At 61.6% G+C, this 57,671-nt stretch carries 52 protein-coding genes; 30 read left to right on the forward strand and 22 right to left on the reverse strand.

Going from position 1 to position 57,671, the window contains the following annotated elements; all coding sequences use genetic code 11:
• From PMI03_RS08970 to PMI03_RS08980, 3 genes are all read right to left on the reverse strand, one after another.
• On the reverse strand, positions 1-390 hold a 390-nt coding region (locus PMI03_RS08970), incomplete at its 3' end, for a cation:proton antiporter (protein WP_007692149.1).
• A gap of 159 nt (positions 391-549) precedes the next feature.
• A complete protein-coding gene (locus PMI03_RS08975) occupies positions 550-3,708 on the reverse strand; it encodes an efflux RND transporter permease subunit (RefSeq protein ID WP_007692151.1) in 3,159 nt (1,052 codons plus the stop codon).
• Entirely contained in the window at positions 3,708-4,778 is a 1,071-nt protein-coding gene (locus PMI03_RS08980; RefSeq protein WP_309574343.1) for an efflux RND transporter periplasmic adaptor subunit, read from the reverse strand. Before PMI03_RS08980 ends, PMI03_RS08975 begins: the two co-directional genes overlap by 1 nt.
• Between PMI03_RS08980 and PMI03_RS31585 the strand changes: the two genes are divergently transcribed.
• Together PMI03_RS31585 and PMI03_RS08985 are read left to right on the forward strand one after the other, a co-directional pair.
• On the forward strand, positions 4,779-5,015 hold the full coding sequence (locus PMI03_RS31585; RefSeq protein WP_174052721.1) for a hypothetical protein: 237 nt from the start codon (positions 4,779-4,781) through the stop codon (positions 5,013-5,015).
• Between the two features lie 61 nt (positions 5,016-5,076).
• Positions 5,077-5,697, forward strand: coding sequence for a TetR family transcriptional regulator (locus PMI03_RS08985; protein WP_007692155.1), 621 nt, complete (start codon positions 5,077-5,079; stop codon positions 5,695-5,697).
• 38 nt (positions 5,698-5,735) lie between these two features.
• Here PMI03_RS08985 and PMI03_RS08990 read toward each other — a convergent pair whose 3' ends face one another.
• Both PMI03_RS08990 and mntR read right to left on the reverse strand, forming a co-directional pair.
• Positions 5,736-6,122, reverse strand: coding sequence for an ester cyclase (locus PMI03_RS08990; RefSeq protein WP_007692157.1), 387 nt, complete (start codon positions 6,120-6,122; stop codon positions 5,736-5,738).
• 114 nt (positions 6,123-6,236) lie between these two features.
• Positions 6,237-6,692 (reverse strand): manganese-binding transcriptional regulator MntR, encoded by a 456-nt coding sequence (gene mntR, locus PMI03_RS08995; RefSeq protein WP_007692160.1) that lies wholly within the window; start codon positions 6,690-6,692, stop codon positions 6,237-6,239.
• Positions 6,693-7,078: 386 nt separating this feature from the next.
• Here mntR and PMI03_RS09000 point away from each other — a divergent pair, with 386 nt between their 5' ends.
• The 4 genes from PMI03_RS09000 (at position 7,079) to PMI03_RS09015 (ending at position 11,228) form a co-directional block, all read left to right on the forward strand.
• Positions 7,079-8,434, forward strand: coding sequence for an Nramp family divalent metal transporter (locus PMI03_RS09000; RefSeq protein ID WP_007692162.1), 1,356 nt, complete (start codon positions 7,079-7,081; stop codon positions 8,432-8,434).
• A gap of 132 nt (positions 8,435-8,566) precedes the next feature.
• A complete protein-coding gene (locus PMI03_RS09005) occupies positions 8,567-10,393 on the forward strand; it encodes a M23 family metallopeptidase (protein WP_007692163.1) in 1,827 nt (608 codons plus the stop codon).
• Between the two features lie 68 nt (positions 10,394-10,461).
• Complete coding sequence (locus tag PMI03_RS09010) at positions 10,462-10,764, forward strand: type II toxin-antitoxin system Phd/YefM family antitoxin (RefSeq protein WP_007692166.1); 303 nt, start codon at positions 10,462-10,464, stop codon at positions 10,762-10,764.
• The gene (locus tag PMI03_RS09015; protein WP_007692168.1) at positions 10,761-11,228 is read left to right on the forward strand and encodes a type II toxin-antitoxin system VapC family toxin; all 468 of its coding nucleotides are present in this window, start codon (positions 10,761-10,763) and stop codon (positions 11,226-11,228) included. The genes PMI03_RS09010 and PMI03_RS09015 overlap by 4 nt, the downstream gene beginning before the upstream one ends.
• Positions 11,229-11,328: 100 nt before the next feature.
• Here PMI03_RS09015 and PMI03_RS09020 read toward each other — a convergent pair whose 3' ends face one another.
• Genes PMI03_RS09020 through PMI03_RS09030 form a run of 3 tightly spaced genes read right to left on the reverse strand, consistent with a single transcriptional unit; the run spans position 11,329 to position 15,061 of the window.
• Positions 11,329-13,617 carry a xanthine dehydrogenase family protein molybdopterin-binding subunit gene (locus PMI03_RS09020; RefSeq protein ID WP_007692170.1) on the reverse strand — a complete coding sequence of 763 codons (2,289 nt, stop codon included), beginning with the start codon at positions 13,615-13,617 and terminating at the stop codon, positions 11,329-11,331.
• Positions 13,614-14,597: a xanthine dehydrogenase family protein subunit M gene (locus tag PMI03_RS09025; RefSeq protein ID WP_007692172.1), complete on the reverse strand. Its 984-nt coding sequence runs from the start codon at positions 14,595-14,597 to the stop codon at positions 13,614-13,616. The genes PMI03_RS09020 and PMI03_RS09025 overlap by 4 nt, the downstream gene beginning before the upstream one ends.
• The gene (locus PMI03_RS09030; protein WP_007692174.1) at positions 14,594-15,061 is read right to left on the reverse strand and encodes a (2Fe-2S)-binding protein; all 468 of its coding nucleotides are present in this window, start codon (positions 15,059-15,061) and stop codon (positions 14,594-14,596) included. Before PMI03_RS09030 ends, PMI03_RS09025 begins: the two co-directional genes overlap by 4 nt.
• A 307-nt stretch (positions 15,062-15,368) precedes the next feature.
• Here PMI03_RS09030 and PMI03_RS09035 point away from each other — a divergent pair, with 307 nt between their 5' ends.
• Positions 15,369-15,995, forward strand: a complete 627-nt coding sequence (locus PMI03_RS09035; RefSeq protein ID WP_052034267.1) for a TetR/AcrR family transcriptional regulator — start codon at positions 15,369-15,371, stop codon at positions 15,993-15,995.
• Between the two features lie 66 nt (positions 15,996-16,061).
• Positions 16,062-16,439, forward strand: coding sequence for a DUF427 domain-containing protein (locus tag PMI03_RS09040; protein ID WP_007692178.1), 378 nt, complete (start codon positions 16,062-16,064; stop codon positions 16,437-16,439).
• On the opposite strand, the gene PMI03_RS09045 is transcribed toward PMI03_RS09040, so the two are convergent.
• The 4 genes from PMI03_RS09045 to PMI03_RS09060 all read right to left on the reverse strand — a co-directional run bounded on the left by PMI03_RS09045 (position 16,436) and on the right by PMI03_RS09060 (position 20,689).
• On the reverse strand, positions 16,436-17,506 hold the full coding sequence (locus PMI03_RS09045; RefSeq protein WP_007692180.1) for an ABC transporter ATP-binding protein: 1,071 nt from the start codon (positions 17,504-17,506) through the stop codon (positions 16,436-16,438). The two genes, PMI03_RS09040 and PMI03_RS09045, sit on opposite strands and share 4 nt — an antisense overlap.
• 20 nt (positions 17,507-17,526) lie before the next feature.
• Entirely contained in the window at positions 17,527-18,375 is an 849-nt protein-coding gene (locus PMI03_RS09050; RefSeq protein WP_007692188.1) for a carbohydrate ABC transporter permease, read from the reverse strand.
• Complete coding sequence (locus PMI03_RS09055; RefSeq protein WP_007692191.1) at positions 18,368-19,306, reverse strand: carbohydrate ABC transporter permease; 939 nt, start codon at positions 19,304-19,306, stop codon at positions 18,368-18,370. The genes PMI03_RS09050 and PMI03_RS09055 overlap by 8 nt, the downstream gene beginning before the upstream one ends.
• Positions 19,307-19,378: 72 nt before the next feature.
• Positions 19,379-20,689, reverse strand: a complete 1,311-nt coding sequence (locus tag PMI03_RS09060) for an ABC transporter substrate-binding protein (protein WP_007692192.1) — start codon at positions 20,687-20,689, stop codon at positions 19,379-19,381.
• Between the two features lie 218 nt (positions 20,690-20,907).
• On the opposite strand from PMI03_RS09060, the gene PMI03_RS09065 reads away from it, so the two are divergent.
• The 12 genes from PMI03_RS09065 (at position 20,908) to PMI03_RS09120 (ending at position 33,602) form a co-directional block, all read left to right on the forward strand.
• Complete coding sequence (locus PMI03_RS09065; RefSeq protein WP_039973706.1) at positions 20,908-22,110, forward strand: ROK family transcriptional regulator; 1,203 nt, start codon at positions 20,908-20,910, stop codon at positions 22,108-22,110.
• A gap of 40 nt (positions 22,111-22,150) precedes the next feature.
• A complete protein-coding gene (locus PMI03_RS09070) occupies positions 22,151-23,251 on the forward strand; it encodes a Gfo/Idh/MocA family protein (protein ID WP_007692194.1) in 1,101 nt (366 codons plus the stop codon).
• Positions 23,252-23,275: 24 nt separating this feature from the next.
• On the forward strand, positions 23,276-23,917 hold the full coding sequence (locus PMI03_RS09075) for a ThuA domain-containing protein (protein ID WP_007692195.1): 642 nt from the start codon (positions 23,276-23,278) through the stop codon (positions 23,915-23,917).
• 179 nt (positions 23,918-24,096) lie between these two features.
• The gene (locus PMI03_RS09080) at positions 24,097-24,495 is read left to right on the forward strand and encodes a VOC family protein (RefSeq protein ID WP_007692197.1); all 399 of its coding nucleotides are present in this window, start codon (positions 24,097-24,099) and stop codon (positions 24,493-24,495) included.
• A 121-nt stretch (positions 24,496-24,616) separates the two neighbouring features.
• The gene (locus PMI03_RS09085) at positions 24,617-25,645 is read left to right on the forward strand and encodes a zinc transporter ZntB (protein WP_007692200.1); all 1,029 of its coding nucleotides are present in this window, start codon (positions 24,617-24,619) and stop codon (positions 25,643-25,645) included.
• A 657-nt stretch (positions 25,646-26,302) separates the two neighbouring features.
• Positions 26,303-27,385: an ABC transporter ATP-binding protein gene (locus PMI03_RS09090; protein WP_007692202.1), complete on the forward strand. Its 1,083-nt coding sequence runs from the start codon at positions 26,303-26,305 to the stop codon at positions 27,383-27,385.
• A gap of 15 nt (positions 27,386-27,400) precedes the next feature.
• Complete coding sequence (locus PMI03_RS09095) at positions 27,401-28,471, forward strand: ABC transporter ATP-binding protein (RefSeq protein ID WP_007692205.1); 1,071 nt, start codon at positions 27,401-27,403, stop codon at positions 28,469-28,471.
• 2 nt (positions 28,472-28,473) lie between these two features.
• A complete protein-coding gene (locus PMI03_RS09100; RefSeq protein ID WP_007692207.1) occupies positions 28,474-29,346 on the forward strand; it encodes a carbohydrate ABC transporter permease in 873 nt (290 codons plus the stop codon).
• The gene (locus PMI03_RS09105) at positions 29,343-30,266 is read left to right on the forward strand and encodes a carbohydrate ABC transporter permease (protein WP_007692209.1); all 924 of its coding nucleotides are present in this window, start codon (positions 29,343-29,345) and stop codon (positions 30,264-30,266) included. Before PMI03_RS09100 ends, PMI03_RS09105 begins: the two co-directional genes overlap by 4 nt.
• A gap of 12 nt (positions 30,267-30,278) precedes the next feature.
• Positions 30,279-30,566, forward strand: a complete 288-nt coding sequence (locus PMI03_RS09110; RefSeq protein WP_007692211.1) for a DUF2160 domain-containing protein — start codon at positions 30,279-30,281, stop codon at positions 30,564-30,566.
• A 213-nt stretch (positions 30,567-30,779) separates the two neighbouring features.
• Positions 30,780-32,510 carry an ABC transporter substrate-binding protein gene (locus PMI03_RS09115; RefSeq protein WP_007692213.1) on the forward strand — a complete coding sequence of 577 codons (1,731 nt, stop codon included), beginning with the start codon at positions 30,780-30,782 and terminating at the stop codon, positions 32,508-32,510.
• Between the two features lie 231 nt (positions 32,511-32,741).
• On the forward strand, positions 32,742-33,602 hold the full coding sequence (locus PMI03_RS09120; protein ID WP_007692215.1) for a 5'-nucleotidase, lipoprotein e(P4) family: 861 nt from the start codon (positions 32,742-32,744) through the stop codon (positions 33,600-33,602).
• A gap of 253 nt (positions 33,603-33,855) precedes the next feature.
• Here the strand turns inward: PMI03_RS09120 and PMI03_RS09125 are convergent, their stop codons facing one another.
• The gene (locus PMI03_RS09125) at positions 33,856-35,151 is read right to left on the reverse strand and encodes an ABC transporter substrate-binding protein (protein WP_007692217.1); all 1,296 of its coding nucleotides are present in this window, start codon (positions 35,149-35,151) and stop codon (positions 33,856-33,858) included.
• A 150-nt stretch (positions 35,152-35,301) separates the two neighbouring features.
• On the opposite strand from PMI03_RS09125, the gene PMI03_RS09130 reads away from it, so the two are divergent.
• The 4 genes from PMI03_RS09130 to PMI03_RS31590 all read left to right on the forward strand — a co-directional run bounded on the left by PMI03_RS09130 (position 35,302) and on the right by PMI03_RS31590 (position 39,943).
• On the forward strand, positions 35,302-36,324 hold the full coding sequence (locus PMI03_RS09130) for a LacI family DNA-binding transcriptional regulator (RefSeq protein ID WP_007692219.1): 1,023 nt from the start codon (positions 35,302-35,304) through the stop codon (positions 36,322-36,324).
• Positions 36,325-36,365: 41 nt separating this feature from the next.
• On the forward strand, positions 36,366-38,222 hold the full coding sequence (locus tag PMI03_RS09135; protein WP_007692220.1) for a DUF2264 domain-containing protein: 1,857 nt from the start codon (positions 36,366-36,368) through the stop codon (positions 38,220-38,222).
• Positions 38,219-39,241, forward strand: coding sequence for a hydroxyacid dehydrogenase (locus tag PMI03_RS09140; protein ID WP_007692223.1), 1,023 nt, complete (start codon positions 38,219-38,221; stop codon positions 39,239-39,241). Before PMI03_RS09135 ends, PMI03_RS09140 begins: the two co-directional genes overlap by 4 nt.
• Positions 39,242-39,355: 114 nt before the next feature.
• Positions 39,356-39,943 carry a transglycosylase SLT domain-containing protein gene (locus tag PMI03_RS31590; RefSeq protein ID WP_007692224.1) on the forward strand — a complete coding sequence of 196 codons (588 nt, stop codon included), beginning with the start codon at positions 39,356-39,358 and terminating at the stop codon, positions 39,941-39,943.
• Between the two features lie 16 nt (positions 39,944-39,959).
• On the opposite strand, the gene PMI03_RS09150 is transcribed toward PMI03_RS31590, so the two are convergent.
• From PMI03_RS09150 to PMI03_RS09165, 4 genes are all read right to left on the reverse strand, one after another.
• Positions 39,960-41,225, reverse strand: a complete 1,266-nt coding sequence (locus PMI03_RS09150; protein ID WP_007692226.1) for a Gfo/Idh/MocA family protein — start codon at positions 41,223-41,225, stop codon at positions 39,960-39,962.
• 49 nt (positions 41,226-41,274) lie between these two features.
• Positions 41,275-42,690: a hypothetical protein gene (locus tag PMI03_RS09155; protein WP_007692228.1), complete on the reverse strand. Its 1,416-nt coding sequence runs from the start codon at positions 42,688-42,690 to the stop codon at positions 41,275-41,277.
• Positions 42,691-42,723: 33 nt separating this feature from the next.
• On the reverse strand, positions 42,724-43,869 hold the full coding sequence (locus PMI03_RS09160; RefSeq protein WP_007692229.1) for a Gfo/Idh/MocA family protein: 1,146 nt from the start codon (positions 43,867-43,869) through the stop codon (positions 42,724-42,726).
• Between the two features lie 136 nt (positions 43,870-44,005).
• Complete coding sequence (locus tag PMI03_RS09165; protein WP_007692230.1) at positions 44,006-44,701, reverse strand: TetR/AcrR family transcriptional regulator; 696 nt, start codon at positions 44,699-44,701, stop codon at positions 44,006-44,008.
• Between the two features lie 182 nt (positions 44,702-44,883).
• Between PMI03_RS09165 and PMI03_RS09170 the strand changes: the two genes are divergently transcribed.
• From PMI03_RS09170 to PMI03_RS09195, 6 genes are all read left to right on the forward strand, one after another.
• Complete coding sequence (locus PMI03_RS09170) at positions 44,884-46,167, forward strand: ABC transporter substrate-binding protein (protein ID WP_007692231.1); 1,284 nt, start codon at positions 44,884-44,886, stop codon at positions 46,165-46,167.
• Between the two features lie 37 nt (positions 46,168-46,204).
• Positions 46,205-47,140 (forward strand): carbohydrate ABC transporter permease, encoded by a 936-nt coding sequence (locus PMI03_RS09175; protein WP_085946446.1) that lies wholly within the window; start codon positions 46,205-46,207, stop codon positions 47,138-47,140.
• Positions 47,133-48,017, forward strand: a complete 885-nt coding sequence (locus tag PMI03_RS09180; protein WP_007692235.1) for a carbohydrate ABC transporter permease — start codon at positions 47,133-47,135, stop codon at positions 48,015-48,017. The genes PMI03_RS09175 and PMI03_RS09180 overlap by 8 nt, the downstream gene beginning before the upstream one ends.
• Positions 48,018-48,090: 73 nt before the next feature.
• Positions 48,091-49,116, forward strand: coding sequence for a Gfo/Idh/MocA family protein (locus PMI03_RS09185; protein WP_007692236.1), 1,026 nt, complete (start codon positions 48,091-48,093; stop codon positions 49,114-49,116).
• A 7-nt stretch (positions 49,117-49,123) separates the two neighbouring features.
• Complete coding sequence (locus PMI03_RS09190) at positions 49,124-50,194, forward strand: Gfo/Idh/MocA family protein (RefSeq protein ID WP_007692238.1); 1,071 nt, start codon at positions 49,124-49,126, stop codon at positions 50,192-50,194.
• Positions 50,195-50,235: 41 nt separating this feature from the next.
• Positions 50,236-51,315: an ABC transporter ATP-binding protein gene (locus tag PMI03_RS09195; RefSeq protein ID WP_039973721.1), complete on the forward strand. Its 1,080-nt coding sequence runs from the start codon at positions 50,236-50,238 to the stop codon at positions 51,313-51,315.
• Between the two features lie 207 nt (positions 51,316-51,522).
• Here PMI03_RS09195 and PMI03_RS09200 read toward each other — a convergent pair whose 3' ends face one another.
• Genes PMI03_RS09200 through PMI03_RS09220 form a run of 5 tightly spaced genes read right to left on the reverse strand, consistent with a single transcriptional unit; the run spans position 51,523 to position 57,322 of the window.
• Positions 51,523-53,994 (reverse strand): glycoside hydrolase family 2 protein, encoded by a 2,472-nt coding sequence (locus PMI03_RS09200; RefSeq protein WP_007692242.1) that lies wholly within the window; start codon positions 53,992-53,994, stop codon positions 51,523-51,525.
• Between the two features lie 7 nt (positions 53,995-54,001).
• Positions 54,002-54,961: a DUF1839 family protein gene (locus PMI03_RS09205; protein WP_039973722.1), complete on the reverse strand. Its 960-nt coding sequence runs from the start codon at positions 54,959-54,961 to the stop codon at positions 54,002-54,004.
• A 2-nt stretch (positions 54,962-54,963) separates the two neighbouring features.
• Entirely contained in the window at positions 54,964-55,872 is a 909-nt protein-coding gene (locus PMI03_RS09210; RefSeq protein WP_007692244.1) for an amino acid--[acyl-carrier-protein] ligase, read from the reverse strand.
• A gap of 5 nt (positions 55,873-55,877) precedes the next feature.
• Positions 55,878-57,071, reverse strand: a complete 1,194-nt coding sequence (locus PMI03_RS09215) for an acyl-CoA dehydrogenase family protein (protein ID WP_007692245.1) — start codon at positions 57,069-57,071, stop codon at positions 55,878-55,880.
• On the reverse strand, positions 57,071-57,322 hold the full coding sequence (locus PMI03_RS09220; RefSeq protein ID WP_007692247.1) for an acyl carrier protein: 252 nt from the start codon (positions 57,320-57,322) through the stop codon (positions 57,071-57,073). Before PMI03_RS09220 ends, PMI03_RS09215 begins: the two co-directional genes overlap by 1 nt.
• Between the last annotated feature and the right edge of the window lie 349 nt (positions 57,323-57,671).

Genomic DNA, 57,671 nt, shown 5'->3' on the forward strand with positions numbered 1-57,671 from the left:
GGCGGTGGCCGCCGCCGCATCCGGCGGCGCGACGATGGCGCCGAGCGCGATGGCGGCAGCAAGTGGCAGGCCGGCATAGGCAACACCGACCCAGGCGACCGCAGCGGCCGTCAGAACGACCGCGATGCCGGCAAGCGAGATCAACGGTATCCAGTTCTGCTTCAGTGTCCGGGGCGGCAGGTCATAGGCGGCATCGAACAGGGCAGGCGCGATGAACAACGCCAGCGCCAATGCCGGATCGATGGAGATGCCGGGCGCCCAGGGCAGCATGGCGACCAGCACACCGGCGATCGCCAGCATGGTCGGATAGGGAATACCGAGCTTTCGCGACGGTTGCAGCGCGATCAGCGCCACCAGCATCAGCGTCAGCATGCTCTCGAAAAAAGCCATGAAACAGGATCCCGCGTTTCCATCATCATGGCGGGAAAATTCCGTTGGGCAAGAGGTCTGGCGGGTGAGGCCTTATCGATCTAGCCCTTGGCCAGCATAGCAAAATGGCGCCCGAAGGCGCCATTTTCATAGTCGATATCCAATCAGGAAATATGCTTCCTACTCCGCCGCCTGCGCGTGCGGCCGGTGGCCGATCTCATCATCCTTGTCGTCCTCGTCCGGCTTCGGCTGTTTCCAGGCGATCAGGCGATAGAACATCGGGATGAAGAAGGTGGCGAGGAAGGTCGCCGCCAGCATGCCGCCGATGACGCCTGTGCCGATGGCGTGGCGGCTGGCGGAGCCGGCGCCGGTGCTGATCGCCAACGGCACGACGCCGAGGATGAAGGCAAGTGAGGTCATAACGATCGGGCGGAAGCGCAGCCGCGCAGCCTCGAGCGCCGCTTCCGCCGCACTCATACCGTCCTTGCGTTTCATCACCGCGAACTCGACGATCAGGATCGCGTTCTTCGCCGCCAGACCGATGAGCGTCACCATGCCGATCTGGAAATAGACATCGTTGGTGAGCCCGCGCAGATAGGTGGCGAGCAGCGCGCCGAACAGCGCGAAGGGGATCGCGGTGAGGACGGCGAGCGGCAGGCTCCACTTCTCATATTGCGCGGCCAGAATCAGGAACACCATGATGATGCCGAAGATCATCGCCTGCGTGCCCGCACCGCCGGTTTCCAGCTCCTGATAGGCCGAGCCCGTCCAGGCGATCTGGAAGCCTTCCGGCAGGGTCTCGGCCGCCACCTGCTGCATCGCCTTGATCGCGTCGCCCGAGGTATAGCCGGGCGCCGGATTGCCGGTGACCTTGGCGGCGTTGAAGGCGTTGTAGCGCTCGAGCTGATCCGGCCCGATGGTGCGCGTCACCTTGATCAGCGTATCGAGCGGGATCATCTTGCCGCTGTCGGAGCGGACGAAGACCTGACGCAGATCGTCGGGCGATTCGCGGAACGGCGCTTCCGATTGCAGGTTGACCTGATAGTTGCGGCCATAAAGCGTGAAATCGTTGACATAGAGGCTGCCGAAGGTCGCCTGCATGGCATCGAAGACCGAGTTGATCGGCACGCCGAGGGCTTTCGCCTTTTCGCGGTCGAGATCGGCGCGGAACTGCGGCACATTGGTGTCGAGCGTGGTACGTACGCCCGCCAGTTCCGGCCGCTTGGAGGCAGCCGCCACGAGCTTCTGTGCTTCCTCCGAAAGTCCCGCGACGCCCTTGCCGGAACGGTCCTGCACATAGACCTCGAAACCGCCCGTCGTCGAAAGGCCCTGGATCGGCGGCGGGTTGAAGGCAAGCACCATGGCGTCCTTGATGCCCATATTGGCGCCGATCAGGGGGCCAGCCATGTTGCGGGCGTCGAGTTCGGGCGTCTTGCGCTCGCTCCAGTCCTTCAGTGTCACGAAGGCGACGCCGGCGCTGCTCTTCAGGCCACCGGAGAGCAGGTCGAAGCCCGCAACAGCGAAGACGTTTTCCACGCCAGGGAGCTTCTCGGTATTGACCAGCGCCTGATCCATGACAGCCTGCGTGCGCGTCAGCGAGGCCGCCGGCGGCAGGATGGCGATCTGGAACAGCGAGCCCTGGTCTTCATCCGGCACCAGCGATCCCGGCAGCGTATAGAAGAGATAACCGGTCGCCCCGAGCAGGCCGGCGACCAGCACGCAGCCGAGCACCATGCGCTTCAGGAAGAAGGCGACGCCGGCCGTATAGCCCTGCGTCAACCGATCGAAGGCGCGATTGAAGATACGGAAGGGCAGCACCGGCTCGTGATGGCCGGGCTTCAAGATCAGAGCGCAGAGCGCCGGTGTCAGCGTCAGCGCCACGATGCCCGAGATGGTGACCGAGATCGCGATAGTGACGGCGAACTGCTTGTACATCTGGCCGGCGAGCCCGCCCATGAAGGAGACCGGGATGAACACGGCGCAGAGCACCAGCACGATGGCGATGACCGGACCGGTCACCTCGCCCATTGCCTTGATCGCCGCCTGCTTCGGCGACAGTTTCTCCGTCGTCATCAGGCGCTCAACGTTTTCGAGCACCACGATGGCGTCGTCCACCACGATGCCGATCGCCAGCACCAGGCCGAACAGCGTCAGAAGGTTGATCGAGAAGCCGAGCACATACATGCCGGCGAAAGTGCCGATGATCGAGATCGGCACGGCAATGACCGGGATCAGCGTCGCGCGCCAATTCTGCAGGAAGACGAAGACGACGATGATGACGAGCAGGATCGCTTCGATGAAGGTGCGGCCCACCTCCTCGATCGACACCTGGATGAACTTGGTCGTGTCGTAAGGGATCTGATATGCAACGCCCTGCGGGAAGGATTTTTGCAGTTCGTCCAGGCGCCCCTTGAGCGCCGACATCGTGTTCAGCGCGTTGGCACCGGGTTGCAGATAGACGGCGATCGGGATGGCCGGCGTGCCGTTGAGGCTGCTCTGGACCGAATAGCTCTTGGTGCCGAGCTCGATGCGCGCGACGTCCTTCAGCCTCAGCGTCGCGGCGTTGGCGTCCGAGCGCAGGATGATATCGCCGAAGGCGTCGATGTCGGCCAGGCGCCCCTGCGTCGTCACCGTATAGGTAAAGGGCTGGGCGGTGTTGCTCGGCTGGTCGCCGAACCGGCCGGCGGCAAACTGCGAATTCTGCTCCTGGATGGCGGCCGAGACATCGCTCGGCGTCAGATTATACTGCGCCAGCTTGTCCGGCCGCAGCCAGATACGCATGGAATAGTCGATATCGCCAAGCAGATTGACGTCGCCGACGCCGGGAATGCGCTTGAGATCGTCGATGACATTGAGCAGCGCGTAGTTGCCGACGAAGGCCCGATCGTAGCGGCTGTCGGTCGAATACATCGCCACGAAGCCGAGGATCGAGGTCGAGCGCTTGGTGACGACGACACCGAGACGGGTCACGTCCTGCGGCAAGGTGGTGACGGCGCGCTGCACGCGGTTGTTGACGTTGATCGCCGCCTGGTCCGGATCGGTGCCAAGCGCGAAGGTGACCGTGATCTGCATCGCGCCGCTATTGGAGTTCGACGACTGCATGTAGAGCATGTTTTCGACGCCGTTGATCTGCTGCTCCAAGGGAGCAGCAACGGTCTGGGCGACGGTTTCGGCGCTGGCACCGGGATAGGTGGCGGTGACGACCACCTGCGGCGGTGTCAACTCGGGATACTGCGCAATCGGCAGGAGGCGGATGCAGACGGCGCCCGCAAGCAGGATGACGATCGAGATCACCGCCGCGAAAACGGGGCGATCGATGAAGAATCTGTTTCCCAACATCAGTTCTGCACTACCTTGTTCGCGTCACTGGGCGCAGCGGCTGCCGCCGCCTGCACGGGCGCGCCGGGGCGCACCTTGATGATGCCTTCGACGATCAGCCTGTCGCCGGCATGAAGGCCCGACAGGACGAGCCAGTTGCCGCCGATCTTCTGGCCGAGGGTCACCGGATTGACATGCGCCTTGCCGTCCTTGTCGATCGTATAGACGAACTGCCCCTGCGGGCTCTGCATCAGCGCCACTTCCGGAACGGTGATGGCATTGTCGAGCGAGACGCCGGTAACGGTGGCGCGCACGAACTGGCCGGGCAGCAGCCGACGGGTGGGATTGTCCACCACGGCGCGGGCCTGCAGCGTGCCGGTCGAGGCGTCGATCGTGGACGAGGTAAAGTCGACGACGCCGTCATGGTCATAGGACGTGCCGTCGCCGAAGGAGATCTTCACGCCAAGGTTCGGCGCTTCGCCCTTAGCCTTCTTGAGGTCGATCAGCCGGCGCACTTCGGCGGCCTGCGTATCCGAGAAGGAGAAATTGACATAGACCGGGTCGAGCTGGGTGATGCTGGTGAGCAGGCCGGTGTCACCCGTCGTGCCGATCAGGCTGCCTTCGGAGACCTGCTCCAGCGTGGTAATGCCGCCGACCGGCGCCGTGACCTTGGTATAGTCCAGATTGAGCTGCGCGGTCTGCACCTGCGCCCGGGCCGAGGCGACCGCGGCGTCCGCCAACTGGCGTGTGGAAATCGCGTCGTCCCGCGCCTTCTGCGTGACGGCGTTCTGGTCGAAGAGGTTGATGTTGCGCTTTTCCTCACGCTGCGCCTGGGTCAGCTGCGCGTCGGCCTGCTGCAACTGCGCCTGAGCCTGCGCAAGCGTCGCCTCATAGGAGGCGGGATCGATCAGGAACAGCACGTCGCCGGCCTTGACCTCGGCACCTTCGACAAAATTCCTTTTCAACAGAATACCGCCGACACGCGCGCGGACATCGACTTGCCTATAGGCGGAGATGCGCGCAGCATATTCATAGGTGAGCTGCACGGTCTCGGGCTTGACGTCGACCACGGTCACCTGCGGCGGCGGCATTTGGCCCGCCTGCTGGGCAAGGGAGGAGTGTGCGCCGAGAAAGAGGACACCGGCTGCGAGAAAGCTGCTGCGCAAAAAGGAGCGGGGATGCGCCGTCATAAAAAATCACCACGAGTTTTGACATTTTTATTGCGTCGCAGCATACAAACATACATGAATGATTGTAAATATCAAATCGACGTGACCAATGGCATGAGGTTCGGGACGGCGCTCAAGTTCCCGGACAATATCATGTGAAATCAACCGCATGAGGCGAGATGAAATAAATTCTCGCCACATGCAAAAGTGGAAAGATCGAATGCGCAGGACCAAGGAAGATGCAGCCAAGACCAGGGAGGAGGTTTTGGCGGCCGCCGCCGAGGTTTTCTTTGAAAACGGCGTCAGCGGCTCCAGCCTCGACAAGATCGCCAGGCGCGCTGGCGTGACGCGCGGCGCGATCTACTGGCATTTCAAGGACAAGGCCGAGGTGCTGACGGCGCTGCACAGCGAAATCCGCCTGCCGCAGGAAGAACTCGTCGACCACGCAATCGAACATGGCCATGACGATCCGCTGAGCCTGATCGAACAGGCTTCTATCGAGGTTGTGCATATCCTGGCGAACGACGAACACCAGCAACGTATCTTCGCCATCATGATTCTCGGCTGCGAATTCACCGAGGACCCCTCTGACGCCGCCCAACGCATCATCACCGCCAATGCCGAAATGTACGAGAAGCTGCAGAAGCTGATCGACATGGCCGACCGGCAGGGCAAACTCGCGCCCGGCTGGACCGTCGACACTGCCGCCCGCGCCTTCCAATGCTGCATGAACGGCCTCTTTGCCGAATGGCTCCGCTCGGGAAAGTCGTTTCCGGTAATCGATGTCGGCGAAAGGCTGGTGTGGAGCGTGATCAGGTCGATGCGGCGAAACGCCAACTGAGCCCGGCAAGGATCATCTGGCTCGCGACAACTCCCGCGCTAGAGCTGGGCTTCGATCGCGGCCTTATCGACAATCGACCATACTCGCCAGATCTTCTCGCTACGAAACTCGTAGAATACGTTCTCGGTAAAGGACACTCTCTTCCCATTGACGGGCAAACCCAGGAACGTTCCCTTCGGCCTGCAGTCGAATTCCAGCCGGCTCGCTATATGAGGCGGGTCAGAAATCAGCAGCTGAATGGCAAAACGGAGATCCGGAATCTCGGAAAAGTCTCTCTCCAGCATCTGGCGATAGCCTGAGATCCCGACATTCTGGCCGTTGTGGGAGACGTCATCATCAACGAACTGCCCCAGCCTCGCCCAGTCCTGCGCATTCAGGCAGGCAATATAGCCTCGGTAGATATCGGAGAGGTCGGTTTTGACCATGGCAATTGCTCCCGCGCTTCTACAATAAAGTAGCACGGGGTGCGGGATCGGCGAACCGATGTTCGCCCGCTGCCTCCAAGCACGACGCCGCCGAATAGGGGCAGTCGCCCGCGATCAGCCGCCGTGCAGCATGGCGCGGCGGAAGGCTTCCAGCGTCTCGGCGCTGACATGGTGCTCGATGCCCTCGGCGTCGATCCGCGCCGTTTCGGCGCTGACGCCAAGCCAGCGCAGGAAGGCTTCAACCGTCTGATGGCGGGCGCGGATGTCCTGGGCGATCCTGTTGCCCGCATCCGTCAGGAAAACGCCGCGATAGGGCCGCCGCGACACGAGCCCGTCCTCGCAGAGCCGCGCCAGCATCTTGGCGACGGTCGGCTGCGATACGCCGAGCCTTGCCGCGATATCCACCTGCCGCGCCTCGTTGCCGTCATCGATAAGATCAGCGATCAGCTCGACATAATCCTCCACGAGAGCGCCACGCGTGGCCTCTCTCGTGTGCCGGAAACCCTCGGAATGCGTCTCCGCATCCAGCAACGGTTCGTCTCGTTGGATCGGCGGTCTTCTCGTCGGCAATAGGTCAGCTCCTCGCGAGTCCCGGTAAACTCGCTTTCATCTTTATAGCACCGGCTTCAATCTTGAAAGTGGTGGCATAAACGGATGCCGCCTTCGCGGCTCAAGGCATTTCCCGCTACGCCCGAATTTCGTGCGCCCAGTTACCCGCTCGTCGCGTTCGCTGCAACTGTCGAGCCGATTTTGCCGAATGCGGCGGTGGAGAACTCCTTCTCCCTCATGCTGAGGACCAACGGTACCGCAGCGCGGATAAAGACAGCATCATCGCGAACCACAAGGCAGCACCGCCATATAATGCCGAATCTATGAAATATAGCCTATTGCATAATGTTGATATCCAGCATATTTCTTTAGACAGATCATAGCTCAATCCCCCGGAGCACTCCCGTATGACGCAGATTCAAGACACTGCCGCGCCGCGCGCATGGAAATTCGCCAGCCCGGACGAAGACGCACGTCCAAGTCTTCCCGAGGTCAACGCCACCGTTCATGTCCCGCACACAGGCACCTGGATCCGGCGGCTTCTCGCCTTCATGGGGCCGGGTTACATGGTCTCCGTCGGCTATATGGATCCGGGCAACTGGGCGACCGATCTCGCCGGCGGCGCGCAATTCGGCTACACCCTGCTTTCGGTCATCATGCTGTCGAACCTGATGGCGATCCTGCTGCAGGCGCTCTCCGCCCGGCTCGGCATCGCTACCGGCCGCGATCTGGCGCAGGCCTGTCGCGATCATTATCCGAGGCCGGTCAATCTGGCCCTGTGGTTTGCCTGCGAACTCGCCATCATCGCCTGCGACCTCGCCGAGGTCATCGGCACGGCGATCGCGCTGCAACTGCTCTTCGGCATTCCGCTGATCGGCGGCGCGCTGATCACCGCGCTCGACGCCTTCCTGCTGCTGCTTCTGATGAACAAGGGCTTCCGCTTTCTCGAAGCCTTCGTCATCGCGCTGCTGATCGTCATCTCCGTCTGTTTCGCCGTGCAGATCGCCGCGGCAGCGCCGCCGGTCGCCGCTATCCTGCACGGCTTCATCCCCTCGCCTGAGATCGTCACCAATCACGAGATGCTCTACATCGCCATGGGCATCATCGGCGCCACCGTCATGCCGCATAATCTCTATCTGCACTCCTCGATCGTGCAGACCCGCGCCTATAAGCGCGATGACGAAGGCCGCCGCGACGCCATCAAATGGGCGACGGCCGACAGTACAATCGCCCTGATGCTGGCGCTCTTCGTCAATGCCGCGATTCTGGTCGTCGCCGCCGCCGCCTTCCACGACAGCGGACATGCCGATGTCGCCGAAATCGGCCAGGCCTACGAACTGCTGTCGCCGCTCCTCGGCCTTGGCATTGCCTCGACCCTCTTTGCCGTGGCGCTGCTTGCCTCCGGCCTCAATTCCACCGTGACGGCGACGCTTGCCGGCCAGATCGTCATGGAAGGTTTCCTGCGCCTGCGTATTCCGCACTGGGCAAGGCGGCTTTTGACCCGCGGTCTCGCAATTATTCCAGTTATTTTTGTTACCGCATTTTATGGTGAAAAAGGCACTGCCGACCTGCTGGTGCTAAGCCAGGTTGTGCTCTCCATGCAGCTGCCCTTTGCAGTCATCCCATTGGTCCAATTCGTCACGGATCCCAAGAAAATGGGCAAATTCGTCGTGCCCAGGAGCGTTGCCATCCTCTCCTGGCTGGTCGCCGCAATTATCCTGGCACTGAACTTCAAGCTGCTTTACGACACCATCTTCGGTTGACGAATCGCCCGCGAAGCGCGAATCTGACCCTGTGGACGATCACGGCAATTAACAGACTCGTAATATTTGCCTAGATTTCGCCATGATTTGCCCTAGTTTGGGCCCACCGCAGTCTGCAGGGTTCCTCACTTCATGGCCGAAAGTCCATTGCGCGTCCAATTTCCTGCAGAGGCTGCGATTCAGGCGCAGCCTCATCATGAATTTCACGTTCCCTTTCTGCCGCGCTCTGCCCATCTTCGCCATCTGATCGCCATCGGCATTGCCGGCACGGCGTCCTTCGGCCTTCTCGCCACCGTCCTCTACCCGCTGCTGGCCCGCCACACGATCGAGCAGGCCGTGCCGATGCGAACGGCCCAGCTCGTCCAGTCGCAGCCAGCAACGCCCAAGAGCAACCGCCTTGCCACGAAACAGCGTTTCGACGGCGCCCGCTTCGCGCAGGTGGCGGAAAAGCTTTCGAGCGGCGAAACCCGCATCTTCACCTATCATCGCACCACGCTGGTCTTCAAAGCCGAGGATACCGAGCCCTCTGCCGGCGATGCCCGGGCGATCAACGCAGCCTATGGCGGCGATATGCGCGCCGAGACCGCCTTGTTCTCGCCGCCGGCGCTCACCGAGATCCGCCACGGCATCTATCCGCAGAACAACCATTACGATTCAGTCCGGCGCTCACGCTTCCCGATCAGGGGCGTGCCGTTGAATGTCAGCGTCTCGAGAGCGACTGCCGGCGAATCCGGTCGCGAGTTCAAGAGGCTGGTTTCCATGCCCAAGGACCGCCAGGACCTGCAGGATATCCTCGCCTCCGCCGGTCTCGACGCGGATGCCGGCGACGAGTTGCAGCGTGCCCTGGAGACCGATGCGGTTTCGCCCGGTGACAGAGTGGAACTGCTTCTGGAGAAAAAGACCGCCGACGCACGGCCGAAACTGATCATGGCCCGCCTCAGCGGCGGCAAGACGCCGGAGCGCATCGTCGCCCGCGACGACGCCGATGGTTTCGTGCCGATGAACGACGACCGGCTGTTTTCCACGCTCTATAGCGAGAGCCAGGCCGACGCGCCGTCCTCTTCGGAAGTCGCAGCCGTCGATCTCAAGGGTGTCGACGATGATAATGAATCGACAATCGACGCCAAGCTGGAAAAGGCCGGCCTTTCCGAGGCAAGCGCTGCCCAGCTGATGAAGCTCGCCAAAGCCAACGGCATTTCACTGACCGGCGGCGACAACGCACCCGACAGCGTCGACCTTTTGTCCCGCAAGGCGGACAACGGCAAAAGCGAGCTGATGTTCATCGAATTCCATACCGATGGCGATACGCACCGCTACTATCTGCACAAGGGAAGCGGCGAAGGCCCCTCGGAATTCTATGACGAGGGCGGCCATTCCGTTGCCAAGGTGCTGAACCACCGTCCCGTACCCAACGGCAAGCTCGGCGACGGTTTTGCCTGGCGCATTCATCCTATTCTGGGCGTCAAGAAGTTCCACAACGGCGTCGATTTCCGCGCGCCGATGGGCAGCCCGATCATGGCGGGAGGCGACGGCGTCGTCGAAAAGATTTCCTGGGAAACGGGCTACGGCAAATATGTCCGCATCCGCCACGACGGCGGTTACGAGACCACCTATGCCCATATTTCCGCAACGCCATCCGACCTGCATGTCGGTGAACGCGTCACCCAGGGCCAGGTCATCGCCTATGTCGGCTCGACCGGTTATTCCACCGGCCCGCATCTCTACTACGAACTGCGCGTCAACGGCCGCTACGAAAACCCGCTGACCGCCCAACTCCCGGCCGGCACCAATCTCACCGGCAAGTCGCTCGACAATCTGCGCTCGCAGGTCAGCCACGTCGACAACATCATGAGCTATCTCGACGTCCCTGCCGAACGCGAGCCGCCACCACCCCCACCCTTCTTCGGCTTCGGGCGCGGCCCCGGACCAGGTCCCGGCGGCAACTTCGGCAGTCCTTGACGACGATCATTTGCTGGCACATTGTCGGCAAATAGGCTATCTACTGACTATCTGACCAGGTAGAAGCCATGAGTAAGCAAAGCAGACAGTTGCCAAAGAGCGACAAGACCGCCGTTCATCAGGGTGGTCGATGGAGCCTTGAGACCGCCAAGGCGCGGTTTAGCGAGGTCGTCCGCCATGCCCGCGACGATGGTCCGCAGCGGGTAAGTGTGCGCGGGCGTGAAGCTGTCGTCATCATGAGCGTCGAGGACTACGACCGCCTGATGCCAGCGAAGCCCAAGTTGCCTCTTGTTGACTTCATGGAAAGCCTCAGCCTTTCCGAGTTGGATGTGGAGCGCGAGAGCGACACCGGCAGGGACATCGAGCTTTGATCGGCTGGCTGCTCGATACGAACGTCGTTTCGTCTCTGCTCAACCGAAATGGCGCCCCTTCCGTCAAAGATTGGGCTCGCTCCCAGCCGGAAGAGAGCCTGTTCATCAGCATCCTGACGATCGCTGAATACGATAAAGGCATCTACAATCTGCCGGATGACCATCCGGATCGCTCCCGTCATCTGGCATCCCGCGATGCCTTGCTGGAGCGTTTCGCCGACCGAATTCTGCCGGTTAGCGATCCTATTATTCGGCGCTGGGGCATGATTTCCGGGACGATCAAGCGCCGGACGAAGCATTTTCCGTCTGTGATCGACACGATGCTGGCCGCCACCGCCATGGAATACGACCTGTTTTTCACCACGCGCAACATTGCCGACGTGAACCACACAGGCGCGGCACTTTTCAATCCGTGGAACGACGATCCGTCGAACTTCCCCATAGGCAAGGGGAAGCGACTGTAAAAGAGTCGCAGGCTATCGCACCATCATGCGCGGGGTCTCCCGAAGGGATGATCAGGCGCAGAATACTGTGTGCGCCCGACCACCCCCTGGCCCCTCCAACCTACAGAAGCTTCTCCAGTGTGATCGGCAGTTCGCGGATGCGCTTGCCGGTGGCATGGAAGACCGCATTGGCAATGGCCGGAGCGACACCGACGATCGCCAGTTCGCCGACCGCCTTGCCGCCGAGCACGGAGGCATGGGGGTCGGGAATGCCGACATTGATCACCTCGATATCGGGGATATCGGCGTTGGTCGGCACGAGATAGTCGCCGAGATTGTTGTTGATGACGCGCGCGTAACGTCCATCGACAATGCCCTCCTCGAGCAGCGCCTGGCCGATACCCATGATGATGCCGCCTTTCCACTGGCTTTCGGCAAGCTTCGGATTGTAAAGCCGGCCTGAATCAAGCGCCGAGACGACGCGCGAGACGCGTACAGTGCCGAAATCCTCGTCGACCCACACTTCAATGAAATGCGCGCACCAGCTATGCAGCGAATACTCGCCCTCCGTCGGCGACCGCATGGTCGCGATGGTCGAGAAGTTGCGGTAGATATCCGCCTTGCTTTGCTTGTCGTCCGGCAAGGTGTTGCGCAGCACCTCGATCTTGTCGCGACCGATCTGCCGCAACAGATCGGCAATGGCGATACCGTCGCCGCCATCGCGCGGCGGCAGGATGCGGCCTTCGGAGACGGTCAGCGTATTGGCCTGAAGATCGCGAAGCGGCGAATTGGGATCGTTGATCGCAAGGCCCACGAGCTCATCGCGGGCGGCGATCGCCGCCTTGTAGACGGCACCGGTCATCAGGTTGGCGAGCTGCGAGCCGCCGGCGACCGGCGCGCGCGGCAGGGCGGAATCGCCGAGCTTGACGCGGATCTGCTCGATCGGAATGCCGAGCGTTTCCGCCGCCGTCTGCGCCAGGATCGTATAGGTCCCCTGCCCCATGTCGATGCCGCTGCTTGCCACCTCCGCCGATCCGTCGGCCAGGATCCGCACCAGCGCCTCGCCCGGCGTGCGGCGCACCGGATAGGTGCCGGCACCGACGCCCCAGCCGATCAACTGCTTGCCGTGGCGCATCGAGCGCGGTGCATGCGAGCGCTTCGCCCAGCCGAACGCCTTCGCGCCAGCATCGAAAGCCTCGCGCAATTGCCGCGTCGACCAGGGCTTGTCCGCCTCCTGATCCCGCTCGGCATAGTTCAGCAGCCGAATTTCCAGCGGGTCCATGCCGAGTTCATAGGCAAGCTCGTCCATGGCGCTTTCGATGCCGAAGGCGCTCGGGTTTTCGCCGGGAGCGCGCAGGGCACCGGGCTTGACTGTATTCACCCTTACGATGTTCTGCTGCGACGAGAGATTGGGCGTCGCATACATGATCGCAGTGACCACACCCAGCGGCTCGACGGCCACATCACCCATCGACGTCTCGTTGGCGCCGGTCTGGACGATGGAGGTGAGCTTGCCGTCCTTTGTGGCGCCGAGTGCGATCGTCTGACGCGTGCCGGGACGTCCACCGAAAGACGTGAAAGTCTGCGGCCGGGTGATGACCAGCTTGACCGGACGGCCAAGCAGCTTCGCCGCCATGACGCCGACCGCGCCGTGCGGCAAGGCGAGTGCCTTGGAGCCGAAGCCGCCGCCGATATAGGGCGAGATCATCCGCACATTCTCGAAGGGCACGCCGAACCATTCGGCATAGGTGCGTGCCATGCCGTCGATCCATTGGCTGGCCTCCCAAAGGGTCAGCCTGTCGCCGTCCCACTTGGCGATCAGCCCATGCGGCTCGATCGGCACGTTGTATTCGCGCGGCGTCTTGTATTCCGCTTCGATCCTGACGGGCGCGGCGGCAAGGGCGGCTGCGGCATCGCCCCATTCCTTGGTCATCGGGTCGAGCGGAAAACCCTCGCCACCCTTCGGATCCTCAAGGCTATAGACGGCCGGCGCTTCCTCATAGCTCACCTTCACCAACGCCGCCGCCGCCGTTGCCTGCTCGAAGGTTTCGGCAACGACGATGGCGACATGCTGGCCGCTATAGGTGATGTCACTGGTCAGCGCCCGGTACGGGCCTTCCGGACCTGGCGTATCGAGCCAGGTGGTCGGCGAGTTCAGATCCGGCATGGTGTCCGGCGTCAGCACCAGCAGGACGCCCGGCGCGGCTTCCGCCGCCGAGATATCAATGCTGGTGATGCGGCCGGCGGCTATCGTGCTTTGCACCATTACCCCATGGGCGAGCCCCTCGAGATCACGCTCGACGGCATAATCGGCCTCGCCCTTGATCTTTGCGGTGCCGTCAAGGCGCGACAGGCGTCCGCCGAGAGCACCGTCAGCTGCGCCGTGCTTTCTGGTTTCCATGATGGTCATACTATCTCTCCCATCGTCAGGATGGCGCGCTCGACGACACGCGGCGCAAGCTCGATCTTGTAGTGATTGGCGCCATGATCGACGGCGCCTTCGACAGCAAACAGGCTGGCGCGCTTGACCGCACCCGCCTCCAGCACCTTGCCCCTCAAAGCCGCTTCAACGGCGTGGGCGCGCCACGGCTTGGTCGCGACACCGCCAAGCGCCACCCTGATATCGCGAATGGTTCTGCCATCCGCCTCCAGCTCGAGGCCAACAGCAGCGCTCGCCGCCGCAAACTCATAGGACTGGCGGTCGCGAACCTTGAGATAGGTCGAGCGACGCGCGGCGGCGGATGCCGGAATCGTTACTGCGGTGATCATTTCGCCAGGCGAGATCGCATGCTCCCGCTCGGGGGTCGTGCCCGGCACAAGGAAAAACTCATCGATCGCTGCCTGACGGCTGCCCAGATGCACGACGGCGTCGAAAGCCACCAAGGCGACAGCAAGATCACCGGGATTGGTGGCGATGCAGGCGTCGCTGGTGCCGAGAACCGCATGATTGCGGGTGATCCCGCCGACGGCGGAACAGCCGGATCCCGGCGCGCGCTTGTTGCAAGCGGCAAAGGTCGCGGGATCGCGGAAATAGGGACAGCGCGTGCGCTGCATCAGATTGCCGCCGATCGTCGCCATGTTGCGGATCTGCGCCGAGGCCGCCAGCGACAGTGCCTCTGATACGGCGGGGAACTGCGCCTTGATATTGGCATCGTCGGCGACGCGGCTCATCTTTGCCAGCGCACCGATGGTAACGCCTTGATCGGTAAGAGCGATGGCATCAAGGCCGGAGAGATGGGTGATATCCACCACCGTCCCGGGCTCGGCAATACCGCATTTGGCAAGGTCGAGCAGCGTGGTACCGCCGGCGAGCAATGCGACGGCGGAAGAGGCGCTGGCCTGCCGGGCTTCATCGACGGAGCCGGCGCGGAGATAGGAAAACTCTTTCATCGGGCGGCCTCCGCGGCTTCGCGCACGGCGGCGACGATATGCGGATAGGCACCGCACCGACAGAGATTGCCGGCCATATACTCGCGGATTTCATTGTCGGTGCCGGCATGGCCCTCGCGGATGCAGGCAACCGCCGACATGATCTGCCCCGGCGTGCAATAGCCGCACTGGAAGGCATCATGTTCGAGGAAGGCGGCCTGGACGGGATGCAAGTCGCCGTTTTCAGCGGCCAGACCCTCGATCGTGGTCACCTTGCGGCCTTCGGCCTGGGCGGCCAGCGTCAGGCAGGAAAGCACGCGCTCGCCGTCGACATGGACGGTACAGGCACCGCACTGGCCCTGGTCGCAGCCTTTCTTGGTGCCGGTCAGACAGAGATGCTCACGAAGGGCATCGAGAAGCGTCACGCGCGGATCGAGCGAAAGCTCGTGCTCGCGCCCATTGATATCGAGATGGACGGTGGTCATCAGGTCACTCCCTGTTCGGGTCTTCATCTTGCAATTGGCAGTCGTTGGCATTGACCGGTCATGGCATCCGCTCTTGACGTCAGCCGGGCCGGCTCCAGATCATCAGACTACGCGCGTTGGCCGGCGCATGCGGCTTGCGGTGGGGCGCCCGGGGGGCCGCGCTTTCACCGTCCCAGATCCTGTCATCGGACAGCAATGGCGTCTTGGCCCTTTATGCGATAACAATCCTCTGCTACTCCAGATTAAACGGAGGCGCCTCCGTTTATTATCCTAGAGACTTGTCCGATGTCGTCAAGTCGCAATCCGCATGGAGCGAGAATTGGCGTCCAAGCCATCGACAGAGCCGAAGGACCAGACACCGCCAGCCGGTAAAAGCCTGCGCGCGGATGCACGACGCAATCGTGACAAGCTCATCGAAACCGCGGCGCAAGCCTTCGCCGATCACGGCACCGCCGCCTCGCTCGAAGATATCGCCCGACGCGCCAGCGTCGGCGTCGGCACGCTCTATCGCCATTTTCCCACCCGCGAACATCTGGTCGAGGCGGTCTACCGCCATGAGGTCGAGGCGCTCTGCGACGCGGCCGAGGAGCTTTCACGCGAGCTTACACCCGATCGGACTTTGGAAGAATGGATGCACCGTTTCGTTGGCTACATCGCCACCAAGCGCGGCATGGGCGACAGCCTGCGCATCCTGCTCAACAGCAATTCCGAACTCTTCGCCGACAGCTATGGCAAGGTCCCGATCGTACTCGCCAGCCTGATCGCGCGGGCGGTGGCCGACGGCTCGATCCGCGCCGACGTCGACAGCACGGATGTGCTGCATGCACTGTCGGGCACCTATTCCATGCCCAACTCCCCCGAATGGCACGACCGCTCCCGCCGCCTCGTCGGCCTGCTGATGGATGGTCTGCGCTGGGGGGCGCCGGGGGCCTGATAATCCACGGAAGTGTTCCTATATCTTTTTGAATGCCGATGGTCAGGCACATGCGAGGAGCCCATCATGTCCGAAAAACCGGTCAAAATCCCCGGCCCCGATCACCCCATCACGATCGAGGACACGCATGCCCATGTCACCGTTTCGGTCGCTGGCAAGGTCATCGCCGATACACGGGAAGCGCTGTCGCTGAAGGAAGCCTCCTATCCGGCAGTCCTTTACATCCCGCGCAAGGATGTCGACATGTCGGCCCTCGAGAGGACCGACCACGCGACCTACTGCCCCTATAAGGGCGACTGCGCCTATTACAGCATTCCGGCCAGCGGCGAGCGTTCGGTGAATGCGATCTGGACCTACGAAAATCCCTATCCTTCCGTCGGCCGGATCAGGGATTACATGGCTTTCTACCCCGATCGCGTCGATGCGATCAGGGTGGAGGCTTAAAGCGTCAGCCCGCTGGTCGCGTCGAAGACATAGACCTGATCGGGATTGACGGTGACCTTCAATTGCTCGCCGTAGCGAACCGGGGCCTCGCCGTCGACGACGGCGGTCACCTGCTCGCCGGCAAGATCGAACAGCACATGCGTCTGCGCGCCGGTCGGCTCGACCAGCAACGTCTGGCCAGTCAGCGGTGAACCATTGCCGGTCAGGCTGAGATGCTCCGGCCGCAGGCCGATCTTCACGCTCTGGCCGGGCTGCACCTTGCGTTCGCTGGCGATGCGTAGCGGCGTGCCGTCCGTCAGCCGCACGGAAGCCGAACCGTTGACGCCCTCCACCACGCCATCGAGGAAATTCATCGCCGGCGAGCCGATGAAACCGGCAACGAAAAGATTGGCCGGCTGGCGATAAAGCTCGATCGGCGTGCCCTGCTGCTCGATCCGGCCCTGGTTCAGAACGACGATGCGGTCGGCAAGCGTCATGGCCTCGATCTGATCGTGGGTAACGTAGATCGAGGTCGTCTGCACCTTCTGATGCAGCGCCTTGATCTCGGAGCGCATCTGCACGCGCAGCTTTGCATCAAGGTTCGACAAGGGCTCGTCGAACAGGAAGACGGCGGGGTTGCGCACGATGGCGCGGCCCATGGCGACGCGCTGGCGCTGACCGCCGGAGAGCTGCGCCGGCTTGCGGTCGAGCAGCTTGGTAAGGTCGAGCATGCGCGCGGCTTCGTTCACCCGCTGCTCGATCACCGGCTTCGTCTCGCCCGAGAGCTTCAGATTGAAGCCCATGTTCTCGGCGACGGTCATGTGCGGATAAAGCGCATAGGACTGGAAGACCATAGCGATGTTGCGCTCGCGCGGCGTCATGGCGTTGACCACCTGCCCGCCGATCGAGACGTCACCGTCGGTGATTTCCTCCAGCCCAGCGATCATGCGCAACAGGGTCGATTTCCCGCAGCCGGAGGGACCGACGAGCGCGATGAACTCGCCGTCGTCGATCGCCAGCGAGATATCGTGGATGACCGCCAGCGCGCCATAGGCCTTGTGGATATTGTGCAGTTCGACGGATGCCATGCTTTTTGCTCCGATGGGGCTCAGGACTTCACGGCACCGGCGGTGAGACCCGCGATGATGTGTTTCTGCGCCAGGAAGAAGACGATGATGGTGGGCAGGATGGTGAGCGTGATGAAGGCCAGCACCAGTTCCCATTCCGTGCCGAATTCGCCGCTATAGACCATCATGCCGAGCGGCCAGGGATAGATCGAATCCGAGTTCAGCATGATCAGCGGCAGGATGTAGCTATTCCAGCTGCCGACGAAGGAGATGATGCTGACGGTGGCGATGATCGGCCGGGAGAGCGGCAGCGAGATATGCCAGAAGAAGCGGATATAACCGCAACCATCGACAAAGGCCGCCTGGAACAATTCTTCCGGGAGGTTCCGAAAATAGTTTCGGAACAGAAGAATGCTCATGCCCAGGCCGAAGGCCACCTGCGGCAACACCACGCCCCAATAGGTATTGAGCAAGCCGAGATCACGGATGCGGATGAACAGCGGCAGGATCGCCGTTGCCGCCGGAAACATCAGCCCGATCAGGAAATAGTTGAGCAGGAAGTTCGAGCCGAAGAATTTGATATGCGCGAAGGCGAAGGCCGCCATCGCCGAGACCGATACCGTGAGAAACACGGTCAGCACCGCGATGATCAGCGAGTTCATCATCTGCCGCCAGTAGCGGTCGCCGAACAGGATGCCGGTATAGTTCTCGAAATGCCACTCGGCTGGCAGGCCGAAGGGATTGACCCGGAGATCCCCCAGCGACTTGAAGCCGCCGAGCATGGTCGTGAGCAGCGGGATCAACACGATGGCGGCGATGATGGTCAACGACGCATAGAGATAGATCTTCGTGCCGATCTTCAGTCGAACGGATGAGGCGATATCAGTCATTGCGCATAAATATCCGTTTGTAGCCGAAGGCGAGGGTGACGCAGATGACGAACAGCACAACGCCGACGGCGCTGCCGAGGCCGACCTGCATGCGGGTGACGCCGAAATTGTAGAGGAAGGTCACCATCGTCTGCGTCGAGTTGAACGGTCCGCCGCCGGTAAGCGGCATGATCATATCGAAGAGCTGCAGCGAGCCGACAACCGCGAAGAACACCGACAGGCGTAAGGTCGAGCCGAGCAGCGGCAGCGTGACATAGCGGAATTTCTGCCAGCCGGTGGCGCCGTCGATTTCAGCCGCTTCCAGCACACTCTTGTCTAGGGATTGCAGCCCGGCGATAAACAGCATCATGTGGAAGCCGAAATATTTCCATACGATCACGCCAAGCACCGCGTACATCGCCAGATCCTTGTCGGCGAGCACGTAGGGCGTGGCGGTTCCGAGGAAGTGCGCGATCGCGGCAAACAGGCCGTAGTCGCCATCATAAACGAAGCGCCAGATCAGGCCTGCTGCCACTTCCGCCAGCACGTAGGGCAAAAAGAAGATCAGCCGAAAGAGCACGACACCGTGAATACGGTGCGCCAGCATGGTCGCGAGCCAAATCGCAAGCGGCACCTGCACGGCGATCGACACCACGATAATCAGCGCGTTGTTCTTGAGCGAGGTCAGGAACGCGGCATTCTTGAACAGCACCTGGAAATTACGCAGGCCCACAAACTCCGTCGGCAATCCGTAGCCATTCCATCGGTAAAGGCTGTACCAGGCGGCCTCTCCCATCGGCAGAATGACGAAGATGGAGAACAGCAGAAGCGCCGGCGGCAGAAACAGCAGGATGACGGGCATGCGACCGCGCGCGGCCGGCGATTTTCGTCGCGCCGCAGGTCTCGCTCTAGAGATGGGCCGGATAGCGGTCGTTGCGCTGACATCGGTCATGGACAGTCTCGACATTTGCAATTCGAAAGAGGAATGGCGCCGGCGAAGATGGTTTGCCGGCGCCCGCCGAAGTTAGAGCTGATCCTGCTCGAAAGCGTCCTGGACCTGCTGCGCGCCGTCCTTCGGCGTGATCTGGCCCGAGACGATGCCGACCGCGACGTCGTTGACGACACGGCCGACGGAAGGGCCGAGATCCTGATCGAAGAAGTTCTGGTGCCAGGTCGAATGCGCCAGCTGTTCGGCGGCGTCGCCCATCAGCGGCCCCTTGACGCCGTCTTCGGAGCCGACCGTCGCCGGAATGAGCATGCCGGCCTGCGCCATCGTGCGTTCATTCTCCGCATTGGTGAGATAGGCAAGAAAATCGAGCGCTTCCGGCGGGGCCTTCTTGGTCACGGCCCAGCCGTTCAGGCCGCCGAGCGTATCGGTCGCGAGACCGGCACCGCCGGTGACCGCCGGGAAGGCGAAGCGGCCGACATTGTCGTCGGCCAGGCCCTTGCCGTCACCGGAATTGGTGCGCTGGTTGGCGACGGTATTTTCGAAACCGAGGATCATCGCGGCCTTGCCATCGCCGAAGATGCCGAGCGCCTGCGGCCAGGTGGCGCCAAGATAGCCCGGCTGGAACGGCTCGAGCTTGCCGAGCTCTGCGAGCTGCTCGCCCGCCTTGATGATCGCCGGATCGTTGAAGCCGTTGCCCTGGCCGGTCTTGGCCGCGGTGAAGACCGGCTGGCCGCCGTCGCGCATCACCAGATAGCTCCAGTAGAAGTGGATCGGCCACTTCTCGCCGCCACCGCCGGCAATCGGTGCAATACCGGCCGCCTTGATCTTCTTGACCGCGGCCAGATAGTCGTCCCAGGTCTTGATGGCAGTGGCGTCGACGCCGGCCTTGGCGAAGAGCGCCTTGTTGTAGAAGAAGGAAACCGTGCCGAGCTTGTAGGGTACGGCGCTGATCTTGTCGTCGAAGGTGAGACCCTTGACCGCCGCCGGATTATAGGCCTTCAGCCAGGCGCCGTCCTTGGCGTTCATCGCCGCGGTCAGGTCCATCAGCGTGCCGGTCTGCTCCTGCTGCTTCAGCACGCCGCCGCCCCAGCTGAAGAAGAAATCCGGTGCGTCGCTCGATTGCAGCAGCGTCGGCAGCTTTGCCTTGAACGCCTCGTTCGCCAGGAACTGCATCTGGATCTTCACGCCCGGATGCTGGGCTTCATACTGATCGGCGATCTTGCGCCAGACGGCCACATAGTTTGGATCGGTTTCGAGATGTAGCCACTTGACGACCGTGTCAGCCGCGGCGCTGGTCGCGCCGGAAAGCATCGCAAGTCCCGTGGCAGCAGCAATGGCGGCAATACGCACGCCGCGAAGGGCCTTCGCCCCACGTTCATAAAACATGATTGTCTCCTCCCAAGGGAACAACAGCCTCTATATTTTTTCCCTTATGCGGATTAATTCAACGGAGCTTTGCTGAAATGTCAACCACCATTCCTAAATTTTCGGCAAAATCGGCCCGAGCGGCTTGACATCAGACTGTAAGCATAGGCTATTTAATTCGCATCCCGTCAAAAATACCAGGCCGCAACCGAGCGGAAACGTCATTCGGTACCATTCTCATGAAAACAGCAGATCCCGAGCTTATGCGGGCGATAAACCGCTTCAATGTGCTGGATACGATCCGGCGAGCGGGTTCCATCGCACGTATCGAAATCAGCGAAAGCACCCAGCTTTCCACCACCACGGTTTCGGCCATCACCGCTTCGCTCCTCGATGACGGCCTGATCCTGGCCCGCACCGAAGGCGATCTGCGTGAGGCCGCCGCCCGTGGCCGGCCGCGCGTCATGCTGGAGCTCAATCCGGACGCCGCCCGTGTCGTCGGCGCAAAGATCGCCGCCAACCGCATGGTCTTCGTCGTCGCCGATTTCCGCGGCGAGGTCTTGTCGACGCTGACGCTTGCCCTTCGCGTCGACCGCCAGCCGATCAGCGTCATTGCCGACCTGATCGAAGATGGCGTGCGCCGCTGCGTCGTCGATGCCGACCTGGCGCTGGACGAGATCGATTCCGTTTGCCTCGGCCTGCCCGGCGTCATCGAGCACCGCACCGGCCATGTTCGCTCGAGCCCGATCTTCCGCGAGAGCGGCGTCGATTTCGCCAGAGAAATGTCCGAACGATTGGGCGTCCCCACCATCGTCGAGAGCGATGCCCATGCCATCACGCTGGCACACCACTGGTTCGGCCAGGCACGGGACCTCGACGACATGGTGCTGGTGTCGCTGGAGCAGACGCTCGGCCTTGGCGTCTTGCATGCCGGCCAGCTCTTTCGCGGCGCTGGCGGCCTGAGCCACAATCTTGGTGATCTTGTTCTTGGCATAGGACCGCAAGGCACAGTGAGGCTTGCAAGCCTTGCCGGCGAAAGCGCCATTCTCGGCGATCAGCCGAACGGCCGTTTTGCCGAAGCCATTCGCCTCGGACGCGGCATGGCACATGCGAAAACCCTGATCGCCGCCGAGGACAACGCGTTGATCAATGCAGCCATCCGCGCCGGCGAGGCCTGCGGCATGGCACTCGCCAACATCGTCACGCTCTTCGCGCCGCCACGCGTCATTCTTGTGGGATCGAGCCTGGCGCTCGGCCAGCCTTTCCTCGACAGCCTCCGGGAAGCCTATTCCCTGGCGATCCCGCCCTCGATCAAGGGGGTGACGGAACTCGTCTTCGACCAGTCGACGGACGAAACCTGGGCGCAGGGTGCGGCGGTCGTCGCACTGCGCGAGCTCTATGAATCGCCTTGGGGAACGACGGGGCCGGCATCGGCCCTCTGACCCGCAAGGACGGACAAGCATTTCATTTGGAGGAAGTTTTATGGAAAAGGTCGGCATTGGCATTATTGGCTGCGGGAACATTTCCGGCGCCTATCTCAAAGCGATGAAATCGTTTCCCATTCTCGACATCAAAGGCGTCGCAGACCTCAATCGCGAACTGGCCGAAGCCAAAGCCGCCGAATTCGGTCTGAAGGCCGTCGATATCGCAGCCCTCTTCGCCGATCCCTCGATCGAGATCATCGTCAACCTGACCATTCCGAAGGCGCATGTCGCCGTCGGCTTGCAGGCGCTCGACGCCGGTAAGCACACCTATTCGGAAAAGCCGCTCGGCATCAATTTCGCCGAGGGCAAGACGCTCGCGGATGCCGCCGCCGCCAAGGGCCTGCGCATCGGCGCGGCCCCCGACACCTTCCTCGGCGGCGGACACCAGACGGCGCGCTCCATCATCGACGAAGGCGCGATCGGCATTCCGGTCGGCGGCACCGCCACCTTCATGTGCCCCGGCCATGAACGCTGGCATCCGAATCCGGCTTTCTATTATGAAGTCGGCGGCGGGCCGATGCTCGACATGGGTCCCTATTACATCACCGACCTCGTCAACCTGCTCGGCCCGGTCTCCCAGGTCGCGGGCTTTACCGTGACGCCGCGCAAGGAGCGCATCATCACCAGCGAACCACGCAACGGCGAGCACATCCCCGTGCATGTGCCGACCCACGTCGCCGGCGTCATGGCCTTTGCCAGCGGTGCCGTCGTGCAGATCGGCATGAGCTTCGACGTTGCCGGCCACAAGCATGTGCCGCTCGAGGTCTACGGCACCGAAGGCACGCTGATCGTGCCCGATCCGAACCATTTCGGCGGCGAGGTCGAGTATCTGAGGAAGGGTGGCCAGTTCGAGGGGCGCGAGGTCACGGCGCCCTATGCCGACGGCAATTATCGCTCGCTCGGCGTCGCGGATCTCGCCCACGCCATCCGCTCCAACCGGCCGCATCGCGCCAATGGCAGCCTGGCGCTGCATGTGCTCGAGGTCATGGAAGCCTTCCAGACGGCCTCGGACAGCGGTCGCACGATCACCATCACCACACAAACGGAACGTCCGGCCCCTCTGTCAGAGTCCCTCGTGGACGGAAAAATCGGTCGTTAACCGCGCAATTTCAGGAGGAATATCATGCGTGAAGCACTTATCGTCTGGGGCGGCTGGAGCGGCCACGAACCGCAGGAATGCGCCCATATCATCCGCGACATGCTGGAGGAGGACGGCTTCAAGGTCTACCTCGAAAACAGCACCGAAGCCTTCGCCGATCCGTCGATCCACGATCTCAGCCTGATCGTCCCGATCGTCACCATGTCGAAGATCGAGAAGGAAGAGGTGAAGAATCTCGCCGAGGCCATCGAAAGCGGCGTCGGCATTGCCGGCTATCATGGCGGTGCTGGTGACAGTTTCCGCGAAAGTGTTGAATACCAATTCATCATCGGCGGCCAGTGGGTCGCCCATCCCGGCAACATCATCGACTACACCGTCAACATCACCCGGCATGACGACCCGATCATGGAGGGGATCACCGACTTCCCCTACACGTCGGAGCAATATTACATGCATGTCGACCCGTCGAATGAAGTGCTGGCGACCACCACCTTCACCGGCGATCACGCTTACTGGATCGACGGCGTCGTCATGCCGGTCGCCTGGAAGCGCAAATACGGCAAGGGCCGCGTCTTCTATTCCTCGCTCGGTCACCAGGCCAAGGAATTCAGCGTGCCGCAAATGAAAACCATCTTCCGCCGCGGCGCCAACTGGGCGGCGCGTTGACGACGAGCTGGTTGAGGCTAGCCACAGGTAGCCGCTGCATCCAATGATCACCTGGAGCCGCCCGCAGCAAGTTGTTCCGGGCGGTTTTCTGTTTGAAAAATGCACTACGAAGATTATATTCCCGCCTTGCATGTTCTGAGATGTACGAGAACTAATCCGAAACCGGAGTTTCCAGACATATGCTTCATCATATTTCCTTCGGCGTCTCCAACATTGAACGCGCCGCGACATTCTATGACGCGGCTCTTGCCCCACTCGGATATGTTCGCGTCTGGGAAGATCTCAGGCCGGGAGAAGCGGATCAGGCCGTTGGCTACGGCATTGCCGGCGGCGGCGATAAGCTGGCGTTGAAGTTTCGTCCGGAAGAGCAGCGGCCGCCCGGTCCGGGTTTTCACCTGGCCTTGGCCTCTCCGAGCAGGCAAGGCGTTGTCGATTTTTATGAGGCGGCTATCCAGCATGGGGCAATGGACAACGGTGCCCCCGGCCTCCGATCCCATTACGGGCCACATTATTTTGCGGCATTCGTGATCGATCCGGATGGCCATCATATCGAAGCCGTCTTCAATTCTCCCGATTGATGGTGAGGGGTAGGCACCTTGCCTCTTTGATCCGAACTGATAAGCTACCCACCAGCACACCACAAACTCCGGTGATGCTTGCGCTTTTTGCTGCCATGGGGGTGGGATGGATCAAGGCGCCATGGAAGCAACGAACAGCTCGACTGTCAGCTATGGCACCGAACCGGGATTGCGTTTCGCCTCCCTGCTCGACGGACATGGCGGCTGCAGGCAGCTCAGCACGGATCAGGTCGGCTCCTGCAAGCCCGGAGAGGGCGTCACCTGGCTGCATTTCGAACGCGATCATCCCGCCACTGCCGATTGGATCACCCACAAGAGCGGCCTTGATCCTTTCGTGATCGAAGCGCTCCTGGAGGAAGAATCCCGTCCGCGCGTCGAGCCGGTGGGCGACGGGCTGCTGATCATCCTGCGCGGCGTCTGCGCGACATCGCCGGATGGAACGACACAGAAGCCCACCGATATCGACCTCGTGCCCCTGCATCTCTGGGTCGATGGCAGCCGCATCGTTTCGCTACGCGACAGCGGCCACTACATCACGGCGCTGCGCGATATCCGCCTGTCGCTGGAAAAGAAAAAAGGTCCGCAGCGCTCCGGCGAACTGCTCGCTTTGATCGGCGACAAGCTGGTGCGCGATCTCGAACCCGTGCTCGACGCCATGGACGAGGAGGTGGATGAGCTTGACGAGCTGATTTTTCACGGCGAAGCCGGCCAGGTGCGCGAGCGCCTGAAACTGTTGCGCCGGCGTGCCGTGCAGCTTCGCCGTTATCTGGCGCCACAGCGCGATGCGCTGAACCGCATCGAACATGACGATGCGCCCTGGCTTGCCGAACGCGACAAGCTGCGCATGCGCGAGGTCATCGACAAGCTGATGCGCTACATCGAATATCTCGACGCTATCCGCGACCGCACCAGCATCCTGCATGACGACTTGTCGACCGTCATCAGCGAGCGCATCGCCCGCAACTCCAACCGCCTCGCCGCGCTTGCGGCGCTGCTGCTGCCGCCGAGCGTGGTGGCCGGCCTGTTCGGCATGAATGTCGGCGGCATTCCCGGCGTCAACGACACCTGGGCCTTCGTCGTCATCGTCCTCTTCGTGACGGTTACGTCGATCGCCACCCTCTGGGTGCTGAAGCGCATCAACTGGCTTTAGACCCGACCCGAACTTCAGCCGCGCCGGACGCGAAGGGCGATGCTTTCGGATACGCGGCCGGCAATCTTACACACGGCTTTTCCGCCGGATGTTTAAGCCTCGCTCATATGGAGAAAAATGCGGGAACAGCCGGGAGACGCTGCTCCGCCTTTTCTCGTCCGGACATGGATTTCGCGCCATTTCCCATCCGGATCAATCGGTTACCTTTCTTATTATAAGCCCCTAAAAAAGCACGAAAATGAGATTTATGAAGCGAAACTGAAACGCGACCAGTTTTCGTTTGACATTCCTTTATCTTCATTTATCGTCGTTATGGTTTCGGTTTTCGCTTGAGGGGCGCAAAGTGAAACAGGGGGAGGATCCATTGTCCATAGATCGAATCGATAGCAAAAATGGCGCTGCCCGCAGAGCAAGCTGCATTGCCATTCGGCCTGCGCGCCATAGCCTGCGCGAAGGCGGATCTTTTGCATCGAGCTTCAGACGCCGCATTTTCCTAAGAGCATTTCACCATTCGGAATCTGGCATCGGCGCGCAACCGCGCGTGACAAGTGCCGGGCTGGCTTGGGCAAAAAACATCACCCCGTAAGACGTAACCGACCCAGAACTATCAATCTCCTCGCAGCGGCATCGACGTGCCGCGCATGGAAGGAATCTATCGTGCTTGAACTCAGAAACGTGTCGAAATCGGTCAGCGGCGAAACGCATATCGCCGAAACGAATCTGACGCTGCAGCGCGGCACGCTGAATGTCCTCCTTGGACCGACACTGTCGGGCAAGACCTCGCTGATGCGGCTGATGGCCGGCCTCGACAAGCCGACGACGGGGACGATCCATGTCGACGACGCTGACGTCACCGGCGTTCCCGTGCAGCGCCGCAACGTCGCTATGGTCTACCAGCAATTCATCAATTATCCGGCGATGACCGTCTACGACAACATCGCCTCGCCCATGCGCCTTGGCGGCACCGACGCGGAGACGATCGACCGTGAGGTGAAAAAAGCCGCCGATCTCTTGCGGCTCGGCCCCTTCCTCGATCGCCTGCCGCTCAGCCTTTCCGGCGGCCAGCAGCAGCGCACGGCGCTGGCCCGCGCCATCGTCAAGAATGCCGGCCTGGTGTTGCTCGACGAGCCGCTCGCCAATCTCGACTACAAGTTGCGCGAGGAACTGCGCGCCGAACTGCCGAAAATCTTCGCCGAATCCGGCGCTATCTTCGTCTATGCCACGACCGAGCCTTCCGAGGCACTGCTTCTGGGCGGCAACACAGCAACCCTATCGCAGGGCCGCATCACGCAGTTCGGGCCGACGATCGACGTCTTCCGCAGCCCGAAGGACCTGATGACCGCCACCACCTTCGCCGATCCGCCGCTGAACACCATCACGCTCGATAAGCGCGACAACCTCTTCGTGCTGAACGACAGCATTCGCCTGCCCGTACCGTCGGGCCTTGAGGACCGGCCGGACGGCCCCTATACGATCGCATTCCAGCCGCACCATCTGGCGCTGAAGCCGCAGACGCCGGAAGCCGTCGCCGCGCCGGCGCGGGTGATGGTGACCGAGATCACCGGTTCGGAAAGCTACATCCACATCGATTTCGCCGACCGGCGCTGGGTGATGCTGACCCAGGGCGTGCAGGACATCGATGTCGACGATGCGATCGACGTCTACATCGACCCGCGCCACATCATGGTGTTCGACACCGATGGCGCCGCCGTTACACCCGCCCTCCAACGGGCAGCCTGAGGAGAGACACGGCCAATGGCACGTATCGACCTGGATCATATCCGACACGCCTATAACGACCATCCGAAGTCCGATGCGGACTATGCGCTGAAGGAGGTGCATCACAGCTGGGAGGACGGCAGCGCCTATGCGCTGCTCGGGCCGTCCGGCTGCGGCAAGACCACGCTGCTCAACATCGTCTCCGGCCTGGTGCGCGCCTCGGAAGGCCGTATCCTCTTCGACGGCAAGGACGTGACCCGGCTATCGACCCAGGAGCGCAACATCGCCCAGGTCTTCCAGTTCCCGGTCGTCTACGACACCATGACGGTCTATGAAAACCTCGCCTTCCCCTTGCGCAACCGGCACGTTCCGGAAGCCGACGTGAAGCGCAAGGTCGACGAGATCATCGAGATGATCGGCCTGTCCGACAGCGCCCACCGCAAGGCGCGCGGCCTGACGGCCGACGCCAAGCAGAAGATTTCGCTCGGCCGCGGCCTGGTGCGCTCCGACGTCAACGCCATCCTGTTCGACGAGCCGCTGACGGTCATCGACCCACACATGAAATGGGTGCTGCGCTCGCAGCTGAAACAGCTCCACCGCCGCTTCGGCTTCACCATGGTCTATGTCACCCACGACCAGACGGAAGCACTGACCTTCGCCGACAAGGTGGTGGTGATGTATAATGGCGAGGTGGTGCAAATCGGCACGCCGAACGACCTGTTCGAGCGCCCGCGCCACACCTTCGTCGGCTATTTTATCGGCTCGCCGGGCATGAACGTCTTGCCGATCGAGATCGATGGCCGCAATGCGCGGCTCGGCAACCGCACCATCGCCCTCCCCGGCGCCCCCATCGAGCGGCGCGAAGGCCGCTCCGAACTCGGCATTCGTCCGGAATTCGTCCGTCTCGGCCGCGAAGGCATGCCGGCGACGGTCACGCAGGTCGAGGATCTCGGCCGCCGCAAGGTGGTGCGCGCCAAGCTGGATGGGCAGGATATCGTCGCCGTCATCGGCGAGGACCAGACCGTGCCGGCCGAACCGCATATCGCTTTCGATCCCGCCGGCATCAATATCTACGCCAACTCCTGGCGCGTCGAGATGGGAGCCTGATCATGGACAAGCCGTGGAACAACAAAGCCTGGTTCATGCTCATCCCCGTCCTGGTGCTGGTCGGCTTTTCGGCCGTCATTCCGCTGATGACGGTGGTGAACTATTCGCTGCAGGACACCTTCGGCAACAACGTCTTCTTCTGGGCGGGGACGCAATGGTTCGAGGAGATCCTGCACTCCGGTCGCTTCTGGGACGCCATGTTCCGCAACCTGATCTTCTCCTTCGTCATTCTGGCGATCGAGGTGCCGCTCGGCATCCTCATCGCCCTCAACATGCCGAAGAAGGGCGTCGGCGTGCCGGTCTGCCTGGTGCTGATGGCGCTACCGCTACTGATCCCGTGGAATGTCGTCGGCACGATCTGGCAGGTGTTCGGCCGCAGCGATATCGGTCTGATGGGCTATGTCCTCGTCGGCCTCGGCATCGACTATAATTACGTATCCGATCCGGTCGACGCCTGGGCGACGATCATTCTCATGGATGTCTGGCACTGGACAAGCCTTGTCGTGCTGCTCTGCTATGCCGGCCTTGCCTCCATTCCCGACGCCTTCTACCAGGCCGCCAAGATCGACGGCGCCTCGCGCTGGTCCGTCTTCCGCTACATCCAGCTGCCGAAGATGAACCGCGTGCTTTTGATCGCCGTGCTGCTGCGCTTCATGGACAGTTTCATGATCTATACCGAACCCTTCGTCGTCACCGGCGGCGGCCCCGGCAATTCCACGACCTTCCTGTCGATCGACCTCGTCAAGATAGCGCTCGGCCAGTTCGACCTCGGCCCCGCAGCAGCAATGTCACTCGTCTACTTCCTGATCGTGCTGCTCTTGTCCTGGGTCTTCTATACCGTCATGACCAATTATGATGCGGGAGCGACGCGATGAGCGCCAAACCTCTTTCCACCACCGCCGACGACGCAACGATGCACCAATTGGCCGCTTCAAGCTCCGCCGCGAACGCTCCGGCCACGACCGGCACACAGTCGGTAAGCCGGCATCGCGAAGAGGGACGCTGGTCCTGGGTGGTGCCGACGCTCTACATCGTCTTCCTGCTCCTGCCGATCTACTGGCTCGTCAACATGAGCTTCAAGACCAATGAGGAGATCGTCGGCGGATTGACGCTCTATCCGCATGCGCCGACACTGCGCAACTACACGATCATCTTCACCGATCCGTCCTGGTATAAGGGCTATATCAACTCGATCACCTATGTCGTCATGAACATGGTGATCTCGGTTGGCTGCGCCCTTCCGGCCGCCTACGCCTTCTCGCGCTACCGCTTCCTTGGCGACAAGCACGTCTTCTTCTGGCTGCTGACCAACCGCATGGCGCCGCCGGCGGTCTTTGCGCTGCCCTTCTTCCAGCTCTATTCGGCCTTCGGCCTGATCGACACCCATATCGCGGTCGCGCTGGCGCATTGCCTGTTCAACGTGCCGTTGGCGGTCTGGATCCTCGAAGGCTTCATGTCCGGCGTGCCGAAGGAGATCGACGAAACGGCCTATATCGACGGCTATTCGTTCCCGCGCTTCTTCATCAAGATCTTCATTCCGCTGATCGCCAGCGGCATCGGCGTCGCTGCCTTCTTCTGCTTCATGTTCTCCTGGGTCGAGCTTCTGATCGCCCGCACGCTGACGGTGACCGACGCCAAGCCGATCGCCGCCATCATGACGCGCACGGTCTCGGCATCGGGCATGGACTGGGGCCTGCTTGCCGCCGCCGGCGTGCTGACCTTGGTCCCCGGCGCACTCGTCATCTATTTCGTCCGCAACTACATCGCCAAGGGCTTCGCGCTCGGCCGCGTCTGAAGGGAGACCATCATGAATACCGATTTTTCCTGGATGGCCTGGACACTGCCGACCGCGCTGTTCTTCGCAACGATCCTGGCGCTGCTGATCGGCATGGCCGTCTGGGAATATGTCTCGCCCGGCGGCAATCCACGCATCGGCATCCTGCGCTTCGAAACGACGCGCGGCGACCGACTATTCGTCTCGCTGCTCGGCGCCGCCTTCATCCATATCGCATGGCTGGGTCTGATCGGGCCAAGCCTGTGGTGGGCGGTCGGCATTTCCGTGGTCTATGCCATCGGCGTCTTCCGCCTGGTCTAGAGCAATTCCAGGAAAAGTGCGTCAGCGGTTTTCCGTCCGGAATTGCGTAAAAACAAAAAGTCAGAGCGCTCCCGGTAAGGGCTCTGACACGGTTTCAAGAGTTACGGCGTCCCATGTCCGTCTTCTGACATGGGACGCCGTAAGACAAGTCGATACAGATGGCCGGGGATCCGGTCGCCTGACACTGCGTTCGCAACCTGTAGGGAGGAATATATGCGACGGAATCTCTTAACAACGACGGCAGTCGTGCTGCTGGCTCTGGCCGGCTCGGCTCAGGCCGGCATGAACGAAGCCAAGACATTCCTGGACAAGGAGATCGGCGATGTCTCGACGCTCTCGCGCGCCGACCAGGAAAAGGAAATGCAATGGTTCATCGACGCGGCCAAGCCCTTCCAGGGCATGGAGATCAAGGTCGTCTCCGAAACCTTGACCACCCACCAGTATGAATCACAGGTTCTGGCACCGGCCTTCACCGCCATCACCGGCATCAAGGTCACCCATGACGTCATCCAGGAAGGCGACGTCGTCGAGAAGATTCAGACGCAGATGCAGACCGGCCAGAACCTCTATGACGGCTGGGTCAACGATTCCGACCTGATCGGCACACATTGGCGCTACAAGCAGGTCCGCAACCTGACCGACTGGATGGCCGGCGAGGGCAAGGACGTTACCAATCCCGGCCTCGACATCGCGGATTTCATCGGCACCAGCTTCACCACCGCACCGGACAAGAAGCTCTACCAGCTCCCCGACCAGCAGTTCGCCAACCTTTACTGGTTCCGCTACGACTGGTTCAACGACGAGAAGAACAAGGCCGACTTCAAGGCGAAGTACGGCTACGATCTCGGCGTGCCGGTCAACTGGTCGGCCTATGAGGATATCGCCGAATTCTTCACCGGCCGCGACGTCAACGGCAAGAAGGTCTTCGGCCATATGGACTATGGCAAGAAGGACCCGTCGCTCGGCTGGCGCTTCACCGATGCCTGGCTTTCCATGGCCGGCAACGGCGACAAGGGCCTGCCGAACGGCCTGCCCGTCGACGAATGGGGCATCAAGGTCGATGCCAACTCGCGTCCGGTCGGCTCCTGCGTCGCGCGCGGCGGCGACACCAACGGCCCGGCCGCCGTCTACTCCATCCAGAAATATCTCGATTGGTTGAAGGCCTATGCACCGCCGGAAGCTCAAGGCATGACCTTCTCGGAATCCGGTCCGGTTCCGTCGCAGGGCAATGTCGCCCAGCAGATCTTCTGGTACACGGCCTTCACCGCCGACATGGTCAAGCCTGGCCTGCCGGTCATGAACGCCGACGGCACACCAAAATGGCGCATGGCGCCGTCTCCGCATGGCGTCTACTGGAAGGACGGCATGAAGCTCGGCTATCAGGACGTCGGTTCCTGGACGCTGATGAAGTCGACCCCGGTCGACCGCGCAAAGGCCGCATGGCTCTACGCGCAGTTCGTAACCTCGAAGACGGTGGACGTGAAGAAGAGCCATGTCGGCCTCACCTTCATCCGCGAATCCACCATCCGCGACAAGAGCTTCACCAAGCGTGCGCCTGAACTCGGCGGTCTGATCGAGTTCTATCGTTCGCCGGCACGCGTGCAGTGGTCGCCCACCGGCACCAACGTTCCGGACTATCCGAAGCTGGCGCAGCTCTGGTGGCAGGCGATCGGCGATGCCGCATCGGGTGCCAAGAACGCGCAAGGTGCCATGGATGCACTCTGCGCCGACCAGGAAAAGGTGATGCAGCGCATCGAGCGCGCCGGTGTTCAGGGCGATATCGGTCCGAAACTCGCCGAAGAGCATGATCTCGCCTACTGGAACGCCGATGCCGTCAAGAACGGCCATCTCGCTCCGCAGCTGAAGATCGCCAACGAGAAGGAAAAGCCGGTCACCGTCAACTACGACGAACTGGTCAAGAGCTGGGCCGACGCGCAGAAGTAAGCCGAGCCTGTAACGCAATATGGATGCCGGGGCCTGAAAGGGCTCCGGCATTTTTTCGTGATGGCCAGGCACGGAAAACAGCAAAAACCAGCCGCGTCGCGACTGTCACAGACTTGACACATTTCCTGCGAGCACGAACTATCCTTATCTGGATCATGGCATCCGAATACATCAGAAACCGTTGATATGCTTCGCGGATTTTCAGCAGCCAATAATCATAAGGAGAACAGCGTGAGAAACGGATATTTTGGGCGCCGGGCGCTCATGACCGCCTTCAGCCTTGCCGCCGCCCTGCCGGCTTTGGCAGCCGACCTGCCGACAGCCCAGCCCGACGACAATCTCAATGCGGTTCTCTGGGACCAGACCTCGGTCGAGGCCAAGGGAAATGCGCTCGGCGCCTACGCGCTCGGCCGCATCCGACTCGATGAAGCGCTGGCGGACAAGAGCTGGACCGCGGCCCCGGTCGAGCAGACCGGCAACTTCCAGGATTTCCCCCCGGCAATCATCCTCGATGTCGACGACACCGTACTCAACACATCGCCCTATCAGGCCCAGAACATCATTGCCGGCACCAGCTTCACGCCGGACAGCTGGACCAAATATGTCAACGCCCAGCAGGACAGCCCCATTCCGGGTTCCGTCGAATTCACGCAATATGCGGCATCCAAGGGCGTAAAGGTCTTCTACGTCACCAACCGCACCGCCGACGAGGAAGGCCCAACCGTCGAGGAAATGAAGCGCTTCGGCTTCCCGATGGGCGATAATGTCGACACGTTCCTCAGCGCCAAGGAACAGCCAGACTGGGGCTCGGCCAAGGGCACGCGCCGCGCCTTCATCGCCAAGAACTATCGTATTCTCCTGATGTTCGGCGACAATTTCGGCGACTTCACCGACGACTACAAGGGCACACTTGAGGAGCGCCAGAAGGTCTTTGAAACCAATGCCGCCCATTTCGGCCACGACTGGATCGTCATCGCCAACCCGACCTACGGCTCGTTCGAAAGCGCGCCCTACAAGGGCGACTACAAGCTTCCGCCCGAAAAACAGCGCCAGTTGAAGCAGGATGCGTTGAAGCCCTGGGATGGGAAGTAAACATCAGCGGCAGAATTGGAGGAGGGTGCGATACCCCCCCTGTCACTTCGTGACATCTCCCCCACAAGGGGGGAGATCGTTAGGAGCATGTCGCTCGCACCTTCGCTAAACCAAATCCCTTAGTATCTGCGACCACGATCTTCGTTTGAGGCGAGACCCTGACACAAGTTACCAATCTCCCCCCCTTGTGGGGGAGATGTCACGAAGTGACAGAGGGGGGTGCCGGACGTTCGGCGTATTGAAAAGCCTCCGCTCAACTCTTCCGCTTCAGCTTCGTCGCCCCTTCCTCCACCAGCTTCTGCGCCGCTTCCGCGACCGTGATCTTGCCGAAAGCGAGCTGGTCGGCGACGGGGCGCATGACGTTCTGGTCGAACTCTTGCGAGCCGAGCGGTGCCGGCACCGGATAGGTTCCGACCTGATCCTTCAACAGCTCGATATATTTCACTGTCTGCTGCTCGACCGGGTTCAGCGTCGGCAGGATGGCGGCGCGCACGGCGGGCGACATCGGCACGCCGCGCTCGACGCCGAGTATCTTGCCGGCATCGGAATCGCTGACGAAGAAGTTGATGAACTTCGCTGCCGCCTCACCATTCTTGCTGGTGGCGCCGACGCTCCAGATTAGGGCCGGGCGATAGTAATGGCCGGAAGGACCATCCTTCTTTTCGCGCGGTAGCATCGTGACGGCGAGCTTGCTCTTGACCACGAGCTGATAGCCGACGAGCTGGTTGGAATAAGCCATGCCGATGGCGGATTTGCCGAGTGCCAGGCAGTTGCTCTCGATAACGTTCTGGTCGAGTGTCTGGACATCGGCCGAGACCGTGCCGCCACGCTGGCGCAGATCTTCCCAATAGGAGTACCATTCCTTGGCGTCGTCGACACTGAAGCCGAGACCGCCCTCATCCGTGTAAAGGCTCTTGCCCCGCTGACGCAGCCAGGCATCCAGCACATAGTTGTAGCGTGCGCCATAGGGACCGCCCCAATAGCCGCGCTTGCCGGCCGCCTTGGTCATCTCAACGACAAGATCGGCATACTCGGCCCATGTCGTGGTCGGGCCAGGCGGTGTGAGGCCGGTCTTCTTGAACATCTCCTCGTCGTAGAACATCGCAAAGGAGTTCAGCCCAAGGCCGACGCCATAGAGTTTGTTGTCGACGGTGGTCAGCTTCAGCACATCCTTGCCGAAGCTGTCGACATTCAGCGTCGAGGGCACGAATTGGTCGAGCGGCATGCAGGCGCCACGCTTGGAATAGTCCGAGATCGTGCTCGGCTCGAGCTGGAAGACATCCGCTATGTTCTGGCTGGCCATGCCGGTCGCGAGCTTTGCCCAGTAGCCATCACCGCTGATGCTTTCGCCAACGACGGAAATATCCGGGTTCTTGGCATGGAACAGCTCGGCGACACCGATCGTGCGCTTGCCGCGATCGGGCGAGCCCCACCACATCGCCCGCAATTGCGTCGCGTCGGCAAAGGCGGGCATGGCCCCTCCACCGAAAGCGAGACCGGCCACGGCACCGGCAGTTCCGATCATGAATGAACGACGATTCACGCGCATGAGATTCCTCCTTCTCTTGCGTTGCTATCCGCGACGATCTCCCCGACGCCTACTGCGGATAATTCCACGGGAGGATATGCAAGTTCATTGCGAAACGCAATAAACAATCTTTTTCTTGCAAATTTGCGTTATTTGCATGATTGTTGCGCTATGAACGAGCTTCGATCCAAACGCATCACCCAAGCCGATATTGCCAGCAGGGCCGGCGTCTCCGTCTCCACCGTGTCGCGGGTGCTCACCAACGAGCCTGGCATCAGCGACACGATCCGCCAGCAGATTTTCAAGGTGGCGACCGACCTCGGCTACCCCCTGAAGGCGGCCGTCGATAGCATGCTGGGAGGGCTGGCGCTGATTGCCAGCGACAGCGCCACGGGCGGCCTCAGCGTCTTTTACGAAGGCATTCTCGAGGGTTTGCGCGCTGGCGCCGCCGAACGCGGCATGCCCTTCGACATCCGCCTTGTCCGCGAGGCGAGGACCTCGCCGGAGCATATCCAGGAGCAGCTTCAGGCGGCAGGCGCCGAGGGACTGTTCCTCGTCGGCATCGACCCGCCCGACGACCTGCGCCCCTGGCTGGAGGAAAGCGGCACGCCGACCGTGCTCGTCAACGGGACCGACCCGAAGCTGCGCTTCGATGGCGTTTCGCCCTCGAACTTCTTCGGCGCTTACGCCGCAACCCGCCGGCTGCTCGATGCCGGCCATCGCCGTATCCTGCATTTCACCGGCTCTCACCGCCAGACGATCCGCGAACGCGTCCGGGGCTTCGAAGCGGCGATCGCCTCGGTGGAAGGTGCCGAAGGCCGGATCGTGCCGATGACCTTCCGCGGCAGCTCCAGCCAGGAGGCCCATGATACCACCGCCGCCATCCTTGCCGAGGATCGCAGCTTCACCGCCGCCTTCTGCATGAACGATTTCATCGCCGTCGGCGTGCTCGATGCCGTTACCGAAGCTGGTCTGCGCGTGCCCGACGACTTCGCCATCGTCGGCTTCGATGACCTGCCCTGCGCCCTGATGACCAATCCGCGCCTCGCCACCATGCGCGTCGACCGCGCCGCCCTGGGGCGCGAGGCCATCAACCTGATGATCGCCCGTTTCCGCGATCGCGACGCGCCCGCGCGCCACGTTTGTCATGCCGTCATACCGATCCCCGGCGGCACCCTTCCGCCCGAAACCTGAAGCGCGTCTCCTGCGGAGGCGACCAAGCAAGAGCCAGACCTATGATCTACGATCCCGTCAGTACCAATCCGCTTGCCGGCAATCCGCTCAAAAACCGCTCCGACATGCGTTGCGCGCTAACCGACCTGTTCGATCCGCTGCTGCCGTACTTTTCCAAGGGTAATGCCCGCGTCCGCATCGACGCAGCAGGAGCACACTTCGACCGCGCCGCTGCCGATCTCGAAGGTTTTGCCCGTCCGCTCTGGGGCCTTGCGCCACTTGGCGCTGGCGGCGGAGATTTCGCCCACTGGGACCGCTATGCCGAGGGCATCGCCAATGGCGTCGATCCGAGCCATCCGGAATATTGGGGCGGTGTCAACGGCCGCGACCAGCGCATGGTCGAGCTTGCCGCGTTGGGCTTTGCGCTGGCGCTGGTGCCGGAGAAGATCTGGGAGCCGCTGGATGCTCGCGCCCGCGGCAATCTCATCGCCTACCTCAAGCACGCCCGCACCTTCGACTATGCCGACAACAACTGGCGCTTCTTCCGTGTCCTGGTGGACATCGCGCTGGATCGGCTCGGCGCCACTTTCGATCGCAGCCTGACGGAGGATTACCTGAGGGAATTGGACGGCTTCTACATCGCCGACGGCTGGTATCGCGACGGCAATATCCGGCGCATCGACCACTACGTTCCCTTCGCCATGCATTTCTATGGGCTGATCTATTCCAAGCTCGTCAACGACGACCGCGCCGAGCGCTACCGCGAACGCGCTGCGTTGTTCGCCAAAGACTTCCGCCATTGGTTCGCGCCGGATGGTGCCACCATCCCCTTCGGCCGCAGCCTGACCTACCGTTTCGCTTGCGCCGGCTTCTGGTCGGCGCTGGCCTTTGCCGATGTCGAGGCGTTGCCCTGGGGCGAGATCAAGGGGCTTTGCCTCCGGCACCTGCGCTGGTGGGCCGACAAGCCGATCGCCAACCGCGACGGCACGCTGCCGATCGGCTATGCCTATCCCAACCTGCTGATGTCGGAAAACTATAATTCCGCCGGCTCGCCCTATTGGGCCTTCAAGGCCTTCCTGCCGCTGGCCCTCCCCGAGACGCATCCCTTCTGGACGGCAGAGGAAAAGCCGCAGGCCGCCGAACCATCGATCGTCCCGCTCAAACATCCCGGCATGGTGATGATGCGAAGCAACGCCGATGTCGTGGCGCTATCTTCCGGCCAGGAAAATCAGCAGATGCGCTTCGGGGCGGAGAAATACGCCAAGTTCGCCTATTCCGCCCGCTATGGCTTCAGCATCGAAAGCGACGAACGCGCCTTCACCGGCGCGGCGCTCGACAGCATGCTCGCCTTCAGCGACGACGGCCTGCACTACCGCGTCCGCGAGACCAATCAGGAGGCGAAGCTCGCCGGCGATACGCTTTATGCCAAATGGTCGCCCTTGCCCGACGTCACCGTCGAGACCTGGCTGATCCCCGCTGCCCCCTGGCATATTCGCCTGCACAAGATCGTCACCCCTCGACCGCTACAAACCGCCGAAGGCGGCTTTGCCATCGCCAGGCGCGATTTCGAGACCGACACGCTCTCAGCTGGCAAAGGTGCTGCCTATGCCATCGGCGAAGAGGATTTCAGCGGTATTGTCGATCTCGGCTCGACAATCGCTCGCGACGGCGTGGCGCAGAAGGCGCCGCCGAACACCAACCTGATCGCCTCAAAGACGCTCGTGCCGCAGTTGCGCGGCACGATCCCGGCGGGCGAAACCATTCTCGTCTCCGCCGTCCTCGCCGAGCACGATCCCTCGGCTGTTTCCGGCGCCTGGACGAAGCCACCCGCGAAACCCGACATCGACGCCCTGCACGCCCTGATCGCCGAGAAAGGCGTCACCGTCAGCGCCATCGAAGCGCCGGAACGCCGGCCATGACATCATCCGCCTCCCGCCCGACCATTGCTTTCGCCATGCAGCCGTCGCGCACCCAGCATGTGATACCATCAGCTCTGATCCAGCGTCTCGATACGATCGGGCGCGTCCTCGACGCCGCGCCAATGGTGCGCTTCGACGATGAAAGAGCGCGCAAGCTGCTCGACGAGACAGAGATCCTGATCACCGGCTGGGGCTCGCCGCCCATCGATGAAGCCACACTGGCGCAGGCATCGCATTTGAGGCTGGTGGCACATGCGGCTGGCACCGTGAAGGGCCTGATCGAGGACGGTCTGTTCGACAGGAATATCGTGGTGAGCCATGCGGCGCAGGCCAATGCCCTGCCGGTTGCCGAGTTCACCCTTGCCGCGATCATCTTTGCCGGCAAGCAGGTCTTCCGTTTTCGCGACCTCTATGCCGCCGACCGTAACCGCCACCGCACGCAGCCGATCCAGGCCGAAGCCATCGGCAATTACGGCCGCACGGTCGGCATCATCGGCGCATCGCGCATCGGCCGCCGGGTGATCGAACTGCTCGCACCCTTCGACTACAGGATCCTGCTCTACGACCCAATGGTCGACAAGGCGGAAGCGGCCCGTCTCGGCGTCGAGAAGACCGAACTCGATGCCCTGATGGCCAACGCCGATATCGTCTCGCTGCACGCGCCCTCGCTGCCGGCAACGCGGCATATGATCGACGCACACCGTCTGTCCCTAATGAAACCCGGCGCTACCTTCATCAACACGGCACGCGGCGCGCTAGTGGACGAGGCCGCCCTGCTCGCCACCCTGAAAACCGGCCGCATCGACGCGATCATCGACGTCACCGATCCTGAAATCCCGGAGGCAAGTTCGACCTTTTACGACCTGCCGAACGTCTTCCTGACACCGCATATTGCCGGCGCCGTCGGTCTGGAGCGCACCCGTCTCGGCGAGATGGCGGTGGACGAGGCCATCCGCTTCATCGAGGGCAAACCACTGCTCTATGAAATCCGCCGCGAGGATCTGGCGCGCATGGCATGACGCAACGCAGCAAATTCATGAAAACACCCTGAAAACGCCCCATTTCGGCACGCATGGAAAACCCGTTTTTAATCATTCCCGGCTAGCAATCTCTTTAGCGAAGAGGTTCTAGTCATGCGTACTCGCGTTCTTTCCATTCTGGCTGTCTTGCTGCTCGGCGTGCTGGCGAGCTGCGCCACCGCGCCCACCCGTACCCGCAATGTCTGCGCGATCTTCGATCAGCGCGACGGCTGGTTCAACAACTGGCAGCGGGCGGCCGAGCGCACCGAGCGCAAATACGGCGTCCCCGTGCCGATCCTTATGGCGACGATCTATACCGAATCCGGTTTCCAGCCGCGTGCCCGTCCGCCCAGACGATATTTGCTCGGCTTCATTCCGTGGAAGCGCCCATCGAGCGCCTACGGTTTCTCGCAGGCGCTGGACGGCACCTGGGACAAGTACAAGCGCGAGACAGGCAACTGGGGCGCAAGCCGCACCAGCTTCTCCGACGCGATCGATTTCGTCGGCTGGTATCACTATCGGACGCACCTCGAGACCGGCATCGCGCTCAACGATTCCTACGATCTCTATCTCGCCTATTATTCCGGCACGAAGGGTTATCTGCAGGGGTCATGGCGCGGCAATGCAACCGCATTGGCCGGTGCCAAACGCTTTAACGGCATGACGGCGCTCTACGCGCAACAATTGCCGGGCTGCAGCTAAGGGACGGCGCGGGCCTTTACGGCCGCGCCTCCAGCAGGTTCAAACCACCATCCTCGCCCCAAATATCGGCGATCGAAACCTGCTGGCCGGTGCGGCTGCTTTCCAGCGCCGCGATGCCACAGAGAACCGACATCGCGCCCGCGCGTGAACCGGCGCGTTGTCTGAGTTCATCGTTCGGCCCCGAGCGCAACAGCATGTTACGCAGCCGGTCGTCGCCGCCATAGTGGCCGCCGGAGGAATGCGGCACCCAGATGCGCTCGACATCGCCGAAATTCTTCATGACGACGATTTCGTCCGCCGGTGGCGTTGTCCATTTCTGCTTCTCATATTGCCGCATCTCGATACGGCCCTTGTGACCGTTGAAGGCGATGTGGTGGCCTTCGATCGGCATGTAGGTGTTCAGCGAGTAGGAGACGTTGACGCCGTTGCGGTAGCGGATCGAGGAAACCATCGTGTCGGGGATATCGATATCCTCGCGGAAAACGCAGGCGTCACGGACGTAGCCATCGACCGTCGATGGATCCTCATAGAGACTTTCGAGCAGCGGTGTCGCGCTGATATCGAGATAGTAGTCGCACTCGTCCTTGTACCGACAGCTACGACAGCGCTCGCCGCGGAAAGGACCTTTGCGGCCATAATGCTTGAGATCGGCGAAGGCCGAGACCGTCTCGGGATCGGAATCCAGATACCAGTTCAGAAGATCGAAGTGATGCGTCGCCTTATGCACGAAGAGACTGCCGGAATTTTCGACGAAGGCATGCCAGCGGCGGAAATAATCGGCACCATGACTGGTATCGAGATACCAGTGAAAATCGACGGAGGTGACATCGCCGATGACGCCTGAATTGATCAGCTCCTTGATCTTCGCGGCCGTCGGGGCGAAGCGGTAGTTGAAGGAGACGTCGAGCCGCTTGCCGGTTCGCGCCTCGACATCAAGAATGCGCTTGATCTTGTCGACCGTCGTCGTCATCGGCTTTTCGCTGATGACATTGGCGCCGGCCTCCATCGCCTTGACGATCAGGTCGTCATGGGAGGAGTCACGCGTACAGACGATGACGAGATCCGGCTTTTCGACCCGCAGCAGCTCGTCGAAATCGGTATAGACCGGCACCCGGGCGCCGATATAGTCCAGAGCGCGCTTGGCGCGCATCGCGTTGAGATCGCAAACAGCGACAAGCTCGACCTCGTTGCCCCAACGCTCGACCAGATCCTTGCCCCACATGGTAGCGCCGCGATTGCCGGTTCCGACCAGGGCATAGCGCTTCTTCGATGACGACGGCATGTTCTTCCTCCAGAAACAGTTCTCCTTCTCCCCGCCGGGAAGAAGGTGATTACGACCTCTCCATCGCGCTCCAGTCGGGAGCGATGGACGAACCGAGACCGATGGCGCCGATGACCGAGCCGATGGCGATCCTTCCGCCTTCGATCCTCAGCCGCGTCCGCTCGTCGCGAACGGCGTAGAGATCGTCATGCGCCCGCGCGAAAGCCGCCTGCTCGGCCTCGGGGGCGCCGGCCATGCCGTCGACATAGTGGTGACCGTTGCGCTCGATATGCGTCATGCCGATCAGCGAGGCGAGCGCCAGATCCTGCTGCACGGCAAGGCCGCCCTGCGTCGTCAGGTCTTCCGCCGACATGAAATAGGCAATGCCGTCTTCAGCGCTCCATTTGGCGACGCGCCCCCGGTTCAATAGCGAGCGATAGAAACCCTTGCAGGATTTGGAGGAGATGCCGGTATAGCCAAGCCGCCTCGCCGTGATGAAAGCGTCGATATCGGCATCGGATTCATCGATTTCGACCGGCTTGAAGGTGGCAAGCGCCGTTACCGGCTTCTCGAAAGCATAGGCGCGAGCGATCGGCTGCTCGACGAACAGGATCGACGAGGTGAACCGCGCCAGTTTTGGCTCGGCCCGGATACGCGCCAACAGATCGGCCACCGCCTCGGCGGACGCGAATTGCTCGTTGCCATCAAGCGTTACCGAATAGGCCGGCACCTTGGCGTCGATCACCGCGGTAATGCGGCAAAGACGATCGATATCGGCGTCCAGAACGCCCGACACCTTCACCTTGAAGAAGGTCAGGCCATAGGCATCGATCGCCTCTTCAAAGCTTTCCGGCAGCCCGTCGTTGAGGCGTTCACCCGCTGCAATATCGCGCGTCTCTATGGCATCGACGAGGCCGACGGTGTGGCGGGCGGCAAGGCTCCTGGCCGGCGCCAATGTCGAAAGGAAGCCTAAAAGATCAAAACCTTCAAGATCGGGCGTGGTCGAGGCGTCGATACCGGGGCGGTTGGCCTTGATCGCCTGCGCCACCGTCAACCCCTCCAGCCGGCAGAGGGCATCGAGGATCGCCCTATTGGCGAGCGCCAGGCCGAAAGAGGCGACCAGGCCGTTCAGCTTTTCAGCCGCGGCGCGCGCATGATGGGCCGCTTCGACAGCCGCATGCAGCGTGAAGGCTGTCTCCAATCCCGCACCTTGCAAGGCATCAAGCGCTAAGGCCAGCGAGCGGCGAAGCTGGTTTTCATTATCGGCATTGGTGAGCTCAGGCGACTTGTCGAACCATTTCGGCACCATCAGCTCGGCCGCCATCCCACTTGCCGAACGGCCGTGGGCATCCTCGATGCGGACCCGCAGAAAAATCTGTCGCGCCTCCCGCAGCGTCGCCGCCCCAAAGCGGAAGGGAAGCCGCAGCTTGACGGGGCGTTCGAAAGCTTGCGCCTCGACAAGTCTGATTTTCAATGGCTCGGTCATAGCAGGACATTCCTCTTGTGGCGGTGAGCCGGCTTAAATCTCCAGCGGCTCGACATCCAGCCAGCGGCGCTCGGCCCAGCTTTTCAGGCCGAGAGAGGCGAGCTGCACGCCCTTGGCGCCTTCCGTCAGCGTGTAGCGCCAGGGCGCGTCCTCGAGCACATGGCGCAGGAACATTTCCCACTGGATCTTGAAGCCGTTGTCATAGACCTGATTGTCCGGCACCTCGTCCCAGGTATCGAAGAAATCGATCGTCTGCGGCTGATCCGGGTTCCACACCGGCTTCGGCGTGTTGACACGGTGCTGCGTGAAGCAACGGGTCAAGCCGGCCACCGCCGAGCCATGCGTACCGTCCACCTGGAAGGTGACGAGATCGTCGCGGCGAACGCGGACAGCCCAGGAGGAATTGATATGGGCGACAATGCCGCCTTCAAGCTCGAAGGTGGCGTAGGCCGCATCGTCGGCATCGGCGACATAGCGCCGGCCGGCCTCGTCGACACGTTCGGGGATATGGGTGGCGCCGAGGCAGCTGATCGCCTTCACCGGCCCGAAGAGATTGTCGAGCACATAGCGCCAGTGGCAGAGCATATCGAGGATGATACCGCCGCCATCCGCCTTGCGGTAATTCCACGACGGCCGCTGCGCCGTCTGCCAGTCACCCTCGAACACCCAATAGCCGAACTCGCCGCGCACGGAGAGGATCTTGCCGAAGAAACCGCTGTCGCGCAGCATGGCGATCTTGCGAAGACCGGGCAGGAACAGCTTGTCTTGCACTACGCCGTTTTTCAGTCCGGACGCCTTGGCCTTGCGGGCGAGCTCCACGGCCGTGTCGAGATCGTCCGAAATCGGCTTTTCGCAATAGATATGCTTGCCGGCGTCTAGAGCCTTGGAGACCAGTTCGGCGCGCATCTGCGTCGTTGCAGCATCGAAGAAGATCGCATCGTCAGGATCGGCGAGCGCGCCGTCGAGATCTGTGGTCCAGCGCTCGATGCCATATTTGCGGGCCAGCTCCTCCAATCGCGCCGCATTGCGGCCGACAAGGACCGGATCGGGCATGACGCGTTCGCCGTTCGACAGCAGCACGCCGCCCTCGGCGCGCAACGCCACGATCGAGCGAATGAGATGCTGGTTCAGCCCCATGCGTCCCGTGACGCCGTGCATGATGATCCCGATGCGTTTCATGATCCCTCCCGATCGTTTGATCCGACTCCCTCCCGAGTCAGGAAAAGCAAAGGTTTGGCCGCGCAGCCAATGTAACTATATAGTTACACGATGGCGCGATCCGTCCGGGCTTGTCAATCGCCTTTCGAAAATTTCTCTAGGCCTTGATCGAGGCGAGCGTCACCGAGACGATATGCTCGCCCCAGGCCTTCAGCGCATCAGGCGCCGTCAGCTTGCGGGCAAAAATCGTCGATAGCGTATGGCGGTTGGACAGATAGAAGAAACCGAGTGCCGCGACGGTCAGGTAGACGGATACCGGATCGACAGCGGGCCTGAAGATGCCAGCTGCTTCACCACGTCGCAGCACCCCGGCCAACTCGGCGATGAAATGCGAATGCATCGCCAGGATCTTGTCGGAACGTTTGAGGTAACGCGCCTCATGCAGGTTCTCGGTGACGAGCAGGCTCAGGAACTCCGGATGCTCGAGAAAATGATGCCAGGTGAACAGCGCCAGCTCCCGCATTCCCTCCTCGGGATTGCGGTTTGCGAGATCCAGATGTTTCTCGGCGCTGCGGATTTCCGCATAGGTCGCCTCCAGCACGGCGACATAAAGCCCCTCCTTGTCGCCGAAATAATGGTAGAGCATGCGCTTGTTGGTCTGCGCCCGTGCCGCGATCGCATCCACCCTGGCGCCGCCGAAACCATGCGCGGCGAATTCCGCCGTCGCCGCATCCAGGATCGTGGCATGGGTGCGCTGCGGATTGCGTGGCACCTTCGTCGGCTTGGCGATCACATCGCCATCCGCACCGGTCTTTGAGGATTTTTCAGGTCCTTGCCTCGCCTTTGTCGCCATTGGCATTTCTCCTCCCCGATCCATCTCTCTCACGTCGGACGCCTCAAGCTTCAGCGCACGCCGTTTTGAGTGTGATACGATTGGCGCTTGACAGCGGTCGTGTTTCTATCCAACTTGTAACCAAATAGTTATATCTTGCAAAGCAGTTCGTAGATCATCGGTTAACTGGGGAGGAGACCAGGATGACTTTAACGATCGACCGCCGGCAATTGCTTGCCGGCATGGCAGCAACGCTTGCTTTCGGCAGTATCGAACTTGGCCGCGCCAATGCGGCAACCGCGATGCGGCTTCTTTGGTGGGGGTCCAAGGAACGCGCCGACCGCACATTCGCAGCCGTGAAAGCCTATCAGGCCAAGAATCCGGATATTTCCATCGCCGGCGAAACCTTCGGCTGGGACAGCTACTGGACGCGTCTCGCCACGCAGACCGCCGGCGGCAATGCGCCCGACCTCATCCAGATGGACTATCGCTACATCTTCGAATATGCGCGCCGCGGCACGCTGCTCGACATGACGCCCTATCTCGGCAAGAGCCTTACGATCGAGGATTTCGGCGCCCCGAACATCGATTCCGGCAAAGTCGACGGCAAGATCTATGGCGTCAATCTCGGGGTCAATTCCTCCATGGTTGTCGTCAACGCCGCCGCCTGGCAGGAAACCGGCGTCGAGCAACCGCATGACGGCCTCACCTGGGAGCAGCTCGGTGACGCCTGCGCCAAATTCACGGCAGCCAAGAAGCGCCGCGGCGTCTACGGCACCGGCGATGAAAGCGGCGGAGAACCCGCCCTCGAATGCTGGCTGCGCCAGCACGGCAAGGCGCTCTACACCAATGACGGCAAGCTCGGCTTCGAGGCCAAGGACGCCGCCGATTGGTTCGCTTTCTGGGCCGAATTGCGCAAAAGCGGCGCCTGCGTGCCGGCCGATGTACAGGCGCTCGACCAGCAGACCATTGAAACCGACACGCTCGTGACCAAGAAGTCGGCTGTCAGCTACGCCCACTCCAATCAGTTCGTCGCCATCCAGGGCCTCGTCAAGGAAAAGCTGGATCTGATCGCTTATCCCAGCAATCCGGATAGCAAGCCCGGCCAATATCTGAAGCCGTCGATGCTGATGTCGGTTTCGGCGAGTTCTGCCAACAAGGACGCCGCCGTCGCCTTCATCAATTATCTGGTCGAAAGTCCAGACGGTGCCAAGACACTCGGCGTCGAGCGCGGCGTTCCCGCCTCGCCGAAGATCCGCGATCTTCTGACACAGGACCTCGATGCGACGAGCAAGCAGGTCGTCGACTATATCGGCCGCCTGACACCGCATGTCGGAGCATTGCCGCCGTCTCCGCCGAACGGCGCCGGCGAAAATGCGTTCCTCTTGAAGAAGATCGCCGAGGAAGTCGCCTTCGGCAAAAGCAGCGCGCAGGACGGCGCAACGAAATTCGTCGAACAGGCAGCAGCAAACATAACGCGAGGCTGATACCGTGGGTACAAACAGCAACAGCGTTGCCGGTGGCCTGGCCATCGGCGCGAACGCGCGAGCGCGCACAGAGACCATTTACAAGGCGCCGAGCGCATTCTCGCGCAATGCACCGGGCTACCTCTTTCTCCTGCCCTGGCTGATCGGCTTCTTCGGCCTGACGCTGGGGCCGGCGATCGCCTCGCTCTATCTGTCCTTGACCGACTATAACCTGCTGCAGGCGCCGGATTGGGTCGGGCTGGACAATTACGTGCGTATCGCCACCGCCGACGACAAGTTCATCTCGTCGATGAAGGTGACGCTGTTCTACGTGGTCTGTTCCGTGCCGCTGAAGCTGACCTTCGCGCTGCTGGTGGCGCTGTTGCTCAACCGCGGCATTCGCGGCCTGCCGGTCTATCGCGCCATCTTCTACCTGCCGTCGCTGCTCGGCTCCAGCGTCGCCATCGCCGTGCTCTGGCGGCAGATTTTCGATGCCGACGGCGTCGTCAACACGCTGCTTTGGTACTTGTTCGGCATCAACGGCCCGAGCTGGATCTCCAATCCGGACTATTCGCTCTATACGCTCGTGATCCTCGCCGTCTGGCAGTTCGGCTCGCCGATGATCATCTTCCTGGCCGGTCTTAGGCAGATCCCCACCGATCTCTATGAGGCCGCCAGCCTCGACGGCGCGTCCAAGGTGCGGATCTTCTTCAAGATCACCCTGCCGCTTTTGACACCGGTGATCTTCTTCAACGCCGTCGTGCAGACCATCGACGCCTTCAAGGCCTTCACGCCGGCCTATGTCATCTCTTCAGGCACCGGCGGGCCGATCGACTCGACGCTGTTCTACACGCTCTACCTCTACCAGGAAGCCTTCGGCTATTTCCGCATGGGCTATGCCTCGGCGCTCGCCTGGATCCTGGTGATCATCATCGCGATCTTCACCGCCTTCTCCTTCCTCTCCGCTCGTTATTGGGTCCACTACGATGACTGACGCGAAGCTCACCCACTTTCCCGAAGACTTGAGCCCGCCGCGCGAGCGTCCCTGGTTCTTCTCCATCCTCATCCACATCGCGCTGATCGGCGCGTCGATCGTGATGCTTTATCCGCTGCTGTGGATGCTCTCCGGTTCGATCAAGGACCAGAACGAGATCTTCGGCACGGCATCGCTAATCCCATCGCATTTCGACTTCAGCTCGTTTCCGCGCGGCTGGTTCGGCGGACAGGTGAACTTCGGCTCCTTCGTCTGGAACTCCGTCGTCATCGCCGTGCTCTCGGTCATCGGCAACGTCATCTCCTGCTCGCTGGCGGCCTATGCCTTCGCTCGGCTGAACTTCTGGGGCAAGAATTTCTGGTTCGCGCTGATGCTCGGCACGCTGATGCTGCCCTATCACGTGACGCTGATCCCGCAATATATCCTCTTCCTGAAGCTCGGCTGGGTGAAGACCATGCTGCCGCTGGTCGTGCCGAAATTCCTTGCGGTCGATGCCTTCTTCATCTTCCTGATGGTGCAGTTCTTCCGCGGCATCCCGCGCGAGCTGGACGAAGCGGCAATGATGGACGGCTGCAGCCCCTGGCGCATCTACTGGCGCATCATGCTGCCCTTATCGCTGCCGGTACTGGCGACGGCTGCCATCTTCTCCTTCATCTGGACCTGGGACGACTTCTTCGGTCCGCTGATCTATCTCTCCGATATCAACACCTACACGGTTCAGCTCGGCCTGCGCTCCTTCGTGGACTCGACCGGAAGCTCCGACTGGAGCAGCCTGTTCGCCATGTCGAGCCTCTCGCTGATCCCCGTCTTCCTGATCTTCCTGTTCTTCCAGAGGCTGCTGATCGACGGCATCGCCACGGCCGGTCTCAAACGCTGAAAACGAAAACGCAATCCCAAAAGCCTGAAAGCAATTGGGATCGCATCGCAAAATCCACTGAAAGGAATATCGCATGAGCGCCCTGCGCTTCGCCGCCATCGGTATCAACCACGATCACATCTACGGTCAGGTCAACGTCATGCTCCGGGCAGGCGCGGAACTGGTCGCCTTCCACGCCATCGAGGACGACCTTGCGGCCGTCTTCGCGGAGCGCTTTCCGCAGGCAAAGCGCGTTGCCGACAAGAAAGAGATCCTCGAAGATCGCTCCATCGCGCTGATCGTCAGCGCCGCGATTTCCAGCGAGCGTGCCGGTCTCGCGATCGAGGCCATGCACCACGGCAAGGACGTGATGCTCGACAAGCCGGGCATGGTGACTCTGGATCAGCTTGCTGAAGTCCGCAGGGTGCAGGCCGAGACCAAGCGTATCGTCTCCATCCTTTATTCCGAGCATTTCGAGACGGCGTCGACCGTCAAGGCCGGCGAACTGGTCAAGGCCGGTGCCATCGGCAAGGTCATCCACACCACCGGTCTCGGCCCACACCGGCTGCGCAAGCCGACCCGGCCGGAGTGGTTCTTCGACCGCAAGCGCTATGGCGGCATCATCGCCGACATTGCCTCGCATCAATGCGAGCAGTTCCTGTTCTTCGCCGGTTCGCTCGAAGCCGAGATCCTGTCGGCCACCGTCTCGAACCGCGCCAATCCCGAGACACCAGGGCTGCAGGACTATGGCGATTTCCATGTGAGAACGCCCGACGTCACCGGCTATGTCCGCGTTGACTGGTTCACGCCCGACGGCCTCTCCACCTGGGGCGACGGCCGCCTGTTCATTGTCGGCACCGAAGGCACGATCGAGCTCAGAAAATATATCGACGTCGCCGGCCGCCCCGGCACGGACCATCTCTTCCTCACCGACCGCAAAGGCATGCAGCATATCGATTGCAGCGAGGTCGACCTGCCCTTTGGCCGGCAACTGGCCGCCGATATCCGCGACCGCACCGAAACCGCGATGGGGCAGGAACATTGCTTCAAGGCCATGGAGCTGGCGTTGAAGGCCCAGGCTCTGGCCGAAGCGACATCGCTCAACAGCTTGCAGAGGTAATTTGCATATGTCCGACATCAAGAAAGTCGCGGTCATCGGTCTCGGCATCGGCCGCTCCCATATTGTCGAGGGCTATCTGCCGCATTCCGATCGCTTCGAGGTCGCCGTGCTTTGCGATCTCAACGAGGAACGCCTGAACGCTGTCGGTGACGAATTCGGCATCGCCAGACGCCTCAAGGATTTCGTCGAGGTGCTGAACATGCCGGATATCGACATCGTCGATATCTGCACGCCGCCCGGCTCGCATTTCGAAATGATCCTGCAGGCGCTCGCAGCCGGCAAGAGCGTCGTCTGCGAAAAACCACTGGTCGGCTCGCTCGCCGATATCGATGCGGTGATCGCCGCGGAGAAGACGGCAAAGGGCCGGCTGATGCCGATCTTCCAGTATCGTTATGGCGACGGCATCCAGAAGGCCAAGCGCATCATTGAGGCCGGTATTGCAGGCAAAGCCTATGTCGCGACCTCAGAAACCCATTGGGTACGCGGCGCCGACTATTATGCGGTCCCCTGGCGCGGCAAATGGGCGACGGAACTCGGCGGCGTGCTGATGACGCATTCGATCCACCTGCACGACATGCTGACCTATCTGATGGGACCGATCGCCGGCCTCTTCGGCCGCGTTGCCACCCGCGTCAACGATATCGAAGTGGAAGATTGCGCCAGCGCCAGCCTGCTGATGCAGAACGGCGCGCTTGCGACGATCAGCGCCACGCTCGGCTCGCAGGAGCAGATCAGCCGCCTGCGCCTCTGCTTCGAGAACGTGATGATCGAGAGCAACCATGAACCCTATAGCCCCGGCCAGGATCCGTGGAAAATCGTGCCCGCCAATGACGAGATTGCGGAGAAGATCGACGCTTTGCTCGCAGACTGGCAGCCTGTGCCGATCCGCTTCAACACACAGATGAAGCTGTTCCATGAGGCACTGGTGTCCGGCGGCCCGCTGCCGGTGACCACCGTCGACGCCCGTCAGGCGCTGGAACTGGTCACCGCCTTTTACGAATCGTCGGAAACGCGTACCGAAGTCCGCTTTCCGGTCGGCCCGGAAAGCACGAAATACAAGAGCTGGAGGCCGGCATGAACGTTGCCCCGCGAGCGATCAGGAACAAGGAGGATGCGCCCATGGCGACCAGCGTCTCGCTGCAGAAGATCATCAAGCGCTATGGCGAGCTTCAGGTCGTCCACGGCATTGACCTCGAGATCGAACCGGGGGAATTCACCGTCTTCGTCGGCCCGTCCGGCTGCGGCAAGTCCACGCTACTGCGCATGATCGCCGGGCTGGAGCCGATTTCCGGCGGCGCGCTCTATCTCGACGGCACCCGCATGAACGATGTCCCCGCCTCCAAGCGCGGCATTGCCATGGTGTTCCAGTCCTATGCGCTTTATCCGCATATGTCGGTCTACAAGAACCTCGCCTTCGGCCTGGAAACCGCCGGCATGAAGAAGCAGGAGATCCACCCGCGCGTCGAAAAGGCGGCCGAGGTCCTGCAGATCACCCAGCTCCTGCAACGCAAGCCGAAGCAGCTTTCCGGCGGCCAGCGCCAGCGCGTGGCCATCGGCCGCGCCATCGTGCGCGAGCCCAATATCTTCCTCTTCGACGAGCCGCTCTCCAACCTTGACGCTGAACTGCGCGTGCAGATGCGCGTCGAAATCGCCCGCTTGCACCAGCGGCTCGGCAACACGATGATCTACGTCACCCACGACCAGACCGAGGCCATGACCATGGCCGACAAGATCGTCGTGCTGAACGGCGGCAAGATCGAGCAGGTCGGCGCGCCGCTCGATCTCTACAACAAGCCAAAGAACAAGTTCGTCGCCGGCTTCATCGGCTCGCCGAAGATGAACTTCCTCGGAGCAAAGATCGTCGCCTCGGACGATGGCTCGGCCGTCATCGATCTCAACGGCCAGACCATCCGCCTGCCGCGACGGCTGGGCGGCATCCAGCCCGGAGACACCGTCACGCTCGGCGCACGGCCGGAACACCTGAACGTCAGCGATCGCGGCCTGGCCCTTGGCAGTGCCCATGTCGACCTGGTCGAGCATCTCGGCGGCCAGACGATCCTCTATGCCACCCTGCACGGAGGCCAGTCACTGACCATCGCGCTGGAAGACCAACAGGCGATCCGCGCCGGCGAAACGGTGAATATCCGCATCGATCCCGAGCGCTGTCATTTGTTCGGACCGGATGGGACAACGTTGTAAGAAGGCTGCTGACGCAGGTGGGGCCTGTCTCGCCCCTGGTGGGCGAGAACGCAGAAGCTGGGGATTAGGCGAGGGTTCGTCCCTCGTCTAATTCCTGGTTTTTACAAGAGCGGGGTAGGCAGAGACGCATTCAGTTTCCGGCCTACCAGCGCGAGAAACAAACCTCTGCTCTCGCAATTTCAATGACTTGGAATTTGCCACCGACCATCAAACTTCGATTATTCGCCGGCTACCGATAGTTTTGACCTGACCTGTCGGAACGGTCCCGACTGCAATTCCGGCTCTCGGTTGAAGCCGCAGCCGTCGTGTCACACCAGGCGCCAGATGGAACCAATCATCCTCGGCCCGATAGGCTTCGAAATCGACTTGGAGCGACTGCGCCAGCCGATCGCTGCGCAAATCGAGGAACCACTGGCCATCCTGCTGCGAAACGGACGCCACGATTTCCGCCTCGTGAAAGGCTTTCGTCCTGCCCAGAGGAAAATGGAAAGCTTCAGCAATCAACGCACCCGTGTCGCGCACCGTAAGCTGCGCCACCGTGACATCATGCGACGGCGGGCCGAAGCGGAAGGCATAGGTGGTGTCGAAGAAGGCGCCGAACAGATCCGTGCAGGCGATCTTGTTCTTGGAACGAGCCTCAATCGACAGCTCTCGTTTTCCACCCACGACCCTCTGCCGTCCGTCTCTCAGGCACGAGACGTCAAGATCGAGCTCAAGCGCCGCATCGCTCTCGTTGATCACATGCACATCGAGGCCATTGGTGCCCTCGTCGGTGAGCAGCACCTGCACCGGCCGGAAAGCCCGGCGGAGCGCATACCATACGGGCTTCGGCTCCCCGGTCGAATCGATCACGCCCCAGCCAGGGCCGGGCAGCAGGTCCTGCAGCGTCCAGACCAGCGCGCCGTTGCAGCCCGAACCCTGCCGACGCCATTCAGCATAGGTCTCTTCCGCGACCTCGCCGGTGACAGCCCGCGACACAGCGAGATAGAGATCGGGATCCTCCCGCCGCAGCCGATCCGGCTCGAAACCGTAGAGTTCGCAAAGATAATGATCACGCACATCCTCGAAATCCCAGGAAGCGCCGCGATCGCGCGGTACGCGCTCCTTCCATAGCGGGCTATGGACCGCTGGAACCGGCAAATGCCGCGACAACGTCCGGGCCTGCGGCACATGCGCGAAAGCCAAGCTTTCCGCCGCGAAACGGACATCGGCGCGACGCGCATCGTCGAGCGGCCGCATATAGGCGCCGACGCCGTAGTAATGCGTCACCCCTTCATTCGCGGAAAACGGCATGGCCCCGCCGGAGGGGGAGTTGACGACATAGGGCACGTCGGGCCGCAGCGATTGCGCGACCGCCGGAATGATCTCCTCCACGATCGGACTTGCCCAGAACCGCTCCGGCAGGCCGAGCATCGCCGCCTGCTGATGCATCTCGCTGCCGCCGCAAAGCACAGCGAGCGATGGTGACAGGCGTGCTTGGCCAAGAAATTGCGCCACTTCCGCCTCGACATGGGTGTTGAAACCCTTGTCGCCCTTCGGATAATCGAAATTGGCGAACATGAAATCCTGCCAGACCAGAAGGCCGAGTTCGTCGCAGAGCTTGAAGAACTCCGGCGTCTCATAGGCCATGGTGCCGCCGATGCGGATCATGTTCATACCCGCTTCCGCCGCCAGCCGCAGCCAGGGCTCATAATCCTCGCGGCCGCCGGGCAGCCGCAGGATATCCGCCGTGGTCCAGACCGCCCCACGGCAGAAGATGCGCTCGCCATTGACGATCAGGCCGAAATCCCGGCCATCCGCGCCGCGATCGACAGCCAGCCGACGAAAGCCGGTGCGCCCAAGCGGATGCTCGACACCATCGATGACCAGCGTCACGTCATAAAGATACGGCGTGCCATGCGTGCGCGGCCACCATGGCGTCACACGGGGGATTTTCAGGATCGCCGTGCAGCGGCCATGGCTGTCTCGCTCGAAAGCCTGCTCGACCTCGCCACAGCGAAGCATGACGTCGCTCACATGTCCTTCGATCGACAACGAGGCATAGAGCCGACCCTCGCCATCCTCCAGCAAATCCGGACGCAGCGAAAGGTCGCGAATAACAGGCTTATACGGACGCAGCAGCGACACCGGCCGCCATGGCCCGACGGCATGGATTTCCGGGCACCAGCCGGGCATGTGGCCAAGCAGCGTCGTTCGCACCAGCCGTAATCCCTGCGGCGTGATCATCTGCGGCCGCCAGCGGGCGCGCGGGCCGGGCTCGGCAAGGCGCGGCTCCAGTGCGCGAAAACACAGGGCCAGCTCGTCGCCGCCCAGCAGATGAACGGCAAGATCATGCGTTTCGAACATGCTCTCGGAGACGAGAATTTTGCGTCCGTTCAGAAAGACGTCGCAGAGCGTTGCCAATCCCTCAAGCCGCAGCACCGCATTACCGGCCTCGGCATCGACCAACCGGCAGAGATACCAGGCGTCCCGGTCGTTCAGCGGATGCGGATGCTCCCGATTAAAAAGCCCGGCCTTTTCCAATGCCTCGGCCACGGTACCCGGCACTGGCGCGGGGATGAGGCCAACCGAAAACGACAGGTCCGAAGGCGAAGCGCAGACGCCCGCATCCGTCAGAACCAGATTCCATCCTTCGCTCAGCGGCGTCTTGCCGCTGATATCAGCCAAACGCCCGTGCATTGGATCCCTAAAGCTTTTGTTCCAGCAGCCCCATCATGGAATCCCATGCATCCGCCGCCGGATCAAGCGCCGTCTGCAACGGCTCGAATTTCTTGCGCGTGATGGCGCGGGCAAGCTGGAACTGCACCGATTTCGCCACTTCCGAAATCCGCCGTGCCTGAGCCGCAGCCTCGGCAAAATCCGCCGACAGCCAATCGAGATGGCTGCCCGCCAGCTCGAAATTGGCGCCGACTTGGCGCAGCGTGTTGAAAGCATATTTATGGAAGAAGCCGAAGGGGCGCTCGGCCAAGGCTTCGACCTGCGCCGGGAAAACCGCCGCGAAGGCGCGGATGGGATTGGCCACCGGACGACGACGAAAATGGAAGGCCAGCAGCTGCCTGGATGTTTGCCGGATAGCCGCCTCGCCGGGCTTGATCTCCGGGAACTTCGCGAATTCCGTATAGGGCAGGAAGGGCAGATCTTCGTTTGTCAGATGCAGCTGGAACAGCCCGTCGAAATCCTCGCCCGACAGCTGAAAGAAACCGCCATTGTGGAAATAGTCGAGCTCGCGGCCCGCCAGATCCAGCCGGTTGATGGCTACGGTCGTCTTGCCATGCTCGCGGCGATAGCCGACGCCCTGGGTGTCCGGCATGTAGAAGGAATCCATCTCCACCAGGCAGAGCCGGCCGCGACCGACCTGCTCGGCGACATGACGCTCGACCTTGTCGTAGATCGCCAGCTCCGTGCAGCGGATGCCGTAGAGCGCTTCGAGATCCTCGAGCGGCACCTTGAAGAAGGTGAATTGATCGCCCTCGAAGTCCTGACCCATCGTAAAACCAAGCATGGCTTCCGGCGGTAGTTTCAGGCTCGCCAGCACTTCGATCCAGAGATCGATATAGCAATTGGTTTCCGGCCACATGCGCTCGCTGTCGTGCAGCGCATGTGGTTTGTAGGCGGCGGGATCGAGGCCCGCAAAGATGGAAGCCACGATCAGCCCCACAGCGCCTTGCGCACGCCCTCGGGCCAATCCTTCGTATCGAGACCATGGTGATGGAACAGCGCCAGCGCGATACGCTCCAGGCCGAAGCCGACGCAGGCCGTATGCGCGACACTGCCGTCGGCGAAATTCAGACCCCATTTCGCGCCGAAGGCGTCCTGGTGATAGTTGAAGCTCATGCAGGCGGTCGGATTGGCCGACGAAGTGATCGGGATCAGCAACTCGAACTTCAGGTTCTGGTCGCGCTGGTTGTTGGCGAGCATCTTGCCGGCCCGGCCGAAGAACGGATCATTAGCGACATCGATGACGACGTCGAGGCCAACGGCCTTCATCATCTCGATACCGCGATCCATCCAGCTCTGGCGGAAGTCGGTCACATGCTTGTCGGTGCCCATGCAGACATATTCGCGCATGCGGAACAGTTGCTGGCGGGCCGGATCCTTGGAAGGCTCATGGCGGAAGCAATAGGACTGCAGATCGAAGAGCGCACCAGCTTCCGGCAGGTAACCACGCTTGGCGACCGTCGGATAAAGCGGATAGCAGGCCGCCGGCGTCAGCACGATATCGGTCGCTTGCTGCTCTTTCGTCCAGTCCTCGCCGACCTCCATGCATTTCAAGAGACTCATATGGTCGAGTTCGCTGCCGCAGAAGCTGTGCACGGTGCCGGCAAGCTGCGGGAAGCTCTTCATGTAGCCGCTCGTCTCGAAGAAGGCGCGGTTCATGCCCGGCGGAAAGCGGATGGCTTCGGCGCCGTCGGCGCCGCCGAACCTGTCGATCAGCCGCTCGAAGGCGGCGATGACATCTTCGAACTGGCCGCTGCGGCCATAAAGACCGTCAACGCCGGTGTCGATCAGAAGACCGGATTCGAAAAGGCGGTCGAGAAACGATGTTTGCATATCCATGACGATTACCCCAACAGGCTGGTATCTTGTTTGTGGACGAGCAGCATGGTCGACGTATTGCCGAGAATGCGGTCATTCGAGATCATCAATTGAGCGGAATGCGCGTCGCGCAGATGGCGGCCGAGACTATAGGGCGTCCCGTTCTTGTAGCCCATGATGCCGCAGATTAGCATGGCATGGTTGATGATCGGAAGGATCATCTCCGACGACGCGATCTTGACGTTGTTCATGGCGACGGCAAAGGCCATCGAGGAGAGACGATCGGCATCGGCCTTCGCCTCTTCATAGACTTTCAGGCCGGCGACGACATTGGATTTCACCATTTGCAGCAGGCCGGAGACTTCGGCGAGCCGCAATGCGCCCGGCGGCTGCGTGCCCGGCGACTTGCGAGCCGCGGCGCGCACGAAAGCCTGGGCGCGGGCAACGGCATCGGCGGCAATTCCGTACCAGACACCGCTCCAGAGCAGATGCGAGCTTGCCAGCATCGACTGCGCGGCAATCTCGGCAAAGGGTTTCGGCAGGATCTGAACGGCAGGCGCTTCGCCCTTGAACAGGAAGCCGTCGGAGCAGGTGCCGCGCATACCGAGCGTGTTCCACTCGACGGTGCGTTCAAGCGTATATTGATCTCTCAAGAAAACGGTCAGCACCTGGTCGGAAGAGGCCGCTTCGGCATGGCTGCGCGAGGTAATCAGGATCGCATCCGCATGGGCGCCATAGGAGATAACGGTCGCGTCTTTCTCTAGAAAGCAACTGTCACCCTCGACCTTGATGGCGCAGATGCTGTTGCGCAGATTGCCGCCGATCCCACCTTCCGTGGTCGCCGAGGCCAGCAGAAGCTGTTCTTTGGCGATGCGGCGCATGAAGTCGCGGTGCCAGTCGCTGCCGGCGCCGTGTTCGACCAGGCTCGACAGCTTGATCTGATGCATGGCGAAAACCATGGCGCTGGCGGCACAGGCCTGACCGAGGATGGAGCAAAGCTCGGCGATCTCGGTGATCGACGCGCCCTCGCCGCCAAGTTCGTCGGAGATCTGGACCGACAACAGCTTCTCGGTCCGCATTGCCTCGACTGCCTCACGGGGGAAGCGGCCTTCGACATCGACCGCATCGGCATACTTGCCCGCAATCGCTGCGACACGCGCGGCCCGCGCCGTCATCTTGTCGCCGGCCCCGGCGTCAACCAAAGCGACCGCCACGTTCATCAGGCGACCTTTCGGCTGTCCAGGATCATGCCGACCGTTTTTTCGATGGCGACGATACTGGCAAAGGATTTGCGGTTGAGCAGATTGTCGGGAAATTCGATGTCGAAGGCATCCTCGATGCCGAGCATCAGTTGCACTGATGCAAAGGAGGAGAGCCCCGCCGCATAGAGATCGGCATCGTCGGCAATCTGATCCATCGTAACGGGAAGTGCGCCGAACTTGGCCAGCAAATCGCGAATCGTCTCATTCATCCTGTCGTCCCTCCAGGCAATCACAAACACGACCACAGTAACGCGGCCTTATCTTCGCCTGAGAAGTAACAGGTAAAATAGAACATTCCACTAAGCGACGTGGTAAATATAACGACGCTATACTTAGCAAGAATATATTGAATATAAGATTTATCTAAATGAAATTTACGATATTTAAGCCATGCAACCTGTCGTTTACAGCGCAATATTTCAGAATTCTAAAATTTATCCACTGTGATGCGCGAAAGAACGGCACGTCGCAGCAAGGTTAATGTGCCAAATTTCCACGCGAGTTCCTATGAAATTTGGAGTTGCAGACAGTGCAAAACAACGCAGGAGCGGAAAACCG

It is taken from the genome of Rhizobium sp. AP16 (assembly GCF_000281735.1).
GTDB classification, from domain to species: domain Bacteria; phylum Pseudomonadota; class Alphaproteobacteria; order Rhizobiales; family Rhizobiaceae; genus Rhizobium; species Rhizobium rhizogenes.

Coding starts and splice junctions, on each gene's coding strand:
- PMI03_RS09095 (WP_007692205.1), top strand. CDS start 27,401: ATGGCACGTATCGACCTGGATCATATCCGACACGCCTATAACGACCAT.
- PMI03_RS09130 (WP_007692219.1), top strand. CDS start 35,302: ATGAACGAGCTTCGATCCAAACGCATCACCCAAGCCGATATTGCCAGC.
- PMI03_RS09140 (WP_007692223.1), top strand. CDS start 38,219: ATGACATCATCCGCCTCCCGCCCGACCATTGCTTTCGCCATGCAGCCG.
- PMI03_RS09065 (WP_039973706.1), top strand. CDS start 20,908: ATGAAAACAGCAGATCCCGAGCTTATGCGGGCGATAAACCGCTTCAAT.
- PMI03_RS09190 (WP_007692238.1), top strand. CDS start 49,124: ATGTCCGACATCAAGAAAGTCGCGGTCATCGGTCTCGGCATCGGCCGC.
- PMI03_RS09195 (WP_039973721.1), top strand. CDS start 50,236: ATGGCGACCAGCGTCTCGCTGCAGAAGATCATCAAGCGCTATGGCGAG.
- PMI03_RS09210 (WP_007692244.1), bottom strand. CDS start 55,872: ATGGATATGCAAACATCGTTTCTCGACCGCCTTTTCGAATCCGGTCTT.
- PMI03_RS09050 (WP_007692188.1), bottom strand. CDS start 18,375: ATGACTGATATCGCCTCATCCGTTCGACTGAAGATCGGCACGAAGATC.
- PMI03_RS09125 (WP_007692217.1), bottom strand. CDS start 35,151: ATGCGCGTGAATCGTCGTTCATTCATGATCGGAACTGCCGGTGCCGTG.
- PMI03_RS08985 (WP_007692155.1), top strand. CDS start 5,077: ATGCGCAGGACCAAGGAAGATGCAGCCAAGACCAGGGAGGAGGTTTTG.
- PMI03_RS09035 (WP_052034267.1), top strand. CDS start 15,369: ATGGAGCGAGAATTGGCGTCCAAGCCATCGACAGAGCCGAAGGACCAG.
- PMI03_RS09160 (WP_007692229.1), bottom strand. CDS start 43,869: ATGAAACGCATCGGGATCATCATGCACGGCGTCACGGGACGCATGGGG.
- PMI03_RS09110 (WP_007692211.1), top strand. CDS start 30,279: ATGAATACCGATTTTTCCTGGATGGCCTGGACACTGCCGACCGCGCTG.
- PMI03_RS09170 (WP_007692231.1), top strand. CDS start 44,884: ATGACTTTAACGATCGACCGCCGGCAATTGCTTGCCGGCATGGCAGCA.
- PMI03_RS09075 (WP_007692195.1), top strand. CDS start 23,276: ATGCGTGAAGCACTTATCGTCTGGGGCGGCTGGAGCGGCCACGAACCG.
- PMI03_RS09045 (WP_007692180.1), bottom strand. CDS start 17,506: ATGGCATCCGTCGAACTGCACAATATCCACAAGGCCTATGGCGCGCTG.
- PMI03_RS08980 (WP_309574343.1), bottom strand. CDS start 4,778: ATGCCGCCGCCGCAGGTGACCGTGGTCGACGTCAAGCCCGAGACCGTG.
- PMI03_RS09020 (WP_007692170.1), bottom strand. CDS start 13,617: ATGACCATCATGGAAACCAGAAAGCACGGCGCAGCTGACGGTGCTCTC.
- PMI03_RS09220 (WP_007692247.1), bottom strand. CDS start 57,322: ATGAATGAGACGATTCGCGATTTGCTGGCCAAGTTCGGCGCACTTCCC.
- PMI03_RS09115 (WP_007692213.1), top strand. CDS start 30,780: ATGCGACGGAATCTCTTAACAACGACGGCAGTCGTGCTGCTGGCTCTG.
- PMI03_RS09150 (WP_007692226.1), bottom strand. CDS start 41,225: ATGCCGTCGTCATCGAAGAAGCGCTATGCCCTGGTCGGAACCGGCAAT.
- PMI03_RS09055 (WP_007692191.1), bottom strand. CDS start 19,306: ATGACCGATGTCAGCGCAACGACCGCTATCCGGCCCATCTCTAGAGCG.
- PMI03_RS09080 (WP_007692197.1), top strand. CDS start 24,097: ATGCTTCATCATATTTCCTTCGGCGTCTCCAACATTGAACGCGCCGCG.
- PMI03_RS09200 (WP_007692242.1), bottom strand. CDS start 53,994: ATGCACGGGCGTTTGGCTGATATCAGCGGCAAGACGCCGCTGAGCGAA.
- PMI03_RS09000 (WP_007692162.1), top strand. CDS start 7,079: ATGACGCAGATTCAAGACACTGCCGCGCCGCGCGCATGGAAATTCGCC.
- PMI03_RS09070 (WP_007692194.1), top strand. CDS start 22,151: ATGGAAAAGGTCGGCATTGGCATTATTGGCTGCGGGAACATTTCCGGC.
- PMI03_RS09010 (WP_007692166.1), top strand. CDS start 10,462: ATGAGTAAGCAAAGCAGACAGTTGCCAAAGAGCGACAAGACCGCCGTT.
- PMI03_RS09030 (WP_007692174.1), bottom strand. CDS start 15,061: ATGACCACCGTCCATCTCGATATCAATGGGCGCGAGCACGAGCTTTCG.
- PMI03_RS09105 (WP_007692209.1), top strand. CDS start 29,343: ATGAGCGCCAAACCTCTTTCCACCACCGCCGACGACGCAACGATGCAC.
- PMI03_RS09215 (WP_007692245.1), bottom strand. CDS start 57,071: ATGAACGTGGCGGTCGCTTTGGTTGACGCCGGGGCCGGCGACAAGATG.
- PMI03_RS09135 (WP_007692220.1), top strand. CDS start 36,366: ATGATCTACGATCCCGTCAGTACCAATCCGCTTGCCGGCAATCCGCTC.
- PMI03_RS09025 (WP_007692172.1), bottom strand. CDS start 14,597: ATGAAAGAGTTTTCCTATCTCCGCGCCGGCTCCGTCGATGAAGCCCGG.
- PMI03_RS09085 (WP_007692200.1), top strand. CDS start 24,617: ATGGAAGCAACGAACAGCTCGACTGTCAGCTATGGCACCGAACCGGGA.
- PMI03_RS09180 (WP_007692235.1), top strand. CDS start 47,133: ATGACTGACGCGAAGCTCACCCACTTTCCCGAAGACTTGAGCCCGCCG.
- PMI03_RS09155 (WP_007692228.1), bottom strand. CDS start 42,690: ATGACCGAGCCATTGAAAATCAGACTTGTCGAGGCGCAAGCTTTCGAA.
- PMI03_RS09040 (WP_007692178.1), top strand. CDS start 16,062: ATGTCCGAAAAACCGGTCAAAATCCCCGGCCCCGATCACCCCATCACG.
- PMI03_RS08975 (WP_007692151.1), bottom strand. CDS start 3,708: ATGTTGGGAAACAGATTCTTCATCGATCGCCCCGTTTTCGCGGCGGTG.
- PMI03_RS09100 (WP_007692207.1), top strand. CDS start 28,474: ATGGACAAGCCGTGGAACAACAAAGCCTGGTTCATGCTCATCCCCGTC.
- PMI03_RS31590 (WP_007692224.1), top strand. CDS start 39,356: ATGCGTACTCGCGTTCTTTCCATTCTGGCTGTCTTGCTGCTCGGCGTG.
- PMI03_RS09185 (WP_007692236.1), top strand. CDS start 48,091: ATGAGCGCCCTGCGCTTCGCCGCCATCGGTATCAACCACGATCACATC.
- PMI03_RS09165 (WP_007692230.1), bottom strand. CDS start 44,701: ATGGCGACAAAGGCGAGGCAAGGACCTGAAAAATCCTCAAAGACCGGT.
- PMI03_RS08990 (WP_007692157.1), bottom strand. CDS start 6,122: ATGGTCAAAACCGACCTCTCCGATATCTACCGAGGCTATATTGCCTGC.
- PMI03_RS09060 (WP_007692192.1), bottom strand. CDS start 20,689: ATGTTTTATGAACGTGGGGCGAAGGCCCTTCGCGGCGTGCGTATTGCC.
- PMI03_RS09005 (WP_007692163.1), top strand. CDS start 8,567: ATGGCCGAAAGTCCATTGCGCGTCCAATTTCCTGCAGAGGCTGCGATT.